This window comes from Tersicoccus mangrovi (assembly GCF_036881825.1).
Classification (GTDB): Bacteria; Actinomycetota; Actinomycetes; order Actinomycetales; family Micrococcaceae; genus Tersicoccus; species Tersicoccus mangrovi.
This window is the reverse complement of record NZ_JBAJMW010000004.1, coordinates 168,293-225,963: the sequence shown is the minus strand read 5'-3', so window position 1 is coordinate 225,963 and position 57,671 is coordinate 168,293. Positions and strand designations below refer to the sequence as shown.

The following is a 57,671-nucleotide window of genomic DNA, read 5'->3' as shown; positions in this document are numbered from 1 at the left end:
TCATCTCCGACGTCACCGTCCGGCCGACCCACCGGCGCCGCGGCCTGCTGCGCCGGATGATGACCGAGAGCCTCACGGCTGCCCGGGACGCGAGCCTGCCGATCGCCGCCCTGACCGCGTCGGAGGCCACGATCTACGGGCGCTTCGGCTTCGGGGTGGCCACCCAGACCAGCACGATCGAGCTGGACACGACCTCCCGCTTCGCGCTGCCGTCGCTGGACCGGGCGACGGTCGGCACCGTCGAGCTCGCCCGCCGGGAGGCGATCGCGGAGGTGGCCGGGGACATCGTCGCCCGCTTCCATGCCGCGACCCGCGGCTCGGTCGGGCGGCAGGCCTCCTACCCGGCCCGCATCGACGGGACGATCAACGGGCACGCCGACGAGCCGGACCTCACCGTGCGCGCCGCGCTGCACTACGACGCCGACGGCACCCCCGACGGGTACGTCACCTACCAGCACGTCGAGTCGCGGGACGCCGTCGCCGAGGTCAAGGTCATCGACCTCGTCGCCACCGGCCCCGACTCCTACCTCGGCCTCTGGAACTTCGTCGGCAACCTCGACCTGATCCAGCGGGTGCGGTTCAGCATGGCTCGCATCGACGACCCGCTGCCGTGGGCCATGGCCGACACCCGCGGCTACCGGGTCACCGGCCGCGACGACCTGCTCTGGCTGCGCATCCTCGACCCCATCGCGTGCCTGCTCGCCCGCCGCTACTCCGGTGACGGCGAGCTGAGCCTCGCCGTCGAGGACGCCCTCGGGTTCGCCGCCGGCACCTTCGACCTCGGCGTCAGCGGCGGCGTGGCCTCCGTTCAGCAGACCGCCACGACGCCACGGCCCGACGCCGACGTCACCCTCGACGTGGCCTCCCTCAGCTCCGCGTTCCTCGGCGGGGCCACCGTCGGCGCCCTGGCCGACGCCGGCCGCATCCGCGGGGACGGGCAGGCGGTCCGGCAGCTCGGCCGGATGTTCGCCGTCGACCGCGCCCCGTACTGCATCACGTACTTCTGAGGACCCGCTCCACCGTTGTTCCCGCCGGCCGCGACGCGTCCGGTCCCATCGACCCGGAGGACGCCGTGCCGCACCCCGACTACGAGATCCGCCGGTTCCGCGCCGCCCTCGACGGCGTCGGGGAGGACGCCCGCGCCGACGCGGTGACCCGTGCCTGGATCGAGGCCGTCGACCGCGGTTTCCACGAGAACCCGCCGGTGCCCGGCCAGGCGGAGCGGGCCACCCGCTTCTACCTCGAGGACGACCGGGAACTGACCGGCGCGTACCTGACCGGGACGGCGGACCGGCCCGACGGCGCCGTCGACCCGGAGGTGCCGGTGGCCACCTTCGGCACCATGCGGCACACCCTCAACACGGGGGCGGAGCTGCTGCCGACCCACCAGATCACCGCCGTCACCGTCCGGGCCACCCACCGCCGCCGCGGCCTGCTGCGCCGGATGATGACCGAGGACCTGCGCCGAGCCGCCGACGCCGGGCTCGCGATGGCGGCCCTGACCGCGTCCGAGGCCACGATCTACGGGCGATTCGGTTTCGGCGTCGCCGTCGAGCGGGAGTCGCTGCGCATCGACACCCGCCGCGGCCTGAGCATGCTCACCGGGGCGGCCGGCACCGCCGGGACCACCGAGTTCATCGAGCGGGAGGCGATCGCCGGCATCTCCCGCCGGGTCTTCGCCGCCTGGCACGCCGTCACGCCGGGCTCGATGGACCGGCAGGCCTCCTACCCGGGCAACATCGACGGCACGCTGCGCGAAGCGGACCTCGAGCCGGACACCGCCGTGCGCGCGGCAGCGCACTGGGACCCCGACGGGGAACCGGACGGCTATGTGACCTGGAAGTTCGCCGGCTGGGACGCCGACCCGACGACGGTGCGCATCCGTGACTTCGTCGCCGTCACCGACGACGCCTACCGCGCGCTGTGGGACCTGATCGGTTCGCTCGACCTCGTCGACGTCGTCACCTGGGACCGCGCCAGCGTCGACGAGCCGCTGCGCTGGACGGTCGCCGACACCCGCACCTGCGCCGTGACCGAACGGGAGGACAGCCTGTGGCTGCGCGTCCTCGACCCCGTGGCGGCGCTGCAGGCCCGGCCCGGCGGCGCGCCGGGGACGGTCCGGATCGGCGTCACCGACGACCTCGACATCGCCGCCGGCACCTTCGACGTCGTCTCCGACGACGGGCGCCTGACCGTGCATCGGGTGGCGGACGACTCGCAGCAGGACGCCGAGGTGACGCTCTCGGTCGCGGCGCTCGGGTCGGCGTACCTGGGCGGGATCAGCGTGACCACGCTCGCCCGGGCCGGCGCCGTGCAGGGCGAGCCCGCGGCGGTCCAGCTCCTCGGCGGCATGCTCGCCACCGGCCGCGTGCCGCAGTGCATCACGGGGTTCTGAGCCGTCGCACTCACCCCGGGCCCAGGACCGGCCGTCCTCCGGGAGCGAGGGTGTCGACCGTCTTTGCGCGGGTTGCCGCCAGCAACTAGACTGAGATGGCGCATTTCTGCGTGCGGGGGAGACGGGTGGAACCCACTCCGTCTTCGGCACGCGGTTCGGCGTTTCGATTCTGCACCCAGCAAGCACCGCGACCGGCCCCGGCCGGGCGCACCGACAACCCACCACAAATCGGAGTCCCTCCTACATGACCATCACCGCCACCGACAAGACCGCTGCCCCCCAGGTCGCGGTCAACGACATCGGATCGGCCGACGACTTCCTCGCGGCCATCGATGCAACCATCAAGTACTTCAACGACGGCGACCTCGTTGAAGGCACCGTGGTCAAGGTCGACCGCGACGAAGTCCTCCTCGACATCGGCTACAAGACCGAGGGCGTCATCCCGTCGCGCGAGCTGTCCATCAAGCACGATGTCGACCCCGGTGAGGTGGTCTCCGTCGGTGACGAGGTCGAAGCCCTCGTCCTGACCAAGGAGGACAAGGAAGGCCGCCTGATCCTCTCCAAGAAGCGGGCTCAGTACGAGCGCGCCTGGGGCGACATCGAGAAGATCAAGGACGAGGACGGCGTCGTCACCGGTACCGTCATCGAGGTCGTCAAGGGTGGCCTCATCCTCGACATCGGTCTCCGCGGCTTCCTCCCCGCCTCGCTGGTGGAGATGCGTCGCGTCCGCGACCTGGCCCCGTACATCGGCCAGGAGCTCGAGGCGAAGATCATCGAGCTGGACAAGAACCGCAACAACGTGGTCCTGTCCCGCCGTGCGTGGCTCGAGCAGACCCAGTCCGAGGTCCGCTCCGACTTCCTCAACAAGCTCCAGAAGGGCCAGGTCCGCCCGGGTACGGTCTCCTCGATCGTCAACTTCGGTGCGTTCGTGGACCTCGGTGGCGTCGACGGCCTGGTGCACGTCTCCGAGCTGTCCTGGAAGCACATCGACCACCCGTCCGAGGTCGTCGAGGTCGGTCAGCCGGTCACGGTCGAGGTGCTCGACGTCGACCTGGACCGCGAGCGTGTCTCCCTGTCGCTGAAGGCGACCCAGGAGGACCCGTGGCAGACCTTCGCCCGGACCCACGCCCTGGGCCAGATCGTCCCCGGCAAGGTCACCAAGCTGGTGCCGTTCGGTGCGTTCGTCCGCGTGGAGGACGGCATCGAGGGTCTGGTGCACATCTCCGAGCTGGCGACCCGCCACGTGGACCTTGCCGAGCAGGTCGTGTCCGTGGGCGAGGAGCTGTTCGTCAAGGTCATCGACATCGACCTGGACCGCCGCCGCATCTCGCTGTCCCTCAAGCAGGCCAACGAGGGCGTCGACGCGGACTCCACCGAGTTCGACCCGGCGCTGTACGGCATGGCCGCCGAGTACGACGACGAGGGCAACTACAAGTACCCGGAGGGCTTCGACCCGGAGTCCAACGAGTGGCTCGAGGGCTACGACGCCCAGCGCGCCACCTGGGAGGCGCAGTACGCGCAGGCCCAGGAGCGCTGGGAGGCGCACAAGCGCCAGGTCGCCTCGCAGGCCGAGGCCGAGGAGACTGCCGGCGGCAGCTTCGACTCGGGTTCGACCAGCTACTCCTCCGACGAGGCGCCGCGCGACTCCGGCACGCTGGCCTCCGACGAGGCGCTGGCTGCCCTGCGCGAGAAGCTCACCGGCAACTGATCGGTTCTCCCGCTCGACGTCACGAGGCCCCGGCAGCGAACGCTGCCGGGGCCTCGTGCCGTCCGGGGGACCGTGGTCGCGGGATCGACGCGGCTCTGACGATGGTGCGTCCGCTCAGCGGCGGGCGACGAGCACGATGATCCACAGGATGAGGGCGATGGCCCCGACGACGGTGCCGATGATCGCGGGCACGTTCCGCATCCCCGCCCGGCGGGACTGCTGCAGGCCGATGACCGACAGGATCAGGCCCGGGATGGACAGGAAGCCGAAGATGAGCAGGCTCAGCGCGGACAGCACGAGTCCGACGATGCCGATCGTCATGCCCGGGTTCCTGCGGGCGACCGGTGGCTGCCCGTAGCCCGCGGACTGGTCGTAGGCCTGCGGCTGGCCGTAGCCCGGTGCCTGACCGGCCGGCCCCCCGGCGCCCTGGGTGGGCCCGTTCCAGGGCCCACCGCCCTGCGGTCCATCGGGGTTCGACGGCGGTGGCGGTGTGGAGTTCGACATGGTTCTCCTTGGTGCGGCGAGTGATGGTCGACGCCGGCGTTCCGGCGCGACGCTGCAAGCACACCACGCCGACAGCCTGCTGACCAGTACCGATGCCCGGCGAGGCGGTGCACGGTCGTCGGCTCCGCCTAGGGTGGGGGCATGCTGAGGATCGGACTGACCGGGGGCATCGCGGCTGGCAAGTCGGTCGTGTCCGCGCGCCTGCACGAGCGAGGGGCCGTGCTCATCGACGCCGACCGGCTCGCGCGCGACGTGGTCGCACCGGGCACGGACGGGCTCGCCGCCGTCGCCGACGCCTTCGGTCCGGACGTCCTCGCACCCGACGGGAGCCTGGACCGGCCCGCGCTCGGCTCGATCGTCTTCGGCGACGACGGTGCCCGCGCGACCCTCAACGGCATCGTCCACCCGCGGGTGCGTGCCGAGGCCGACCGCCGGATCGCGGCCGCGCCGCCCGACGCGGTGGTGGTCCAGGACATCCCGCTGCTCGTGGAGACCGGCCAGGCGGACGCCTTCGCGCTCGTCGTCGTCGTGCAGGCGCCCGAGGACGCGCGGGTACGACGGATGGTCGAACAGCGGGGGATGAGCGCCGACGACGCCCGGGCCCGGATGGCCGCGCAGGCCTCCGACGAGCAGCGGGCGGCCGTCGCCGACGTGGTGCTGATCAACGACGGCACGGTCGAGGCCCTGACCGCCGCCGTGGACCGGCTGTGGGACGAGCGCATCGCCCCGTTCGAGGGCGCCCTGCTGGCGGGCCGGCCGAGCGACCGGGCCCTGGAGCGGGCGGCCGGGCGGGGCACCCCCTGGACACCCGACGACGGCGTCCTCGCCCGCGCGGCCGGGCGGATCCGCCGGTCCGGCGGCGACGCCCTTGCCTCCGTGGATCCGGTCGCCGCGGTGCGGGCCGGCGGTCGCGGGGGACAGAACGAGGATCGCCCGCACGAGATCGACGGGAACGTGGACCTGGTGGCGGTGGCTGCGGAAACCTCCGACCTCGAGGCGCTGGGCCGGGCCGTCACGGCGGTCGGCTTCCCGCCCCTACCGGGCGGCGCGGTCTCCGGCCCGGTCTCAGGCGGGGCGCGGCACGCGTCCGCGGACCCGGACCAACCCGTCGTCGTGCGCGTCGTCAGCCGCGAACGCGCAGAACCCTGAGCGCGGCCCGGCGGGGCCGGCGTCGCGCTGACGGCGAACCCGGGCAGTTCTGTCGGTGCCGTGATCTAGCCTTGAACCATGAGTCTGGCGCAGGACATCAAGCGGGTGGTGGCCCCCTTCGAGGTGGTCAGCGAGTACCAGCCGGCGGGCGACCAGCCCCAGGCGATCAAGGAGCTCGCGGAGCGGATCAACGGCGGCGAGCAGGACGTCGTGCTGCTCGGTGCCACCGGTACCGGCAAGAGCGCCACCACCGCGTGGCTCGTGGAGCAGGTGCAGCGTCCCACCCTCGTGCTCGTGCAGAACAAGACGCTCGCGGCGCAGCTGGCCAACGAGTTCCGCGAACTCCTGCCGAACAACGCCGTCGAGTACTTCGTCTCGTACTACGACTACTACCAGCCCGAGGCCTACGTCCCGCAGACGGACACCTTCATCGAGAAGGACTCGTCGATCAACGAGGAGGTCGAACGGCTGCGCCACTCGGCCACCAACGCGCTGCTGACCCGGCGCGACGTCGTCGTGGTCGCCACCGTCTCCTGCATCTACGGCCTGGGCACCCCGGAGGAGTACGTCTCCGGGATGGCCACCTTCAAGGTGGGGGACCGGCTGGACCGGGACGACCTGCTGCGCAAGTTCGTGTCCATGCAGTACGCCCGCAACGACGTCGACTTCCACCGCGGCACGTTCCGGGTGCGCGGCGACACCGTCGAGATCATCCCCATGTACGAGGAACTCGCCGTGCGGATCGAGTTCTTCGGCGACGAGGTGGAGTCGATCTACACCCTGCACCCGCTCACCGGGGAGATCGTGCGCGAGGAGCAGGAGATGTATGTCTTCCCCGCGAGCCACTACGTGGCCGGCGAGGAGCGCATGGCCCGGGCCGTCCGCACGATCGAGGACGAGCTGCGGGACCGGCTGGCGGACCTCGAGTCGCAGAACAAGCTGGTCGAGGCCCAGCGGCTGCGGATGCGCACCACCTACGACCTCGAGATGATGCAGCAGATGGGTTTCTGCAACGGCATCGAGAACTACTCGCGGCACATCGACGGCCGGGGACCCGGCACCGCCCCGCACTGCCTGCTGGACTACTTCCCGGACGACTTCCTGCTCGTGATCGACGAGTCGCACGTGACCGTGCCGCAGATCGGCGCCATGTACGAGGGCGACATGTCCCGCAAGCGCACCCTCGTCGACTTCGGGTTCCGCCTGCCCTCGGCGATGGACAACCGGCCGCTGAAGTGGGACGAGTTCCTCGAGCGGATCGGCCAGACGGTGTACCTCTCGGCGACGCCGGGGCAGTACGAGCTGGGCAAGAGCGACGGCGTCGTGCAGCAGATCATCCGCCCGACCGGCCTCGTGGACCCCGAGGTGGTGGTCAAGCCGACCAAGGGGCAGATCGACGACCTGCTGGGGGAGATCCGCACCCGGGTCGAGAAGGACGAGCGCGTCCTCGTGACCACACTGACGAAGCGGATGGCGGAGGACCTCACCGAGTACCTCACCGAGCACGGCGTCAAGGTGCAGTACCTGCACTCCGACGTGGACACCCTGCGCCGCGTCGAGCTGCTCCGCGAACTGCGGCTCGGGTCCTACGACGTCCTCGTGGGCATCAACCTGCTCCGTGAGGGCCTGGACCTGCCCGAGGTGTCGCTGGTGAGCATCCTCGACGCGGACAAGGAGGGCTTCCTCCGCTCGTCGACGTCGCTGATCCAGACGATCGGCCGTGCCGCCCGCAACGTGTCCGGCCAGGTGCACATGTACGCGGACCGGATCACCGACTCGATGGCCAACGCGATCGACGAGACCAACCGGCGCCGGCAGATCCAGGAGCGGTACAACGCCGAACGCGGGGTGGACCCCCAGCCGTTGCGCAAGAGGATCGCCGACATCACCGACACCCTGGCGCGGGAGGACGCGGACACCCAGAACCTGCTCAAGCAGTTCGACTACGGCAAGGGCAAGCGCGGGTACTCCGCGGCGAAGGCCGCCGGCCTCGGCCAGGAGACGATCCGCAAGGACGGCCTCGCCGCCGCCCCCGCGGAGGACCTGACCGAACTGATCGCGCAGATGACCGAACAGATGCACGCGGCCGCGGCCGACCTGCAGTTCGAGCTCGCCGCGCGGCTGCGTGACGAGGTGGGGGACCTGAAGAAGGAGCTGCGCCAGATGCGCGCCGCTGGTCACGCCTGACGTGACCGCCGGCGCGCCGCCCGGTGGCACCCCGACCGGGCCCGACGACAGCCCGCTCGTCGAGATCCGGGTCCAGGGCATCGGCAACCTGCCGTGGTCGGACGCGCTCGGCATGCCGCGCAACCGGGTGCTGCAGCGTCGCGTGCGGATCGTCGACCCGCCGCGGCTGCCGCGTCACCGGGTGCGCATCGTCAACTGGGTCCGCGGCACACGCCGCGCGCAGCGGGCCGGGTGGTACCTCGCCTTCCCGTTCACCCTGGTCAACGTGACCGCGTTCCTGCACCCGGCGGGTCACCGCTCCCGCCGGCTCACCGCCGCGACCGCCGTCATCTCGGCGGTCCTGACGCTGTCCACCCTGCTGTGGGGCGTCGCGATGGTCGAGACGGTGCTGACCCGGCTGCCCGTGACCGTCGACCCGGCCGCGGCGGCCTGGTGGGTCAGCCTGCCCGTCGCCGTGCTCATCGCGGGAGCGATCGTCGTGCGCCACCTGCGGGCCCGACGTCGTCGCCAGGTCGACCGGGCGGAACAGCCCGGCCGGCAGGCGGCCGGTGCCCTCGTGACCGCGGTGCACGCGGGGCTCGCGCTGGTCGGCGGCCTCGTCCTCGCCGTCACCCGGCCCGCACGCTGGGCGGTGTCCGGGCCGTGGCCCTCCAACCCGACGCGACTGCCGGACGGCACCGCCGGGAGCGTCGTCGTGCGACTGCTGGACCCGCTGCCGACCGTCGCGGCCCTCTCGGTCGTCCTCGCCGCGGTGTTCGGCGCGGCGCTCCTCGTGCGCGCCGCCCGGCAGCAGGGGGCCGACGCGTCGGCACCGAACGCGCCGGAGGTTCCAGCCGGCCCGGTAGTCAGCGGTGAGGCAGGGTCGGCGCCAGCACCCGCGGCCGGACCGGGACTGCACCCCTCGGGCCCGTCGGGCCTCAACCTGTCCGGCGCGGCGCTCCTGCTCACCACCGGCGTCGTCGTCCTGCACGCCGTCTTCGCCCTGCTGCGCATGGTCGTCGACAGCGGCGCGAGCCTGCGTGGCGCAGGCCTTCGCCCCGGGCACACACGCATCCGGGACCTGGGTGGGCGTCATCCTCGCCGCGGACGACCCGACCACGTACCAGGACAACCGGGTCGACTTCCTGCCGGCGCACGCCCTGCTCCTGCTCCTCGTGCTCGTCGGCTCGGCGCTGGCCGTCGCCGCCTGGCGCGGCCGCCGTCTGGACGTCCCCGTCGGCAGCCCCTACCGGTGGCGGGAGCTCGCTCGCCGGGCGGTGCTCGACGCCGGCGCGGTGGTGTGGCGCAGCCTCGCGGTGTCCGGCATCATGGGCACCGCGGTCAGCTGGGCCGGCGTGGTCTTCCTCGAGTCGCGCCGCGCACAGCCGGTATTCCCCGTCCTGTACCTGCTCATCTCGGTGCTCGCGACCCTCGTCGCCGTCGCCGTGCTGCTCGCCCAGTTCGGCGGGGTGCGCGAGCTCGTCAACCGGGTGGGGGACGTCAGCGGATTCTGGCCCGTGCGGGCGCACCCCCTCGCCGGCAGCTCCTACCGCGCGGACGTGATGGCGGCGCTGCGGACCGAGCTCGCCGCCCACCGCGACCGGCCTGTCGTCCTCGTCGGCCACAGCCAGGGCAGCCTGCTCTGCCTGTGGCTGCTGGCCACGACCCCGCGCGGATCCCTCGCGCCGCCGCCGGACGAGACGCAGCCGCTCCTGCCCCCTGCCGAGCCGCAGCCTGCCGAGCGGCGGCCCGTCGAGCGGCCGAGCGTCGAGCGCTTGCCCGGCCTGGTCACGACCGGCAGCCCCGTGCACACGATCTTCCGCGGCCTCTTTCCGGCCTGGATCGGCACCGGGTTGGAACAGGCCGCGGCCGCCCGCACCGCGGGCTGGGTCAACGGCTACCGGGCGACCGATCCGGTCTCCGGACCGATCCCGGGCGCCGAGAACCTCGAGCTCACCGACCCGATCCCGCCGGACCCCGTTCGCGGTCACGGCGGCTACTGGGACGACCCCGTACTGGCGGCGTGGATCGCCCGATTGCCCGACGGCGGGGGCAGCGGACTACACTGATCGGCAGCGTAGGGGAGTATCCCGTCCGATCCGCACCCGTCAGCACGCTGGACACTGTCGTCCGGCCGGGTGCGTGTGCATGCCCGCGGCTCACGAGCGTCGGTGTGTCGGAGAGACCTATGGGACTCCCTCGCACCCGAAAGGCACTTCATGCCGCAGCTTCCCGTGGCGTTCGAGGTCGGCACCTTCGTCGTCCTGATCGCCGTCCTGCTGTTCGACCTGCTCTACGTCTACCGACGGCCGCACATCCCCTCGATGAAGGAGGCCGGCCTGTGGGTCGCCTTCTACGTGGGACTCGCGCTGGCCTTCGCGGTGGTCATGCTCCTCGTCGTCGACGCCGAGCACGCCGGCCAGTTCGTGGCCGGCTGGGTCACCGAGTACAGCCTGAGCATCGACAATCTCTTCGTCTTCATCATCATCATGGCCCGCTTTCGGGTACCCCGGACATACCAGCAGGAAGTGCTGATGGTGGGCATCATCATCGCGCTCGTGCTGCGGGGCATCTTCATCGGCCTGGGCGCCGCGATCATCGACACCTTCAGCTGGGTGTTCTACCTGTTCGGCGTGTTCCTGCTCTACACGGCCTGGAAGCAGGCCCGTGACACGGGGGAGCAGGAGTCCGAGGGCGGGGACAATCCGCTGATCTCGCGGCTGCGCAGGGTCGTGCCCGTGACCGACGAGTTCGACGGCAACCGGCTGCGCACCGTCCAGGACGGACGGCGCCTCTGGACGCCGATGATCCTCGTGTTCGTCACGCTCGGCGTGACCGACCTGATGTTCGCGGTCGACTCGATCCCGGCGATCTTCGGCCTGACGACGAGCCCGTTCATCGTCTTCACCGCCAACATCCTCGCGCTGATGGGCCTGCGGCAGCTGTACTTCCTGCTCGGCGGCCTGATGGAGCGGTTGATCTACCTCAAACACGCGCTCTCGGTCATCCTCGCGTTCATCGGCATCAAGCTCATGCTGCACGCGATGCACGAGAACGAGGTCGCCTTCATCAACGGCGGCCACCCCATCGAGTGGGCGCCGGAGATCCCGACGATCGTCTCGCTCGTCGTGATCGTCGGGGTGATCGTCGTGGCTACCGTGGCGAGCCTGCTCAGCCCGAAGGCGAAGGCGCTGCAGGCGGTCGCCGAGCTCAAGGCCGCCATCGAGACCTACCGCGGCCTCGGGGAGGACACCGCCGTCGAGCACCGGCAGGACGCCTTCCACCGCGTCGTCACCGCGCGGGACCGGGCCGTCGAGGCGGCGAACAACACCCGCGCCGACTCGTCCGACCTCGACCCCGACGACGAGGTGCGCCAGCAGTACCGTGAGGCGCGGGACCTGCACGAGCGACGCCGGTCCGACGGCGGCCGCTGAGTCCGTCTGCGACCCGCCCGCTCGCTCTGAGATGACCGGCCGGACGGGCCGCTGACGGCCTTCGCCTTCATGCATCGGTGAGCGGGCCGGTGGGCGGCGGGTGCCGGGCTACGCTGCCGTCATGACGTCGACACCGCCCGCCGGAGAACCGCCCGCAGGCCCGCCGCTGGACCTCTCGACCGAGCAGCCGGCCGGTCCAGCGGCGGACCGCTCGGCCGGTCGGCGACCCGCTCGGGACGACACGGGCGTGGACACCGCGGTTGCGGGCGACGGGGCAACGGACCCGTCGGCGGACGGTGACCCGACGCGGTCCCTGCAGCGGCGCACCGTCGGCGTGCTCGCCGTCGCGCAGCTCTTCAGCGGTCTCGGCAACGGCTCGACCCTCGCCCTCGGCTCGATCCTCGCGGTCCGGCTCTCAGGCTCGGAGACGTGGGCCGGCGCGACGACGACGGCCCTCACCCTGGCCGCCGCCGTCGTCGCGGTGCCGCTCTCGGCGCTGGCGGTGCGCCGTGGCCGGCGGATCGCCCTCGTCACCGGCCTCGCCGGGGCGATGGTCGGCTGCGCCGTCATCGTGCTCGCCGTCCTGACCGGGCTCTTCGCCCTGCTGCTGGTCGGCGCCGCGCTGGTTGGCCTCGCGACCGCCGTGAACCTGCAGTCCCGGTTCGCCGCGGTGGACCTGGCGACGGACGCCCGGCGCGGGCGCGACCTGTCGATCGTCGTCTGGTCGATCACCGTGGGCGCCGTCGCCGGCCCGAACCTCGTCCGGCCGGGCGCCGTCCTCGGCCGCGCCCTCGGCCTGCCCGAGATCGCCGGCCCGTTCGTCATCTCCCTCGCGGGCATGGCCGTTGGCGCCCTCATCCTGCTGTTCGCCCTGCGGCCCGATCCGCTGCTGACCGCCCGTGCGTCCGCGGCCGGACGCGCCGCCGGGCCCGCCCCACGCGGACCCGCCGCACTGCGCCAGGGATGGACGGCCATCCGGAGCGAACCGCGGGCGCTGGCCGCGCTGCTCGGCGTGCTCGCCGCGCACGGCGCGATGGTCGCCGTCATGTCCATGACGCCCCTGCACCTGCAGCACCTGAACGCGGCCCAGCCGGCCGACGCGGCAGCCCACCTGCACGAGCCGGACCTGCTCGCCCTGATCGGCCTCACCATCTCGCTGCACATCCTCGGCATGTACGCGTTCTCCCCGGTGATGGGCTGGTGCACGGACCGGTGGGGCCGGACGGCGACGCTGCTGGCCGGGCAGGCGGTGCTCGTGCTCGCCGTCGTGCTCGCCGGGCTCGGGCAGGCGCACGTGCCGGTCGTCACCGTCGGCCTGCTGCTGCTCGGCCTCGGCTGGTCCGCCTCGACCGTGGCCGGCTCGACGCTGCTGGCCGAGAGCGTGGACCCGGCCTCCCGCGTCCTGGCGCAGGGCGTCTCGGACACCCTGATGGGGGCCTTCGGCGCGGTCGGCAGCGCCGTCGCCGGCGCCCTCCTCGCGGGCACCGGTTTCCTCGGCCTCAACCTGGCCGCCGTCGTGCTGCTCGGCATCGCGATCGCGTCGGTCCTGCGGCTCACGCACCGCGCCACCCGTCCGGCGAACGCGCTCTGACGGACCGTCCGGCGTCGTCTGGCGGTACGTGATCGTGACAGAGCCGGCCGTGTGCGCGGACCACGCTCTGCTAGGCTCGATGCAGACGTAGGGGAGTATCCTTCCGCGCTGCGGACGTCAGCACGCCGGGTGACCGGCCGGACGCAGCGACCAGCCCGAGGCGCCGGATCCACGGATCCGGCGCAGCCTCAGGCGGTGGAGAGACTTACGGCGCTCCGTTCCGGTACCACGGTGTGTGGGCCGGGACGGGTTGTCCCCGTTCCCCGTCCCCGAGAGGGAGTCCCATGGACGTCTCGCCCGCCGTCTGGATCGTCACCGTCGTCGTCATCCTGGGCATGCTCGCCTTCGACTACGTGTTCCACGTCCGCAAGGCCCACGAACCCACGTTGCGCGAAGCGGCCGTCTGGTCCTCGATCTACGTCGGCATCGCCCTGGTGTTCGGCCTCGTCGTCCTCGTCCTGTGGGGCGGCCAGTACGCCGGCGAGTACTACGCCGGGTACATCACCGAGAAGGCGCTCTCGGTCGACAACCTCTTCGTCTTCCTCATCATCATGGCCTCGTTCACGGTGCCCCGGGAGGATCAGCAGAAGGTGCTGCTGTTCGGCATCACCTTCGCGCTCATCGCCCGCACCGCGCTGATCTTCGTCGGCGCCGGGCTGATCAACGAGTTCGCCTGGGTGTTCTACCTGTTCGGCCTCATCCTGCTGCTGACCGCCGGCTCGCTGATCAAGGGCGAGGTCTCCGGCGGGGAGAAGGACGAGGCGGACAACGTCGTCACGCGCATCGCGAAGCGGTTCATGCACACCACGGACTACTACGACGGCGACAAGCTGTTCACGTGGAGGAACGGCAAGCGCATGATGACGCCGATGCTGCTGGTGATGGTGGCCATCGGCGGCACGGACATCCTCTTCGCGCTCGACTCCATCCCCGCGATCTTCGGCCTGACCCAGCAGACGTACCTGGTGTTCACCGCGGTGGCCTTCTCGCTGCTCGGCCTGCGCCAGCTGTACTTCCTCATCGACGGACTGCTCGACCGGCTGATCTATCTCTCGTGGGGCCTGGCCGTCATCCTCGGGTTCATCGGCGTCAAGCTCGTGATGCACGCCCTGCACGAGAACAACCTCCCGTTCATCAACGACGGCGAGCACGTCACGGTCGTCGAGGTGAGCACCGGGCTCTCGCTCGGCGTCATCGTCGGGGTGCTCGTCGTGACCGTCCTGGCCTCCCTGTACAGCCCGAAGGGCCGCGCCCTGCGGATCATCGGGGGCGTGCAGACCGTCTCGCAGCAGTACGTCGAGCTGCCGCAGGAGGCGCCCGCCCCCGAGCGGGAGAAGCTGGCCGCGAAGGGCGCCCGGCTGCGGGAGAAGCTGAGCACCGTCTCCCCGCGCTATCGGGACGAACTGATCACGTCCGAGGAACACTTCCACGACCTGCTCGACCGCGCCCGCGGCAAGCACCGGGAGTTCCAGCGCACCGGCGCGGCCCCGGCCCCCGAGGACGTCCCGGCCGCCGAGGCGGACGCGGTGAGCAAGCCCGAGCACGGCTGACCACCCACCCCCGCCAGCTCGTCGATAGATGCACGATCGGGGCGGAATTCGGCCCGCCTGGACCATCGATTGACGAGCTGGCGTGGGGGTTCGTCCGTCCGACCCGTCCCGAACCGGCGGCCCGCACCCTAGAGTGTGCGCATGGACGCCGACCGTGACCGATTCCTGCAGGACTTCGCCGCCCTCGTGCAGGACCTGCTGCGCCGCCCCACCGCCGGACCCCAGGACGGCACCCCGCTGAAGCTCCTGCTCGAGGAGCACCTGGGTCGGCCGCTGCGCGAGGTCGACGTCCTGACCCACCAGCTGCCCGCGCACCGGCTGGTCGACGCGGACATCGCCCTGGACCGGCTGGCCGAGGCCGGCGGCGGCACGGCCCGGACCGTCGGCATCGCCGGCGGCGACGAGCGGTACCACCAGTCGCTGGTCGACCTGCTGTCGAGTTCCTGGGGCGCGTCCGTCGCCGTCGGCGCGGTCGACCACCGGACCGCCGCGACCGGGCCCACCGCCGTCTGCCGCGTCGTCGGGCTGGGCGTGCGGCTGCTCAGCCTGGACGGGACACCGGTCGCGGTCGTCCAGCGCGGCGCGGTCCCGCACTACGGCCGCCCGGCCGCCTCGCTGGAGGTGCTCGCCCCGGACTGGGCCACGGCCCAGCGGCTCGTCGAACGGGTCACGGCGCTGATGCGCGAGCACAGCGTCCTGCGCGGGCAGGTGCTCGGATTCACCGCCTCCGACTACGACCCGAGTTCCGGTGGGCTGACCTTCCTGCCACGGCCGGACGTCGCCCGCGACGACGTCGTGCTGCCGGCCGGGGTGCTCGATGCCGTCGAGCAGCATGTGCTGCACACCGACCGGCAGCGGGCGCTGCTGCGCCGGTACGGGCAGCACGTCAAGCGCGGGCTCCTGCTGCACGGGCCGCCGGGCACCGGCAAGACCCACCTCGTGCGGCACCTGATCGGACGCGCCTCGGGGGCGACGGTCATCCTGCTCTCGGGCAGCGCGTTCGCCATGATCGCCGAGGCCGCGGCGCTGGCCCGGGCGCTGGCGCCGGCCGTCGTCGTGCTCGAGGACGTCGACCTGGTGGCCGCGGACCGCGGGTACACGCCCGGCGGCAACCCCCTGCTGTTCGCGGTGCTCGATGCGCTGGACGGCCTCGACGCCGACGCGGACGTGGCGTTCCTGATGACGACCAACCGGGTGGACCTGCTCGAGGAGGCCCTGGTGCAGCGGCCCGGCCGGGTGGACCTCGCCGTGCACATCGACCGGCCCGGGCGGCCCGAGCGCGAGCGCCTGCTGCGGCGGTACGCGGCCGGGATCCCGGTCGGCGAGGCGACGGTGGCGCGGATCGCCGACCGGAGTGCCGGGACGACCGCGTCGTTCATGAAGGAGCTGGTGCGCCGGGCCGTGCTGCGGGCAGGCCGGGCGGGCGCCGACCTAGAGCACGGCGCCGTCCTCGACCCGCACCTGGAGGCGTCCGCGGACGAGTTGCTGGAGTCGGCCGGGGACCTGACCCGCGCCATCCTCGGGGGTGCGCGCGGTGGCGCACCCGAGGGCGAGGGGACGGGTGGCTACGTCGTCGAGGTCGGCGACCATCCGGCCGGGCAGGGCGAATGGTTCGACGCGACCGACGGAACGCACTGAGCATGTCGAGCTGGCTCGAAGACGGCGTCAGCCGCCGAGGCGGCCCACGTCCGTCACCGTGACGACCGCCGCGCCCGCCTCGTCCGAGGCCGCCAGGTCCACGTCGGCGCTGATGCCCCAGTCGTGGTCGCCGGCCGGGTCGTCGAAGATCTGCCGCACCCGCCAGCGGCCGGGAGTCTGGTCGATGATCAGCAGCGCCGGCCCGCGCGCCTGCGGCCCCGTGCCCAGCTCCTCGTGCTCGTCGAAGTAGTCGTCCATGACGGCGCCCCACCGGTCCGCGTCCCATCCGGCGTCGCCGTCGAGCTCCCCGAGCTCCTCCTCGCGTTCGGCCGCGAAGAGCTCCACGCGCCGGAACAGGGCGTTGCGGACCATGACCCGGAACGCGCGGGCGTTGGCCGTGACGGGGGTGGCGGGTTGCGCGGCCTCGACGCCGGTCCGCTCGTGCTCCCGCACGGCGTCCTCCACGTGCTCGGGGTCGAGCAACTGCTCCCACTCGTCGAGCAGGGAGGAGTCGACCTGCCGCACCAGCTCGCCCAGCCACGCCACCAGGTCCCCCAGGTCCTCCCGCCGGGCGTCGGCGGGGATGGTCTGGCGCAGCGCCCGGAAGGCGTCCGCGAGGTAGCGCAGCAGCACCCCCTCGCTGCGGGCCAGGCCGTAGAAGGCGGTGAACTCGGTGAAGCCCATCGCCCGCTCGTACATGTCGCGCACCACGGACTTGGGCGTGAGCGCGAAGTCGTTGAGCCACGGCGCCCCGCGGCGGTACGTCTCGAACGCGTTCTCCAGCAGCTCCGCCAGCGGCTGCGGGTGTGCGATCGTCTCCAGCCGCGCCATCCGCGCCTCGTACTCCACGCCGTCGGCCTTCATCGCGGCGACCGCCTCGGTGCGGGCCCGGTTGGCCTGGGCGGCGATCACCTGCCGGGGCGGCTCGAGGGTCGCCTCGATCACGGAGACCGCGTCCAGCGCGTACGCCGGCTCGTCCGGATCCAGGATCGACAGGGCTGCCAGCGCGAAGCCGGAGAGCGGCTGGTTCAGGGCGAAGTCCGGCTGCAGGTCCACCTGCAGGGCGAGCACCCGTCCGCCGGGGACGGGGTCCGGGACCCGCTCGACGACGTCGCCGGCGAGCAGTTCCCGCAGGATGCCGAGGGCACGGCGGAGCAGCACGAGCTGCCGCTGCCGCGGCTCGTGGCTCGCCTCGATCAGCCGGCGCATGGCGGCGACCTGGTCCTCGTCCCGCTCGAGCAGGTTGAGCGCCATCGCGTGGGAGACGGTGAAGCTGGAGAGCAGGGGCTCCGGGGGCGCCTCCACCAGCCGGCGGAACGTCGGTTCACCCCACGAGACGAAGCCCGTCGGCGGCTTCTTCTTCGTCACCTGCCGCAGCTTCTTCGCGTCGTCGCCGAACTTGTCCCGCGCCTTCTGCAGGGCCTTCTCGTTCTCGATCACGTGCTCGGGGGCCTGCACGATGACGGTGCCGGCGGTGTCGTACCCGGCCCGGCCGGCTCGCCCGGCGATCTGGTGGAACTCGCGGGCGGTGAGCACCCGGGTGCGGGTGCCGTCGTACTTGCTCAGCGCCGTGATCAGCACCGTGCGGATCGGCACGTTGATGCCGACGCCGAGGGTGTCGGTGCCGCAGATGACCGCCAGCAGCCCGGCCTGCGCGAGCTGCTCGACGAGGCGGCGGTACTTGGGCAGCATGCCCGCGTGGTGCACGCCCACCCCCTGCCGCAGCAGCCGGGACAGGGTGCGGCCGAAGCCGGCGGCGAACCGGAACCCGGCGATCGCCTCGGCGATGGCGTCGCGGGCCTGGCGGCTCGCCGGGTTGAGGCTGATCAGGGCCTGGGCCCGCTCGACGGCGTCCGCCTGGCTGAAGTGGACGATGTAGACGGGCGCCCGGTGGGTGGTGAGCAGCTCCTCGACCGTCTCGTGCACCGGGGTCATCGCGTACTCGAAGGACAGGGGGACCGGCCGCTCGGCATTGGCGATGACCGCCGCCGGCTTCCCGTTCAGCTCGGTCAGCCCGTCGGCGAACCGGGTGACGTCGCCGAGCGTCGCGGACATCAGCAGGAACCGGCTCTGCGGCGCCTCCAGCAGCGGCACCTGCCACGCCCAGCCGCGCTGCGGGTCCGCGTAGAAGTGGAACTCGTCCATGATGACGGTCTCGACGTCGGCGTGCCGGCCCGCGCGCAGCACCAGGTTGGCGAGGATCTCCGCGGTGCAGCACACGATCGGCGCGTCCGGGTTGACGGCGGTGTCGCCGGTGACCATGCCGACGTTCATCGGCCCGAACACCGCGCACAGGTCGAAGAACTTCTCCGAGACGAGCGCCTTGATCGGGGCGGTGTAGTAGCTGCGCCGGCCGCGCATCAGCGCGTCGAAGTGGGCCGCGACGGCGACCAGGGACTTCCCGCTGCCGGTCGGCGTCGCGAGGATCACGTGGGACCCGGAGACGAGCTCGAGCACGGCCTCGTCCTGCGCCGGGTAGAGCTCGATGCCGCGCCCGCTGCACCAGCCGTTGAACGCGTCGTACACCTGTTCCGGCGTCGGGGCGCCCGCGGCGTCGTCCGGTCCGGTGGTCCGCTGATCGATGGGTCGGAGGGGGGCGCCGGTGACCCCGTGGGCGGCGGCGTACTCGGTCAGCAGCATGGTGGGTCCAGCCTATCGGCCGGCACGACGGCGCCCGGCCGTGCGCGACGGCGCTCGACGGCGGCCGGACCGGCGTCGCGCGACGTCGGCGGGACGGGCTCAGTCCGCTGCCGGTGCCGCCGTCGAGGACCGGACGACGAGCCGCGTGCCGAGCTGGACGGGGGCCGACGTCGCGGCCTCTCCGCGCACGCCGGCGAGGGCGGACCGGACGGCGACGTGCCCCATCTCGGCGAGGGGCTGGTTGACGGTGCTCAGCGGGGGAGAGGCGCTGGACGCGGCGTAGGAGTCGTCGAAGCCGATCACCGAGAGGTCCTCCGGCACCAGCCTGCCCAGCCGGCGCGCGGCCTCGAGGACGCCGAGGGCGACGGCGTCGGACGCCCCGAACACCGCGGTGGGCGGTTCGGGGGCGGCGAGCAGGTCCGCGGCGGCCAGCCCGTCCTCGAAGCGGAACGCGCCGGGCACGATGAGCCGATCGTCGACCGGGAGGCCGGCCGCCGCGAGCGCCGCGACGTAGCCGGCCCGTCGTTCCTCGCCCGGCGTCGACGAGTCGGGTGCCCCCACGAACGCGATGCGGCGGTGGCCGAGACCGATCAGGTGCTCCGTGGCCTGCATGCCGCCGCGCCAGTTGGTCGCACCCACCGAGAGCACCCCGGCAGGCATGGGTGTCGAGGGGTCCATGACGACGAGCGGGGTGCCGAGGCGGCGGGCGGTCCGCGCCTGCGCGTCGTCGACGGGTGTCGTGATGAGCAGGAAGGCGTCGGCGCCGTTGGCGTACCCGTACTGCATCCACTCGGCGGTGGCGGGGCGGGGCGCCGGCCCCCGCGCGTCGCCCCAGCGGGCGATCACGGCGACGGCGCCGAGGGCGTGCACCTCAGCGAGCAGACCGTCCAGGACGGTGGCCGCGTAGTGGTTGGCGAGCGTGTCGAACACGACCCACACGGTGGGCGGCCCGCCCGGACGTGTCCGTTCGGTGGACACATAGCCGAGCTCATGGGCGGCCGTGCGCACCCGGGCGGCCGTCTGCGCGGAGATGCCGTGGCGCCCGTTGAACACCTTCGATGCGGTGCCCTTGGACACACCCGCCGCTCTCGCCACCTCGCCGAGGCCCACCCGCTCCATGGGGACACCGTAGGTCAGATCGAAACGTTTCGTCCATCGCCGCGCCCTAGCTTATTTGTTGCGTGGAAGAAAAAAGTCGTCGATCCCTCTTGTCCCGCGCTGATGCGCTGCTCTAGCGTGTCATGTGACGGAAACAACAGCGCAACGTTGCGCAGAAATGAGGATGGCCATGCGAGGACTACGGACGGGCATGGTGGCGGTCGCCGTCGCCTCGGCGCTCGCGCTCACCGGCTGTGGCGGGGGAGCGAAGCCGGGCGGTGCGGGCGGAGCGAACGGTGGGTCGGGATTCTCCGCGTGGGCTCTGACGGGCGGCGCCGAGCAGGCGTTCCACGACTCGTTCGACGAGTGGAACGGCGCCCACGGCGACGCCAAGGTCGACTCGCAGTTCTTCGCCAACGACGCGTACAAGGAGAAGATCCGCACGGCGGTCGGCTCCGGCAACGCCCCGACGCTGATCTACAACTGGACCGGCGGCACGCTCAAGGAGTACGTGCAGAACAAGAAGGTCGTCGACCTGACCGACTCGACGAAGGACCTCCAGTCCCGGATCCTGCCCTCGGTGCTCGAATCCGGCAAGGTCGACGGCAAGGTCTACGCGGTCCCGAACAACAACGCCCAGCCGGTCGTGCTGTTCTCCAACAAGGACCTCATGACGAAGGCCGGCATCAGCGCTGCGCCGACCACCTTCGACGAGTTGCTCTCCGACGTCGCGAAGCTCAAGGCGGCCGGCGTCAAGACGCCGATCGCCCTCGCCGGCCAGAGCGTGTGGCCCGAGCTGATGTGGATCGAGTACCTCGCGGACCGCGTGGGAGGCCCGCAGCTGTTCGCCAAGATCAAGGCCGGCGACGCGTCCGCCTGGAGCGACCCGGCGATGCTCAAGGCCCTCGACATGATCTCCCAGCTGGTCAAGGCCGGGGCGTTCGGTGACCGCTACGGTTCGGTCACCGCGGACTCGGGCGCCGACGTCGCCCTCATCCACCAGAACCAGGCGGGCATGCTCCTGCAGGGCGCCTGGGTCTACGCGAGCTTCCTCACGGACAACCCGGACTTCGTCAAGGCCGGCAAGCTCGGCTACGCCAACTTCCCGTCGGTCGCCGGCGGCAAGGGCGACCCGAAGGACATCGTCGGCAACCCGGCGAACTTCTGGTCGATCTCCGCGTCCGCGACGGATGCGCAGAAGAAGGCGGCGACGCAGTACCTGAACGAGGCGCTGTTCGACGACACCTACGTCAAGTCGCTCATCGACGGCGGCAACGTCCCGGTCACCAAGGACGCCGAGAGCAAGCTCTCCGCCTCGGACCAGAAGGACTTCCTGACCTACGCCTACGGCATGGTCAAGAACGCGCCGAACTTCGAGCTCTCCTGGGACCAGGCGCTCACCTCCGGTCAGTCCCAGACCCTGCTGACGAACCTCGGCAAGCTGTTCCTGGGCCAGGGGACGGCACAGCAGTTCGCGGACGCCATGAAGGCGGCCAAGTGAGTCCAGCACGACGAGCCGGTGCGCGTGAGCGTGCGCGCACCGGCCCCTCGGCCTGGCTCGCGGCGCCGGCGCTCGCGTTCTTCGCGGTCTTCGCGCTGATTCCCCTCGTCGGGGTCGTGGCGCTGTCCTTCACCTCGTGGGACGGCCTCGGCACCCCCTCGTGGATCGGTGCCGACAACTGGGGTCGCATCCTCAGCGACCCCACCACGCAACGCGCCTTCGGCCTCACGCTCATCCTGACCGCCGCCAGCTGGCTCGTCCAGTTCCCCGTGAGCCTGCTGCTCGGCGTGTTCATGGCCGGTCAGGAGCGGTACCGGGCGGTGCTCTCCGTCCTGTACTTCCTGCCGCTGCTGTTCTCGGCGGCCGCGATCGGCATCGCCTACAAGGCCCTGCTGGACCCGAACTTCGGCCTCGGCCGCGCCTTCGGGCTGGACTGGCTGAACCAGGACTGGCTCGGCAACCCGGCCCTCGCGATGCCCACCCTGCTGTTCGTCGTCTCCTGGTCGTTCATCCCGTTCCACTCCCTGCTCTACCAGGGCGCCGTCCGGCAGATCCCCGTGCAGATGTACGAGGCGGCCCGCATCGACGGTGCCGGCCGGGTCACCTCGTTCCTGCACATCACGCTGCCGCAGGTGCGCAACACGATCATCACGTCCTCGACGCTGATGATCGTCGGCTCCCTGACGTACTTCGACCTGATCTTCGTCATGACGGGCGGCGGACCGGGCGACGCGACGCGGATCCTCCCGCTGGACATGTACCTGCGCGGCTTCCGCTCCTACGACATGGGCGGGGCGAGCGTCGTCGGGGTGCTCCTCGTCGTCGTCGGCCTGACCGTCTCGCTCGCACTGAACCGACTCGGCGGCGGCGCCAACGCCGCCAGCCGCCTGGAAGGGGCCTGACATGGCCATCGCCCTGCGCGAACGGAAGCCCTCCGCCATCTCCCTCGGCCTGCGCGGCCGCAAGGCCCCCAACCTCATCGGCGGGATCCTCGGCTGGCTCTGGCTGGCGATCACGATCCTGCCGATCTACTACATCGTCGTCACGAGCCTGCGCCCGCGCGCCGAGTACTTCTCCGCGAACCCGCTCTCCATCCCGACGGCGCCGACGCTGGCCGCCTACGGGCAGGTGCTCAAGGCCGACTTCGCGACCTACTTCCTCAACTCGGTGATCGTCACCGGGGTCAGCGTGGCCGTGGCCGTGTTCGTCTGCCTGCTCGCGGCGTACGTGATCGTGCGCAACCCGTCACGGTTCTCCCGGCGGTTCTTCGACGCGCTGCTGCTCGGCATCGCGATCCCGCTGCAGGGCGTGATCATCCCCGTGTACTACCTGATCGTGCAGCTGGGCCTCTACGACACCCTGTGGGCGCTGATCCTGCCGTCCATCGCCTTCGCCATCCCGATCACCGTGCTCATCCTCGTCAACTTCCTGCGGGACGTGCCGGGGGAGTTGTTCGAGTCGATGACCGTCGACGGCGCGAGCCCCTGGCGGATGCTGTGGTCCCTCGCGGTGCCCCTGGCCCGGCCGGCGATCATCACCGTGGCGATCTACGACGCACTGAACGTGTGGAACGGCTTCCTGTTCCCGCTGATCCTCACCCAGAGCGCCGGCGAGCGCGTGCTGCCCCTGTCGCTGTGGTCCTTCCAGGGCGCCTTCACGGTCAACGTGCCCGCCGTCCTGGCCGCCGTCGTGCTCTCGGTCCTGCCGCTGCTCGTCGCCTACGCCGTCGGACGCCGGCAGCTCGTCTCGGGCCTGACCGCCGGCTTCTCGAAGTAACCCCGTCTCCTTCTCCTTTCTCTGTCCTTGTCTCGCACCGGTCCCGGTGCCCGTCCCCAGGAGCTTCATGCATCTCCGGAACGACCAGCATCTCTGGAACGACCCGCAGCAGTCCACCGAGTCCCGGGTGGCCGCCCTGCTCGCCGAACTCTCCCTCGCGGAGAAGATCGGCCAGCTCGGCAGCTTCTGGCCCACGCCGCGACAGGCCGGACAGATCGCCGGTGATGTCGCCCCGATGGAGAGCGGCCTGAGTGCCGGCGTCACCTGGGACGACGCGACCCGCGACGGGCTCGGTCACCTGACCCGCAACTGGGGCACCGAGCCGGTGTCCGTGGAGGACGGCCTGGCGCATCTGCGCGACTACCAGCGGCAGGTCGTGGACCGGTCCCGGCTCGGCATCCCCGCGATCGCCCACGAGGAGTGCCTGACCGGGTTCACCGCCTACGGGGCGACCGTCTACCCCGCCGCGATCGCCTGGGGCGCGACGTTCGACCCGGACCTCATCGAGCGGATGGCCCACGCCATCGGCGCGGACCTCGCGGCGGTCGGCGTGCACCAGGGCCTCTCCCCGCTGCTCGACGTCGTGCGCGACTACCGATGGGGCCGCGTCGAGGAGACGACGGGAGAGGACCCGTACCTCGTCGGCACCCTCGGCGCCGCGTACGTGCGGGGCCTGCAGTCCGCGGGCGTGCACGCGACGCTCAAGCACTTCGCCGGCTACTCCGCCTCCCGTGCCGGCCGCAACCACGCGCCCGTGCCGATGGGGCCCCGCGAGTTCGAGGACGTCATGCTCTACCCGTTCGAGGTCGCGGTGCGCGAGGGCGGCGCTCGCTCGGTGATGAACTCCTACTCCGACGTCGACGGTGTGCCCGCCGGCGCGAACCGGGACCTGCTGACCGGGGTGTTGCGCGAGCGGTGGGGCTTCGACGGCGTCGTCGTCTCCGACTACTGGGCCGTGACCTTCCTCGAGACCATGCATCGCATCGCCGGCGGGCCGGCCGAGGCCGCCGCGCTCGCGGTCGGCGCCGGCCTGGACGTCGAGCTGCCCAACACCGGCACGTACGCGCGGCTCGCGGAGGCCGTCGAGGCCGGCCTGCTCGACGAGGCCGCGATCGACACCGCCGTCGAGCGGGTGCTGCGCCAGAAGATCGATCTCGGCCTGCTCGACCCCGGGTTCGACCCCGAGACCGTCGGCGCCGACCGGGACCTGGACTCCGCGGCGAACCGGCAGCTGGCTCGCGAGGTGGCCGAGCAGAGCATCGTGCTGCTGGCCAACGACGGCGTCCTCCCGCTCGCGGAGGGCACGTCGGTCGCCCTGATCGGGCCGTGCGCGGACGAGGCCCGCACCTTCATGGGTTGCTACTCGTTCCCCAACCACGTGCTCGGCCGCTACCCCGACCTCGGACTGGGCCTGCGCGTCGACTCGCTGCGGGAGGCGCTGACCGAGCGGCTCGGCGACGCCGTGACCCACACGCTCGGCGCCCCCGTGCTCGAGGCCGACCGGTCCGGTATCGACGCCGCCGTCGACCTCGCGAAAGCCGCCGATGTCGCGGTGCTGGCCGTCGGCGACCTCGCGGGCCTCTTCGGTCAGGGCACCTCGGGGGAGGGCTGCGACGCGGAGGACCTGCGCCTGCCCGGCGTCCAGGGCGACCTGGTCGAGGCGGTGCTCGCGACCGGCACGCCCGTGGTCCTCGTCGTCGTCTCCGGCCGCCCCTACGCGCTCGGCGCGTACGCCGACCGCTGTGCCGCCGTGGTCCAGGCGTTCATGCCCGGCGAGGAGGGCGGCGCGGCGCTGACCGACGTGCTCACCGGCGTCGTCGACCCCTCCGGCCGCCTCCCGGTCGGCATCCCCGCCACCGTCGGCGGCCAGCCCGGCACCTACCTGGCGCCGCCGCTCGGCTGGTTCAGCGAGGGTGTCTCCAACCTGGACCCGCGGCCGCTCTACCCGTTCGGGCACGGCCTCGGCTACACCCGGCTCAGCCTCGGCGAACCGTCCCTGGACCGCACCGAGATCGCCGTCGACGGGGAGCTCGTCGTCAGCGTTCCCGTCAGCAACCCGGGCGAGCGGCGCGGCACCGAGGTGGTCCAGCTCTACCTGCACGACGACGTCGCCGAGGTCACCCGGCCGATCATCGCGCTCATCGGCTACGCCAAGGTGAGCCTCGAGCCCGGTGAGTCGGCGTGCGTCCGGTTCCGGGTGCACGCGGACCGCACCTCCTTCACGGGCACGTCGCTGGAGCGCATCGTCGAGCCCGGGGCGATGAGCCTGCGCGTGGGCACGTCCAGCCGGGACCTGCCGGCGGAGCTGCCCTTCACCCTCATCGGGCAACGGCGCGTGGTGCCCGAGGGGCGTGTGCTCACGACCCCGTGGACACTCGAACGGCAGTGACGCCGCACCGGTGACGGTCGTCCCCGGCTGTCGCCACGAGCGGCGTCCGGTCCCGCGGCCGGGGGACCGCGGGACGGACGGCGACCGGCGGGTGCCGGCGGCGGGTGTCGTGGCGCGTGAGATGGTGGACCGGACCCGACGTGCGAGGACAGGAGCACAACCGTGAACGAGGCCGTGGAGGCGTCCGTGGACACACGGGAGGAGGCGCCTGGCTCGTCGCGCCGGTTCGGCACCGACGCGTCGGGTGATCCGGTCACCGCGCTGGTCATCGGCAGCGAGGCGCTCGCGGTCACCCTCCTGGACCGCGGCGCGACCGTGAACCGGATCCGGCTGCGCGACCGCAGGGCCGATGACGCCTGGACCGACGTCGCGCTGGGCTTCGCCGACATGGCCGGCTACCTCGCCCATCCCGACGCCTTCCTGGGCGGGCTGATCGGCCGGTTCGCCAACCGGATCGCGGGCGCGGCCTTCGACCTCGAGGGGCAGCGGTACACCCTCGACGCGAACAACGGGAACAACACCCTCCACGGCGGTGCCGCCGGGTTCGACCGGCGGCACTGGCAGGTCACCGCGCACACGCCGTTCACCCTCGAGCTCGCGCTGACCAGTCCCGACGGGGACGGCGGCTTTCCCGGGCGCCTCGACGTGACCGCCCGGTACACGGTCGAGGGATCGACGCTGGACCTGGCGATCGAGGCCGTCACCGACGCGCCCACGCCCGTGAGCCTGACCAGCCACCTCTACCTCAACCTCGCCGGCCACGGCAGCGTGGACGAGCACGTGCTGCGGGTCCCCGCGGGGCGGGTGCTGGCCGTGGACGCGACCAGCATCCCGGGAGACGTCGTCGACGTGGCCGACGCGGGCCTGGACCTGCGCGACGGGGTGGATCTCGGCCGCGCCCGCCGGCGACCGGTGCCGCAGGTCGCCGCGGTCGGCGGCATCGACCACCCGTACCTGCCGGACGGGGAGGGGCTGCGGGAGATCGCGGACCTGAGCCTGCCCGGCACCGGCCGCGCGGTGCGCCTGCTCGCCGACCAGCCCTCGGTGCAGGTGTACACGGGCAACGTCCTGGCGACCGGCGTGCCCGGTCACGGCGGCGCCCTCTACCGGCCCGGCGACGGGGTGGCCCTCGAGGCGCAGCAGTGCCCCGACGCCCCCAACCGACCGGACCTGCCGTCCACGGTGCTGCAGCCGGGTCAGACGCGGCGCGTGCACATCCGCTGGGAGTTCCGCACCGCCGACTGACCCGCCGTGCCGCCGACGGGCGTCAGCAGGGGGCAGCCGGGAACCCGGCCCACCCCGGTCGTGCGACCGGGGTGGGCCCGCCCGTCAGCAGGTCCCCCCCGGAAGTCGTCGGCGCGTGGTGGTGGAGACCGCGGTGCTCAGGCGCCTGCCGTCGGTGCGAACGCCTCGGCCTCCCGGGCGGCCTGCCGGTCGTACGCCGCACGGACGTCCGGCTGCGCCTCGCCCGTGTACCGCTCGTCCCCGTTGCGCTCCCATGCCACGAGCGTGCCCGCACCGGCGGCGGCGGTCGCCGCCTGCCGCGCGGCGCCGTCGGCCACGTACTCGCCCGGCGCCGGAACGACGACGGGCACCCCGAGCAGGCCGGGAGCGAGCCGGCGCACGGCCTCCGAGCGGGAGCCGCCGCCGACGAGTGTCACCTCGGCGACGTCGACGCCGAGCGCCCGGATGCCGTCCAGGGCCGCGGCGAGGTGGCACAGCAGCCCCTCGACGACGGCGCGCGCCAGGTTCTCGCGGGTCAGCGACGCGGGTGTCATGCCGTGGAGCGAACCCGTGGCCCGCGGGAGATTCGGGGTGCGTTCACCCTCCAGGTAGGGCACGTGCACGAGGCCGCCGGCGCCGGGCCGTGCGGCCAGGGCCAGCGCGCTGAGGTCGGCGTGGTCGACGCCGAGCAGGCGCCGGCCGCCCTCGAGGACGCGGGTCCCGTTGAGCGTGCACGCGAGCGGCAGGAACGCACCCGTCGCGTCGGCGAAACCGGCGACGATGCCGCTCGGGTCCGCGGCGGCGGACCCGGCGACGGCGGCGACCACGCCCGAGGTGCCGATCGAGACGAACACCTGGCCCGGGGCGAGCCCGAGGCCGAGGGCCGCACCGGCGTTGTCGCCGCAGCCGGGGGCCAGCGTGATGCCTGCGGGAATCGCACCGGCGGCCGCCGTCGTCCCGACCGCCTCGAACGGCTCGGCGACGCGGGGCAGCGCCAGCTCGTCGGGGCCGACGTCGCGGTGCAGCGCCCGGGAGAGCAGCTCCCACCGGTACTGCCCCGAGGCCGGGTGCCAGTAGCCGGTGCCGGACGCGTCGGAGCGATCCGTGGTCAGCGTGCGGACGTCCGTCGAACCGGTGAGCCGCCAGGTCAGCCAGTCGTGGGGGAGGGCGACGGCGGCCACCCGCGCAGCGTTGTCCGGTTCATGGTCGGCGAGCCACCGCAGCTTGGTCACCGTGAAGGAGGCCAGCGGCACCGAGCCGCCCGCCTCCAGCAGCGCGTCGCGGCCGCGGCCGAGGTCGCCGTCGCCCAGTTCCCGGGCGAGGTCCTCGGCCGCGTCCGCCGAACGCGTGTCGTTCCACAGCAGCGCGGGCCGGATGACGGCGCCGTCGGCGTCGAGCGCGACCATGCCGTGCTGCTGGCCGCCGACCGCCATCGCGGTGACGCCCTCCAGGCCGCCCGCATCCTCGACGGCCGCCTGCAGGGCGGACCACCAGGCCTCGGGGTCGACCTCCGTGCCGTCGGGGTGCGGCGCCGAGCCGGAGCGCACGAGCGCCCCGGTCGCGGCGTCGCGGATGACGACCTTGCAGGACTGCGTCGAGCTGTCGACGCCGGCGACGAGGGCCACGGGTCAGCCGATCAGGTGCTCGAGGGCGAGCTGGTGCAGCTGGACGAACCCGTAGTCGCGCTCGGCGGCGGCGTCGAGGTCGAACCCGTCGTCGGCGGCGAGGAAGTCCGCCACGGACTCCCCGGCGGACAGCGTGGGCTCGGCGAGGTCGGCAACGCCGGCGTAGCGCATGGCCTCCTGCACGCGGTCGTCCGCGCGGAACGCCCGGGCCTTCTCCGCCAGCTGCAGGTAGGTGGCCATGTTGGCCTCCGCCGACTTCCACACGCCCTCGAAGTACTCGGTGCGCGAGGGCTTGTAGTCGAAGTGCCGCGGCCCGGTGTAGCGGGGGCCGTCGGGGGAGCCCGGGAAGCCGTTCTCGAGCAGGTCGACCGTGAAGAACGCCGAGAGCAGGTCGCCGTGACCGAACACGAGGTCCTGGTCGTACTTCAGGCCCTTCTGGCCGTTCAGGTCGATGTGGAACAGCTTGCCGCTGAACAGCGCCTGCGCCAGCGCGTGCGTGTAGTTGAGGTTGGCCATCTGCTCGTGGCCGGTCTCGGGGTTCAGGCCGACGATGTCGCCGTGCTCGAGCTCGGCGATCAGCGCCAGGGCGTGCCCGACGGTGGGCAGGAAGATGTCGCCGCGCGGCTCGTTGGGCTTCGGCTCGAGGCCGATGCGCAGGTCGTAGCCCTGGCTCTTGATGTAGCCGGCCACGGTGTCCAGACCCTCCTTGTACCGCTGCATCGCGGCGAAGAGGTTCTTGGAGGAGTCGTACTCGGCGCCCTCGCGGCCGCCCCACATGACGAAGGTGCTGGCGCCCATCTCGGCGGCCAAGTCGACGGCGGAGAGCACCTTGCGCAGCCCGAAGCGGCGCACGCCGCGGTCGTTCGACGTCAGGCCGCCGTCCTTGAAGACGGGGTGGGTGAAGGTGTTGGTGGTGACCATCTCGATCACCAGGCCGGCCTTGTCGGCGGCGTCCTTGAGCTGGCCGGTGATGCGGCGGCGGGTCTGCTCGTCCGCGTCGAACGGGAAGACGTCGTTGTCGTGGAACGTGATGCCCCACGCGCCGAGCTCGGCGAGCTTCTCGGCGTACTGCCAGGGGTCCAGGCTCGGCCGGGTCGCGGATCCGAACGGGTCGATGCCCGTCCACCCGACCGTCCAGAGGCCGAATGAGAACTGGTCGTCCTTCGTGGGCTGGCGCACCATCGTGGCTCCTTCGTGAAACCGTCGTCCATCATTTGTTGCTTCACACAACATAATAGTGACGTCGGCTACAGTCAATGCCGTGAACACCGCCACCGGTGCCCCCGCGCGGCCTCGACCGGCGGCGGCCGCGACCCAGGCCACGCTGCGCGAGCACAATCTCTCGCTCGTCGCCCGCATCGTCCTCGGCGCGCCCACGGCGATGTCCCGCGCCGATGTCGCCGCCGCGACGGCGCTGACCCGTTCGACCGTCTCCCGCCTCGTCGACGACCTGCTCACCGGCGGCCTCGTGCGCGAGGTCGCGAAGGTCGGCGGGGGGCTCGGGCGTCCCGCGACGCCCGTCGTCGCCGACGACCGGCTGTGCGCGCTCGGCCTGCAGGTCAACGCCACGTTCCTGCTGGCACGGCTGGTGGCGCTGGACGGCACCGTGGTGGCCGAGGAGGCCGTCGACGGTGACTTCGTGGGCAGCGACCCCGCCGAGGTGCTGCCACTGATGGGCGCGTGCGGGACGCGGGTGGTCGCCGCCGGCGGGGAGGACCGGACGCTGGTCGGGACGGGGCTCGCGCTGCCCGGCATCGTGCGCCCCGAGACGGGCACGCTTCTGCGGGCGCCCAACCTCGGCTGGCCCACCCTCGACCCCGAGCCCATGCTCGCGGCACCGGAGCTCGGGCCCGTGCTCGTGGGCAACGAGGCCGACTGTGCCGCCGTGACCGTCGCCCAGCCCGTCCCGGGCCGCCCGGACGGACCACAGGACTTCATCTACCTCTCGGGCGAGATCGGCATCGGCGGTGCCGCGGTGCTCGGCGGCCGGGTGATGCGCGGCCAGCACGGCTGGGCGGGGGAGATCGGGCACGTGTGCGTGGACGCCGACGGTCCGGCCTGCCCGTGCGGCTCGCGCGGCTGCCTCGAGCGCTACGCCGGGCTGCGGGCGCTGCAGACCGCCGCCGGGCTGCCCACGACGGCCGGCATCGACCAGTTCGCCGCCGCCTGCCGGGCCGGGGACGAGGCCGCCCTGCAGTCCCTGGCGACCGCCACCGGAGCACTGGAGACCGCCCTCGTCAGCGCCGTCAACCTGCTCGACATCCCCGCCGTCGTCCTCGGCGGTCACCTCGGCCGGCTGGGCGCCCTGATCGCCCCGGACCTCGCCGCGAGGCTCGGGTCCCGCGTGCTGGCGGGCCGGTTCGGCGGCCCCACCGTCACGGTCGACGAGCACGTCGAGGACCGCGCTCCCGCCGCGACCGGCGCCGCGATCACCGTGCTCGAGGGCGTCGTCGACCGGCCGGCGGCCTGGATCGACGGCGCCCGCCGCGCTCGCGGCTGAGGACGCCGCTTCGCGTCATCCGGCCGCGTCGACGCCGGGCAGGTGCGCAGGCTCGCCGAGCGGGTACGCGATGAGCACGCCCGGTGCGGTCGGGTCGACCGACTGCGGCGCCAGCGGGCCCGTCAGCGACCGCGCCCAGATCAGCAGGTTGGCGGCGGTGGCGCTGTCCAGAACGGTCGGTCGACCGGCGTCGGAGCTGATGAGCACCCGGTGCCGGTCCGCGCCGTCCGTCCCCGGATCGGCGGGGAAGGCCGCCACGGTGACCGGGGAGTCGGCGATGCGTCGGGCCAGCAGGAGCAGCACCCGCGTGTCGACCCGCCCGCTGCGGATCAGCTCCCGGTCCCCGGCGGTCAGCGTCAGCCGGGAATCCGCCAGGAGGCCGGCGCCGGCCGAGCTCCGCGCGCGCCGCTGCTCCGCGTCGACGTGCTGCGGGACCAGGAAGGGTCCGGCCGGGGCCGTGGCGGCACGGTGTTCGATCTGCCAGACCACGACACGGTCGGCGTCGGTTCCGAAGGACCCCACGAGGGTGGCCCCCTCGAAGGCGGTCGCGACCGGACCCGGTCGGTCGGCCAGCGCGCGGAATGCGGTGTTCGCGACGACGTAGTCGACGGCGCGCAGGGCGTCCGGTGTCGGCTCGGAAAGGGCGACGCGTTCGTCCTCGGCGCCGTACCGGACGAGGCGGGCCGGGCTGAAGCCGGCGTGCAGCAGGGCCACCCAGGTGGCGTCGTCGGCGACGACGCGCCTGTCCCGGGCGACGTTCTGCAGCACCCACCGCTGGGCCTGGGACGCCGCCGGATCGGCGTCGGCGGACGCCGTCGCAGCCCAGCGACCCGGCCACACGGCCAGCCCGGCGGCGACGGTGCCCACGAGAGCGACCACGGCCACGGCTGCCCGAGGGCCGAGGACGGGACGATGGGCGGCGCGACGACGGGACGTGGAGCGGAGCGCCGACACGGTGACCCGCTCCGCCACCGCGGCGACGCCGATGGCTGCTAGCGCCGCCAGGGGAACGACGGCGGAGGGGGATACGTCGAGACCGGGCAGCAGCAGGGCGGCCGTGATCAGTGCTGCGGTCACCGCGACGGGGCGGACCCGGCGGATCAGCAGCGCGCCGAGCGTGCCCAGCGTCCCGATGGTCACGGAGACGGGATCGAGGGCCCACCAGGCGGCGATCGCGTCTCCCAGCGGACGGGCGGCACCGGAACCCGGCGATCCCGCCGGACCGGCCGCGATGGTGAAGACCGCGACGACGAGCAGGTACCCGCAGGCCAGTGCCAGGAGGACGCCGCCGGTCAGCAGCATCGACCGGTCCTGCGCTGCGGGACGGCCGTCGGGCGACCGATCGTCCCGGCCGACCCGCAGCAGGAGCCACAGCGGGAGGACCCCGGCCAGGAGGAACGACGGCGCGGTCAGTGCGGCGATCCCGAGACACACCGCCGTCGCGGGGGCGGCGAGGCGCCACCGGTGGACCGTTGCCACGAGGACGGCCAGCAGCCACCAGCCGGTGGCCAGGTTCTCAGCCACCACGAGGCGGTGCTCGGCGAGCGCGAGCGGGGTCAGGGCGAACGCCGCGGCGGCCAGCGTCGCCGCGGGACGGGAGAGGGGCAGACGCCGGCACACCCAGAAGACCAGGGCGGTGCTGACCAGGGTGGCGACGAGCACCGTCTCCCGGGTGGCGTCGATCGCCAGCTCGTGCCGGTCGAAGGCGCCGCTGAGGTGGGTGATCAGGCCGAGCTGGATCCATCCGAGCGGGGGCTGCGCCGTCCACGCCGACGGTACGACCGTGTCGAGATGCGTCAGAGAGAAGGCGCGGCCCGTCAGGGCTGCCTCCTCCGTCACGCCGCCGGGCGTGCCGGACAGTGACGGGATCATCGCGACACCGCTGCACACGAGGACGACGACGAGCCACGGCAGGGATCGGATCGCCTCACCGACGGTGGGGCGGCGGCCCGCCCGGCGGTCGACGGCCGGGGGCCACGGGCTGGACGCCGCGTCGACGGCCGCGCTCACAGGTCGCACCGGTGGGGGAGGATGCGGCAGGACGGAGGAGTGCCGCACGACGAAGGAGTGACCATGTAGGTCCTCGTCTCGCTCGGGAGTGCCGCACCCGCACCCGGGCGCGATCAGTCCGCTCGACGGCCCCCCGGCTCCAGCCGACCGTTTCGGCGCGCACGCCGGTTCCCGCTCGACTGCCTCTGCGGAAGGGATTCGGAGTACACCCGGCCCCCGGATTGGTGCCGCCCGTCCGCGTGAGCACGGACGGACGGCACCGGGATCACTCCGTCCCCGTCACCAGCCCCGCTGTTCCCACTCGGGCAGCGACGGGCGCTCCGCGCCGAGCGTCGTGCGCAGGCCGTGCCCGGGGTGGACGACAGTGTCGTCGTCGAGCTCCTCGAACACCCGCTCGACGACGTCCCGGTACAGGGAGCGGAAGTCCTCCGGGCTGGTCGTGCGGCCGACGCCGCCCGGGAAGAGGGAGTCGCCGCTGAACAGGTGGTCCGGTCCCTCCGGGTCCCGCAGCAGCAGCGCGACGGATCCCGGGGTGTGCCCGCGCAGGGCGATCGCCTCGAGCGCGAAACCGTCGAACTGCCCGACGTCGCCGTGGTCGAGCAGCACGGCGGTCGGCACGTCGATCGCCGGGGCGTCGTCACGTCCGGCGGCAGTGCGGGCGCCCGTCTTCTCGGCGACCTCGGCGAGGGCGCCCACGTGGTCGTGGTGCTGGTGCGTCGTGATGATGAGCTCGAGCTTCGAATCGGCGGGGGAGTCCGTCGCGGCGGACGCGATGAGCTCGGCGATCGCCGGCGCGTCGGCGGCGGCGTCGATGAGCACCTGGGCGCCGGAGCGGCGGCCGGTGAGCAGGTAGACGTTGTTGTCCATGGGGCCGACACTGGTGCTGCGCAGCACTACATCGGTCAGGTCGGTGACGGTGATCTTCGGCATGTGAGCAGCATAACGACGAAGTTAGTTGACCTAAGCAAACAATCCTCCTATTGTTGGTTAGGTCAACAAAACGACGGAGGAGATCATGACCGTCACCGAGGGAACCGCCGCGGCGCTGGTGGAGCAGATCATGCGCCTGCAGCGCATCATCAAGCACGTCACGGCGCACCAGAGCCCGTCCGCCGAGGGGGTGGGGATGGCCCACGTGGGCATCCTCTACATGCTCTGCAGCGCCTCCGAGCGGCGGGCGACGGATCTGGCCGACGACCTCGGGATCGGCACGTCCGCCCTGAGCCGCCAGATCTCGGCTCTGGAGGAGCGGGGGCTGTTGAGCCGGCGCCCCGACCCGGCCGACGGTCGCGCGAGCCTGCTCTCGGTCACCGACGCCGGCCGCGGGCTGGTCGGCGCCGTCAACGCCGAGCGCACGCAGCGCCTCAAAGACCTGTTGACGGGGTGGGACGAGGCCGAGGCCGAGACCGCCACCCGAACCCTGGGCCGACTGAGCGAGGTCTTCCAGATCGCCCAGCACGAGAACGTCCGGCCCCGTCACGACGGGGACCCGGGGGAGGCGCCCGCGAGCGCTCCCGAAGCCGCCATCAAGATCGCGTAGAGGAAACCCTTCATGAGCAGCACCACCACAGCGGAACGGCCGGCGGCGACCCCGCCCGTCGACGAACCGCACATGTCCCACCAGGAGATCCTGGCAGCCCTGACCGGCCTGCTCGCGGCGTTCTTCACCGCGATCCTCTCCTCGACCATCGTCGCCAACGCGCTGCCGCGCATCGTCGGCGACCTGCACGGCACCCAGACCGACTTCGCCTGGATCATCACCGCGGCGCTGCTGTCCAACGCCGCCTCCACCCCGATCTGGGGCAAGCTCGCCGACCTGTTCGACAAGAAGCTCCTCGTCCAGGTGTCCATCGTGATGTTCGTGCTGGGCTCCATCGGCGCCGGGTTGGCGCAGACCATCCCGGTCATGATGATCGGCCGCGTCGTCCAGGGCCTCGCGATGGGCGGTCTGACCGCTCTCGCCCAGGCGATCCTCGGCACGATCATCCCGCCGCGTCAGCGCGGCCGGTACTCGGGCTACATGGGCGGCGTGATGGCCGTGGCCATGTCGGGCGGTCCGCTGCTCGGCGGCGTCATCGTCGACAGCTCGCTCGGCTGGCGGGGCACGTTCTTCGTCTGCGTGCCGCTGGCCGTCATCGCGCTCGTCATCATCCAGCTGAAGCTGCACCTGGGCCACCTGAACGTCAAGCGCAAGGTGTCCATCGACTGGTTCGGCGCCGTGCTGCTCGCCTCGGCGGTCAGCCTGCTCCTCATCTGGGTCTCCTTCGCCGGCAAGGCCGACTACTACGACTGGTGGTCGCCCCAGTCCATCTGGATGGTCGGTGGCGGCATCGTGCTGATCGCCCTCTTCATCTTCGTGGAGTCGCGGGTCACCGAGCCGATCGTGCCGCTGAAGATCGTCTCGGAGCGCACGACGGCGCTCGCCATCATCGCCTCGGTGGCCGTGGGCATCGGCCTGTTCGGTGGCAACACCTACCTCGGCCAGTACTTCCAGATCGCCCGCGGGTACACCCCGACCGAGGCCGGCCTCCTGATGCTGCCGATGATCTTCGGCAACCTGATCGCGACCACCGTCGCCGGACAGCTGATCACCCGCTTCGGCAAGTGGAAGCGCTACCTCGTGATCGGCTCCGTGCTGCTGATCGCCGGCCTCGGGCTCGCCTCGACGCTGGACCACACCACGCCCCTGTGGCAGGTGGGTGTCTACATCTTCCTCGTGGGCCTCGGCACCGGTGCGCTGATGCAGAACCTCGTGCTCGCCGTCCAGAACACCGTGCGGGTGCAGGACATCGGCGCGGCCAGCGCCTCGGTGGCCTTCTTCCGCTCCTTCGGCGGCGCCATCGGCGTGGCCGTGCTCGGCGCGGTCCTCGGCAACCGGGTCACCGACCTGACCACCCAGGGCCTGGCGGCCCACGGCATCCGGTCGACCGGCGGCAGCTCCGGCGCCTCGCTCGACCTGAACGCCCTGCCCGGCCCGATCCGCGAGATCATCCAGGGCGCCTACGGCGACGCGACCGGCCTGATCTTCCGGTACGCCGCGATCGTCGCGGTCGTCGTCCTGATCGCGGTCCTGCTGATCCGTGAGAAGACGCTCCGCACGACCATCGACGTCAAGCCGAGCGCCGAGCCGGTCGACGCCGCCAAGGCCACCCCGCCGTCGGGCTCCATCCCGATCGTCGCGGCTGCGGCCTCCGGGGTCACCGCCGCGGGCACCGTCTCCGGCACGACCGCCGACGACGCCCACGGCCGGGACACCGCCCCGGCCCGGGGTCGGCACGCCGCCGCGGCCGCTGCCGACGACGAGCGCGACGCGGACGGCTCACCGGTCCGCCGGGGCCGGCACGCCGCCCCGGCGACGCACGGTGCTGAACACCGGGCGGAGCACCGCGCGGACGACGGTGTGACCGGCGTCGAGGACCTCGACGCCGACCACGACGACGCACTGGAGGCCGCGCGCCGCTGACCCGGCACGCACTCCAGGGGCGGCACCGGCCCACCGGGCGGGTGCCGCCCATCGGCGCCTCCGGGCCCGGCGTCCTCACGGACCCGGCCCCGGAGGCGTCCCTGGACGGACACTGCGGCAGAGCAGACCTGCGGCAGGACGAAGGAAGGAGACCCGATGCTGATCCGGCTGGTGCGCCGCCACCTCGCCCGCCATCGGGCGGCGGTCACCGCGATCGTGGCGCTGCAGCTGCTGCAGACCCTCGCCACGCTCTACCTGCCGACACTGAACGCGGACATCATCGACGACGGCGTGGTCAAGGCCGACCTCGGCGTGATCTGGTCGCTCGGCGGGTTGATGCTCGTCATGACGGTGGGGCAGATCCTCTGCAACATCGCCGCGATCGCGCTCGCGTCCCGTGTGGCGATGAGCGTGGGCCGGCAGGCCCGCGCCGAGGTGTTCGGTTCCGTCCAGCGGTTCTCGTCGCGGGAGGTGACCCGGTTCGGCGCCCCGTCGCTGATCACCCGGAGCACCAACGACGTCCAGCAGGTCCAGATGATCGTGCTGATGTCGTTCACGATGCTCGTCACGGCGCCGATCATGGGCATCGGCGGCGTCGTGCTCGCCCTGGCGCAGGACGTCGCCCTCTCCGGCCTGCTCCTCGTGGTGCTGCCGGTCCTGCTGGTGGTGATCGGGCTGATCGTCCGGCGGCTCGTCCCGCTGTTCCGCCGCGGGCAGACGCAGCTGGACCGGGTCAACGGCGTGCTGCGCGAGCAGATCATGGGGCTGAGCGTGATCCGCGCCTTCGTGCGCGAGCGCCAGGAGGAGAACCGGTTCGACGCCGCCAACCGGGACCTGACCGGGACCCAGCTCGCCTCGGGCTACCTGTTGGCGCTGATGTTCCCGTCGATCATGCTCGTGGTCAACGTCGCGACCGTCGGGGTCCTGTGGTTCGGGGCCATGCGGATCGACGCGGGTCAGATGCAGATCGGCGCGCTCACCGCGTTCCTCGCCTACATCATGCAGATCCTCATGGCGGTCATGTTCGCGATGTTCCTGTTCATGATGCTGCCGCGCGCTTCCGTCTCGGCCGAGCGGATCCAGGAGGTGCTCGACGCCGAGCCGTCGGTCGTCTCCGCGCCGGACGCCGTCGACGCCTCCGTGCTGATGAAGGAGAGCGGCGGGGAGAGCACCGGGGAGAACGACGGGCGACGCGCCGGGGTCACCGGCGCGCTCCGCTTCGATCACGTCGGCTTCCGGTATCCCGGCGCCCAGCGCACCGTGCTCGAGGACATCAGCTTCACCGCCGAGCCCGGCCGCACGACCGCCATCATCGGCTCGACCGGCGCCGGCAAGACCACGCTGCTCAACCTGATCCCGCGGCTGCTCGACGCCACGGACGGCACCATCACCATCGGCGGCCACCCGATCACCGCGCTGACGCTGGAGAGCCTGCGCGCCGGCATCGGGCTCGTGCCGCAGCGGGCGCACCTGTTCTCCGGCACCGTCGCCACCAACCTGCGGATCGCGGACCCGGACGCGACGGACGAGCAGCTGTGGGCGGCCCTGCGCGTCGCCCAGGCCGCCGACTTCGTCACGGCCCTTCCGGACGGGCTCGCGTCCGCGGTCGAGGCCGGCGGCACCAACTTCTCCGGCGGCCAGCGGCAGCGGCTGTGCATCGCCCGCGCCCTCGTGCGCCGGCCGGGTATCTACCTCTTCGACGACAGCTTCTCCGCGCTGGACTACGCGACCGACGCGCGGGTCCGGTCCGCGCTCGTGCCGTGGACGCGCGACGCCGTCGTCCTCGTGGTCGCCCAGCGGGTCAGCACCATCCGGCACGCGGACACCATCCTCGTCCTGGACGAGGGCGCCGTCGTCGGCTCGGGCACGCACGAGGAACTGCTCGCCGACTGCGCGACCTACCGCGAGATCGTCGAGTCCCAGCTGAGCGCCGAGGAGGCGGCATGAGCATGCGCGGACGGGGCGCGCCCCCGAGCAAACCGCTCCACGTCAAGGCCACGATCGCCCGGCTCGCCGGCGTGATGCGCCCCGACGCCGGCCGCCTCGGGCTCGTCGTGCTGATGGCGATCGCCGCCGTGGGCCTGACCGTCGCCGCCCCGAAGATCCTCGGTGCGGCCACGGACGTCATCTTCGCCGGCGTCGTCGGGCGGATGACGCCCGCGGGCGTCTCCCGCGACCAGCTCATCGCCGGGCTGCGCGCCTCGGGCCAGCAGCAGCAGGCCGACCTGCTCTCCGGCATGTCCTTCGTGCCGGGCCAGGGGCTGGACACCGGCCGCCTGTCGGTGATCCTGCTCGGGGTCCTCGCCCTCTACCTGGTCGCCTTCGTGCTCAACTGGCTGCAGGCCCGGCTCATCGCGGCGTCCGTCCAGCGGGCCATGTACGCGCTGCGCCGGTCCGTGCAGGGCAAGCTCGCCCGGCTGCCGATGGCGCACTTCCACGACCACCCGCGCGGCGAGGTGCTCTCCCGCGTCACCAACGACATCGACAACCTCGCGCAGACCCTCAGCCAGACGCTGACGCAGATCATCGTGTCCGTGCTGACCGTGATCGGCGTCCTCGTCATGATGATCTCGATCTCGCCGGCCCTGGCCGTCGTCGCGGTCGTCAGCATCCCGATCTCCGCGGTCATCACCGTCCTGGTGGCCCGGCGGTCGCAGCCGCAGTTCGTGGCCCAGTGGAACCGCACCGGCGCGCTGAACGCCCACATCGAGGAGATGTTCACGGGCCACGAGGTGGTCACCGCATTCGGCGGTCAGGCGGAGGCCAGGGCGCGGTTCGACGCGACCAACACCGAGCTGTACGACGCGAGCCGCCGCGCCCAGTTCATCTCCGGCCTGATCATGCCCCTGATGATGTTCGTCTCGAACCTCGTCTATGTCGCCGTCGCCGTCGTCGGCGCCATCCAGGTCGCCTCGGGGCTGATCACGATCGGCAGCGTGCAGGCGTTCGTCCAGTACGCCCGGCAGTTCTCCCAGCCGCTCGGCCAGCTCGGCGGCATGCTCAACCTGCTCCAGTCCGGCCTCGCCTCCGCGGAGCGGGTGTTCGAGCTGCTCGACGCGCCCGAGCAGAGCCCGGACCCCGAGGAGTCCGCGCGGCTGCCCGTCGCCCGCGGGCTCGTCGCGTTCGACGACGTGTCCTTCCGCTACCGCGAGGACACGCCCCTGATCGACCACCTCGACCTGCGCGCCGAACCGGGCCAGACGGTCGCCATCGTGGGTCCGACCGGCGCCGGCAAGACCACGCTCGTCAACCTGCTGCTGCGGTTCTACGAACTCGACGGCGGCCGGATCACCATCGACGGTGTCGACATCGCCGCGATGACCCGCTCCGATCTGCGCGGCCATTTCGGCATGGTGCTGCAGGACCCCTGGGTGTTCGGCGGCACCATCCGCGAGAACCTCGCCTACGGCCGGCCCGACGCCACCGAGGAGGAGATCGTCGCGGCCGCGCAGGCCACGTCGGTCGACCACGTGGTCCGGTCCCTGCCGGAGGGCTACGACACCGTGCTGTCCGACGACGGGTCGGCCCTGAGCGCCGGGCAGAAGCAGCTGGTCACCATCGCCCGTGCGCAACTGGCCGACCCCGAGATCCTCATCCTCGACGAGGCGACCAGCTCGGTCGACACCCGCACCGAGGTGCTCATCCAGCAGGCGATGAACCGGCTGCGCACCGGCCGCACGAGCTTCGTCATCGCCCACCGCCTGTCCACCATCCGCGAGGCGGACCTCATCGTCGTGCTCGAGGACGGCCGCGTCGTCGAGCAGGGCGACCACGAGAGCCTGCTCGCCGCCCGCGGCCACTACTACGACCTGTACAACGCGCAGTTCGCCGCGCCCGCCATCGAGGAGGTGAGCCGGTGACCGGGTTCTCCCTGATCGACGCGCTCCACATCGACCCCGCCAGTTCGACCGCACCGTTCGAGCAGGTGCGTCGCTTCATCGCCGCGGCGGCCGCCACCGGGCAGCTGCCCGCGGGGGCCCGTCTGCCACCCGTGCGCACGCTCGCGCAGCAGCTGCACCTCGCGGCGAACACCGTGGCGCGCGCCTATCGGGAGCTCGAGGAGGCGGGTATCGTCGTGACCGCCGGCCGGGCCGGGACCACGGTCGCGGCCGCCGACGCGGCCCGCGAGCGGGTCGCCGCGGCCGCGCGGGACCTCGCCCGGACCGCGAGGGCCGCCGGACTCGATCAGACCGAGGCCGGGATCATGCTCAGCGCGGCCTGGGAGGCCGCCGGCGAGTCCGCCGTCGTCCGCGCGGGTTCGCCGCAGTGAGGTCCGCCGACGGCTGAACCGCCGCCCCCTGCCCGCCGTTCGAACGGGTCTTCGATAGGATGGACGCCGTGCCCAACGCTGAGATGACCCGACTGATGACGCACGACTCCTCCCGCATCACCGTGAAGGGTGCTCGCGAGAACAACCTGCGCAACATCGACGTCGACCTTCCGCGCGACGCGATGATCGTCTTCACCGGGCTCTCCGGTTCGGGCAAGTCGTCGTTGGCGTTCGACACGATCTTCGCCGAGGGACAGCGCCGCTACGTCGAGTCCCTGTCCGCGTACGCCCGCATGTTCCTCGGCCAGGTGGACAAGCCCGACGTCGACTTCATCGAGGGCCTCTCACCGGCGGTGTCGATCGACCAGAAGTCCACCTCCCGCAACCCGCGGTCGACGGTCGGCACCATCACCGAGATCTACGACTATCTGCGCCTGCTGTGGGCGCGTGTGGGCCGGCCGTACTGCCCCGTGTGCGGCGAGCCGGTCACCAAGCAGACGCCGCAGCAGATCGTGGACCAGCTGCTCGACCTGGACGAGGGCACCCGGTTCCAGGTGCTCGCCCCCGTCGTGCGCGGCCGCAAGGGCGAGTTCGTCGACCTCTTCGCGGACCTGTCCGCCAAGGGCTTCTCGCGCGCCGTCGTCGACGGCAAGCAGATCCAGCTGACCGAGCCGCCCAGGCTCGGCAAGCAGTACAAGCACACGATCGAGGTGGTCGTCGACCGGCTCGTCGTGCGCGAGGGCATGCGCCAGCGGCTCACCGACTCGGTCGAGACGGCGCTGCTGCTGGCCGAGGGCCGGATGCTCGCCGACTTCGTCGACCTGGACGCCGACGACGAGCACCGCACCCGTGCCTTCAGCGAGAACCTCGCGTGCCCCAACGAGCACCCCCTGGCGATCGACGAGATCGAGCCGCGCTCGTTCTCCTTCAACAACCCGTTCGGCGCCTGCCCGGTCTGCACCGGCATCGGCACCCGGCTCGAGGTCGACGAGGACCTCGTCGTGCCGGACCCGAGCAAGACCCTCGCCGAGGGCGCCATCGCCCCCTGGACGCTCGGCACCTCCACGACCCAGTACTGGAACCGGCTGCTCGAGGGCCTGGGCCACGAGCTGGGCTTCGACCTGGACACCCCGTTCGCGCAGCTGCCGGCCGCGGCGAAGAAGGCCATCCTGCTGGGCAAGGACCACAAGGTCACCGTCCAGTACCGCAACCGGTTCGGCCGGGAGCGCACGTACAGCACCGGCTTCGAGGGCGTGATCGCCTACATCAAGCGCAAGCACGCCGAGACGGAGTCGGACAGCACGCGCGAGCGGTACGAGGAGTACATGCGGGAGGTCGCGTGCCCCGAGTGCAACGGCGCGCGTCTGAACCCGGCGTCGCTGTCGGTGCTGATCGACGGCCGGTCCATCGCCGAGGTGACCGCACTGCCGCTGCGCGAGTGCGCGGCGTTCCTGCACGACCTCGAGCTGACCGACCGCGAACGGCAGATCGCCGCCCAGGTGCTCAAGGAGATCGAGGCGCGCCTGACGTTCCTGCTCGACGTCGGGCTCGAGTACCTCGACCTCTCGCGGCCCGCCGGCACCCTGTCGGGCGGCGAGGCGCAGCGCATCCGCCTGGCCACCCAGATCGGCTCCGGCCTCGTCGGCGTGCTCTACGTCCTGGACGAGCCGTCGATCGGGCTGCACCAGCGGGACAACCGGCGGCTCATCCAGACGCTGACCCGGCTCCGGGACCTCGGCAACACCCTGATCGTCGTCGAGCACGACGAGGACACCATCCAGGAGGCCGACTGGATCGTCGACGTCGGGCCGGGCGCGGGGGAGCACGGCGGCGCGATCGTCCACTCGGGCAGCTACGCGGACCTGCTGCAGAACACCATGTCCCTGACCGGCGACTACCTGGCCGGCCGCCGCTCGATCGACCCGCCGTCCTCCCGCCGTCCGGTGGACCGGAAGCGGATGGTCAAGGTCGTCGGCGCGCGGGAGAACAACCTCCAGCACGTGGACGTCTCGTTCCCGCTCGGCGTGTTCACCGCCGTGACGGGCGTCTCCGGCTCGGGCAAGTCCACCCTGGTCAACGACATCCTCTACAAGACGATGGCGAACCGGCTCAACGGCGCCAAGCAGGTGCCGGGCCGGCACACCCGCGTCGAGGGCCTCGAGCAGCTGGACAAGGTCATCCACGTCGACCAGAGCCCCATCGGCCGCACCCCGCGCTCCAACCCCGCCACCTACACGGGCGTCTTCGACCACATCCGCAAGTTGTTCGCCGAGACCAACGAGGCCAAGCTGCGCGGTTACCTGCCCGGCCGGTTCTCCTTCAACGTCAAGGGCGGCCGGTGCGAGGCGTGCTCCGGCGACGGCACGCTGAAGATCGAGATGAACTTCCTCCCGGACGTGTACGTGCCGTGCGAGGTGTGCCACGGGGCCCGGTACAACCGGGAGACCCTCGAGGTGCACTACAAGGGCAGGACCATCGCCGAGGTGCTGCAGATGCCGATCGAGGAGGCCGCCGAGTTCTTCGCGGCGTTCAGCCCCATCGCGCGGCACCTGAACACCCTGGTCGACGTCGGGCTCGGGTACGTGCGGCTGGGCCAGCCGGCGACGACGCTGTCCGGCGGCGAGGCGCAGCGCGTCAAGCTCGCGAGCGAACTGCAGAAGCGGTCCAACGGCCGCAGCGTGTACGTGCTCGACGAGCCGACCACGGGCCTGCACTTCGAGGACATCCGCAAGCTGCTCGCCGTGCTCCAGTCCCTCGTGGACAAGGGCAACACCGTCATCACCATCGAGCACAACCTCGACATGATCAAGAGCGCCGACTGGGTGATCGACCTCGGTCCCGAGGGCGGCTCCGGCGGCGGCACGGTCATCGCGACCGGCACGCCCGAGCAGGTCGCGGCGGTCGAGGCGTCCTACACGGGGCAGTTCCTCACCGAGCTGCTCGTCCCGGCGGCGTCCTGACCGCCCATGCCCGCACCGTTGTATGCCGGGGCCGGCATGCGTTGTTGGGACGGTCACACCCGATGTGGGAAACTTCCCCGGTGACCGTCGACGCCTTCCGCCCCGCCGCCCCGGCCGTGCTGTTCGACCTCGACGGCACGCTCGTGGACCCGGCCGGTGCGATCACCGGGGGCATCACGCAGGCCCTCGCCCAGCACGCGCTGCCGATCCCGCCCGATGCCGCCCTGCGGTCCATGGTCGGCCCGCCGCTCGCCCAGTCGCTGGGCACGATCGCGAGTGTCCCGGCCGACCGGCTCGCCGCGGTGATCGCGACGTACCGCGACCGCTACCGGGCCGAGGGCATGGGGGCCAGCCGGGTGTATCCCGGCGTCGCCGACCTGCTGGTGCGGCTGCGTGAGCACGGGTACCGGCTCGCGGTCGCGACCCAGAAGCCCGTCGGCCTCGCCACGGAACTGCTCGCGGCGACCGGCCTGCTCGACGCGTTCGACGTCGTGCACGGCTCCTCCGACGACGAGGAGGACCCGGTGCCGCTGACCAAGACGCAGATCGTCGCCGCCGCCCTCGCGGATCTCGGGCTCACGACCGTGACGGACGAGACCGGTTCCGCTCCGGAGCACCGGACCGCCGTCATGGTCGGTGACCGGCAGCACGACATGCGCGGTGCCGCGGACAACGGCCTCGCCGGCATCGGCGTGGCCTGGGGCTTCGCGGGAGACCGCGAACTGGTGGACGCGGGGGCGACCCTCGTGGTCGGCAGCGCGTCGGAGCTCGAGGCCGCGATCGCCGACCTGCTGCCGCGGCCCGCGGGCCGGAAGAGCACCGGCTCGGACTTGCCCGGCTCCGACCTGCCCGACCCCGACGTCGTCGGGAGGGCCACCGCGTGAGCGTCTACGAGTCCACCCGCGCCGCGTCCCGGGCCGCCTTCCGACTCAGCTGCCGCCCGCGCCTGTCCGGCCTGGCCAACTTCCCGGCGTCGGGACCGGTGATCGTCGCCCCGAACCACCTCTCCTTCCTCGACAGCATCATCGTGTCCTCGTTCATGCCCCGCCGGGTCAGCTTCTTCGCCAAGGCGGAGTACTTCACCTCTCCCGGATTCAAGGGTGCCGCGATGCGCACGTTCTTCGAGGGCATCGGGTCCATCCCGGTCGAGCGGGGCGAGCAGGCCGCCAGCGTCGCCGCCCTGCAGACCGCCCTCGAGGTCCTCGACCGGGGCGACGTCTTCGGCATCTACCCCGAGGGCACCCGCTCCCGTGACGGCAAGCTGTACCGCGGCAAGACCGGCGTCGGCTGGCTCGCCCTGACCACGGGTGCGCCCGTCGTGCCCGTCGGGCTGATCGGCACCGAGAAGCTGCAGCCGGCCGACAGCATGATGGTCACGCCCCGCCGGTTCACCATGAAGGTCGGCGAGCCCCTGTACTTCGACCGGGTGGGGCCCGGCCACTCCCTGCCGCAGCGCCGGGAGGTGACGGACCGGATCATGGAAGCCATTGCCGACCTGACCGGCCAGGAACGCGTCGGGCGCTACAACCAGCGGCCCGGCGCCGAGTAGGAGGGCGGCGTGGCGGACCCCCGCACCTACCGCCCCAGGACCGGCGAGATCCCCACCACCCCCGGTGTCTACCGGTTCCGCGACCAGCACGGGCGGGTGATCTACGTCGGCAAGGCGAAGAACCTCCGGTCGCGGCTGAACTCGTACTTCGCGGCGCCGCACACCCTGCTGCCCAAGACCCGCACCATGGTCTTCTCCGCGTCCAGCGTCGAGTGGACCGTCGTCAGCAGCGAGTTCGAGGCGCTGCAGCTGGAGTACACGTGGATCAAGGAGTACGACCCGCGGTTCAACATCGCCTTCCGCGACGACAAGTCCTACCCCTATCTGGCGATCACCATGGGGGAGGAGTTCCCTCGCGTGCAGGTGATGCGCGGTGACAAGCAGAAGGGCACCCGCTACTTCGGGCCCTACTCGCAGGCGTGGGCGATCCGGGACACCGTCGACACCCTGCTGCGGGTGTTCCCCATGCGCTCGTGCTCGACCGGCGTCTTCCGCCGCGCCAAGCAGTCCGGCCGGCCCTGCCTGCTCGGCTACATCGGCAAGTGCTCGGCGCCGTGCGTCGGCCGGGTGACCCCGGAGGAGCACCGCGAGATCGCCCAGGAGTTCTGCGACTTCATGGCCGGCAAGCAGCAGCCGTTCATCACCGAGCTCGAGAAGAAGATGCGCGCGGCCGTCGCGGAGCTGGACTACGAGCGGGCGGCCACGCTGCGCGACGACATCGGCGCCCTGACCAAGGCGTTCACCAAGAACGCCGTCGTGCTCAAGGAAACGGTCGACGCAGACGTGTTCGGCATCGAGCAGGACGAGCTCGAGGCAGCCGTCCAGGTGTTCCACGTCCGGGGTGGCCGGATCCGCGGCCAGCGCGGCTGGGTCGTGGAGAAGGTCGACGACAGCGACGACGCCGAGCTGATCGAGCAGCTGCTCCAGCAGGTCTACGGCGACGCCACCCGGGAGAACGAGCGGATCCCCCGCCAGGTGCTCGTCCCGGTGCTGCCCGCGGACCTCGAGGACGTCACCAGCTGGCTCAGCGGCCTGCGCGGCTCCCACGTCAAGGTCGCCATCCCGCAGCGCGGGGACAAGGCCGCCCTGGCCGACACCGTGCGGGAGAACGCCGTCCAGGCCCTCCGGCTGCACAAGTCGCGGCGCGCGGGGGACCTCACGACCCGGTCGGCGGCACTGCAGGAGCTGCAGGACGCGCTCGAACTGACCGAGTCCCCGCTGCGGATCGAGTGCTACGACATCTCCCACGTCCAGGGCACCAACGTCGTCGCGTCGATGGTCGTGTTCGAGGACGGGCTGGCGAAGAAGTCCGACTACCGCAAGTTCTCCATCACGGGCGACGCCGCGCGTGACGACACCGCCGCGATGTACGACGTCATCCACCGCCGGTTCCGCAACTACCTCGCCGAGCAGGCCGAGCGCGTCGCGAGCGGGCCCGTGCCTCGGGGCGGCGGATCCATCGACGACGCCGTGGCCGGCGCCCCGCGCCCGAAGTTCGCCTACCCGCCGAACCTCGTCGTCGTCGACGGCGGGCCGCCGCAGGTCGCGGCCGCGGGACGCGCCCTGGAGGACCTCGGCATCGCGGACATCAACGTCGTCGGCCTGGCCAAGCGCCTCGAGGAGGTGTGGGTGCCGGACAGCGAGTTCCCCGTCATCCTGCCCCGCGCGTCCCACGGGCTGTTCCTGCTCCAGCGGGTCCGCGACGAGGCGCACCGGTTCGCCATCACCTTCCACCGGCAGCGCCGCTCCGCCGCGATGACCGCCTCCGAACTGGACGAGGTGCCCGGTCTCGGTCCGGTCAAGCGCAGGGCGCTCCTGAAGGCCTTCGGGTCGGTCAAGAAGATCCGCGCCGCGGACCTGGCCGAACTGACCGCCGTGCCCGGCGTCGGGCAGTCGCTCGCGATCGCGGTGATGCGGACGCTGGGCTCGCCGGCGTTGAGCGAGGGAGCCGACGCGGGCGACGCCGGCGGCGAGACGGAGCGCGCCGCCGTCAACGTGAGCACGGGCGAGCTGCTGGACTGACGCCACTAGGGTGGACGTGAGGACCCGCCGGGGGACAGCAGCCGGCCACGTGAGGAAGGGACCATGAGCGCACCCGAGGAACTGACACCGGTCAAGCCGCCCGAGCCGGAGATGCTCATCGTGACCGGCATGTCCGGGGCCGGCCGCAGCACCGCGGCCAACGCCCTCGAGGACCACGGCTGGTACGTCGTCGAGAACCTCCCGCCCGAGATGCTCGTTCCGCTCTCCCACATCGTCGCCCGCACGCCGCAGCCGATGGACAAGCTCGCCGTCGTCATGGACGTGCGCAGCAAGGAGCTCTTCGCCTCGATGCGGGAGGCGCTCGGCGCGCTCACCGCGGCCGGCGTCAACTACCGGGTGCTGTTCCTGGACGCCGACGACGACGTGCTCGTGCGCCGCTTCGAGCAGGGCCGGCGCCCGCACCCGCTGCAGGGCGACGGCCGGATCCTCGACGGCATCGCCGCCGAGCGGGCCCTCGTGGCCGACCTGCGCGCGATGGCGACCCTCGTCGTGGACAGCTCGACCAAGAACGTGCACGACCTGGCGACCACCATCACCGACCTGTTCTCCGAGTCCGGCCCCGTCACGCTGCGACTGACGGTGATGAGCTTCGGCTTCAAGTACGGTCTGCCGGTGGACGCCAACTTCGTCGCCGACGTGCGCTTCATTCCCAACCCCCACTGGGTGCCCCAGCTGCGTCCCCACACGGGGCTCGACGCCGACGTCGCCCGGTACGTGCTCGAGGACAACGGCGCGGAGGAGTTCGTCCGCCGCTACGTCCACGCCCTCGAGCCGGTGCTCGAGGGCTACCGCCGGGAGAACAAGCACTACGCGACGATCGCGGTCGGCTGCACGGGCGGCAAGCATCGGTCTGTCGCGGTGACCGAGGAACTCGCGCGGCGGCTCGCGCAGCTGCCCAAGACGAAGGTGTCCACCCACCACCGCGACCTGGGGCGCGAGTAGTGCCTGGCTTTCCGACGGGCGCCATGCCCGTGGTCTCCGGGAGCGGCCGGAGCGTCCCGGGCCGGAAGGAGCAGGCCGTCGTCGCGCTCGGAGGCGGCCACGGCCTGTACGCCTCCCTCTCGGCCCTGCGGCTGCTCACCTCGGACCTGACCGCGGTCGTCACGGTCGCCGACGACGGCGGGTCCTCCGGCAAGGTCCGGCAGGAGCTGGACGTGCTCCCGCCCGGGGACCTGCGGATGGCGCTGGCGGCCCTGTGCGACGACACCGACTGGGGCCGCACCTGGCGCGACGTCATGCAGCACCGGTTCCGGTCCCGGCCCGGCAGCGACGCCACCCTCGACAACCACGCGCTCGGCAACCTGCTGATCGTCGCCCTGTGGGAACTGCTGGAGAACCCGGTCGACGGCCTGCGCTGGGCCGGTGCCCTGCTCGGTGCCCGCGGCCAGGTGCTGCCCATGGCGAGCGTGCCGCTGACCATCGAGGGCGACGTGCGCCGCGCGGACGGCGGCGTCGACGTCGTGCGCGGCCAGTCCCGGCTCGCGGTCGCCGGCACCGTCGACGCGGTCCGGCTCGATCCGCCGGACGCGCCCGCCTGCCGGGAGGCGCTGGAGGCCATCGATCTCGCGGACTGGGTGATCCTCGGTCCGGGGTCCTGGTACACCTCGGTCCTGCCGCACCTGCTGCTGCCGCAGTTGCGGGACGCCCTCTGCGCGACCACGGCGAAACGCCTCGTCACCATGAACCTGGGCACCTCCACGAGGGAGACCCGGGGCATGACGGCGGCCGATCACCTGGCCGTACTGCGGCACTGCGCGCCCGACTTCCGGGTGGACGCGGTGCTCGTCGACCCGAGCAGCGTGGACGACGCCGATGCCCTCCGGGCGGAGGCCGCCGGACTGGGCGCCGAGGTGTTCTTCGGTAGAGTGGGAGCTTCTGGTGGCGCCCCGGTGCACGATCACGTGCGCCTCGCGACGGCCTACCACGACATCTTCGGAGGCCACTGACCTGAGGTCGGTGAGCTGGAACGAGGGCGCCGGCAGCAGCGCCCTGATGGGGACGGCCCCGGTAGGGGCAGTGAGGACGAGAACATGGCGTTGACCACCCAGGTCAAGGAGGAGCTGTCGCAGCTGCAGACAGCGAAGTCCGCGGTCCGGAAGGCGGAGGTGTCCGCCCTGCTGCGTTTCGCCGGAGGCCTGCACATCATCTCCGGGCGGATCGTGATCGAGGCCGAGGTCGACCTCGCGGTCACGGCCCGCCGGCTCCGGTCCGCGATCGCCGAGGTCTACGGGCACACCAGCGACGTGGTCGTCGTCTCCGGCGGCGGCCTGCGCAAGGGCAACCGGTACGTGGTCCGCGTCGTGCGCGACGGTGAGTCCCTCGCCCGGCAGACCGGCCTGCTCGACAGCCGCGGGCGACCCGTCCGCGGCCTGCCCCCGGCCATCGTCAACGGCTCCAACGACGAGGCGGCCGCCGTGTGGCGCGGTGCGTTCCTCGCCCACGGCTCGCTCACCGAGCCGGGCCGCTCCTCGGCCCTCGAGGTCACCTGCCCCGGCCCCGAGGCCGCCCTCGCCCTCGTCGGCTCCGCCCGCCGGCTCCACATCCTCGCCAAGGCCCGTGAGGCACGTGGCGTGGACCGCGTCGTCATCCGCGACGGGGAGGCCATCGGCTCCCTGCTCACCCGGATGGGCGCCGCCCGTGCCTGCGGGGTGTGGGAGGAGCGTCGCGAGCACAAGCAGAACCGCGCCTCCGCCAACCGCCTGGCCAACTTCGACGACGCGAACCTGCGCCGCTCCGCCCAGGCCGCCGTCGCCGCCGGCGCCCGCGTCGAGCGCGCCCTGCACATCCTCGGCGACGCCGTCCCCGACCACCTCAAGTACGCCGGCGAGCTGCGGGTGGCCCACAAGCAGGCCAGCCTCGACGAACTCGGCCGTCTCGCGGACCCGCCGATGACCAAGGACGCGATCGCCGGACGCATCCGGCGGCTGCTCGCGATGGCCGACAAGCGGGCCGCCGATCAGGGCATCCCGGGCACCGACGCCAATGTGACCGCCGAGATGCTCGATCAGTAGGGGAGTGCATAGGATGGGAAGGCAGTCGCGCCGACCCGTCCCGCCCCTTCGGCGGCACCGTCGGCCCAGCTCGGAACCGTGTTCCGTCGCTGTGCCCGACCGCGGCCGTCGGCACGGGCTGCACCGTGGAAACGCCACCAGGACCGATGGAGGAATTCGTGAGCGAGAAGTACACCCTGCCCGACCTTCCCTATGACTACGCCGCGCTCGAGCCGCACATCTCGGCGCGCATCATGGAGCTGCACCACGACAAGCACCACAAGACGTACGTGGACGGCGCCAACACCGCGCTGGAGAAGCTCGAGGAGGCGCGCGCCAACGGCGACTTCGCCACCGTGCCGAAGCTGAGCAAGGACCTCGCGTTCCACCTCGGCGGTCACCTCAACCACACGATCTTCTGGAACAACCTGTCCCCGGACGGAGGCGACAAGCCCGAGGGCGAGCTGGCCTCGGCGATCGACGACGCGTTCGGCTCCTTCGACGCGTTCGTCGGCCACTTCACCAACGCCGCCACCAGCCTGCAGGGCTCCGGCTGGGCCATCCTCGCGTTCGAGCCGCTCGGCCAGAACCTCGTGATCGAGCAGCTGTACGACCAGCAGGGCAACATTCCCGTGGGCACCATCCCGCTGCTGCAGCTGGACATGTGGGAGCACGCCTTCTACCTCGATTACGTCAACGTCAAGGCCGATTACGTCAAGGCGTTCTGGAACATCGTCAACTGGAACGACGTCTCCGCCCGCCTCGCCGCGGCCCGGACCGGCGCGCACCAGCTGATCGTCCCGGCCTGATCCACGTCGGACCCCGGGCCCTGACGGCCCGGGGTCTGCCCGCTCCACCCACCCCGTCCCCCCAGCGAAAGGGAATGCAGTGACTACGAAGATTGGCATCAACGGATTCGGCCGCATCGGCCGCAACTACTTCCGTGCGGCCCTGTCCCAGGGCGCCGATCTGGACGTCGTGGCCGTCAACGACCTGACCAGCCCCGAGACCCTCGCCCACCTGCTCAAGCACGACAGCGTGCTGGGCAAGCTCGCCGAGACGGTCGAGACGGACGGCCAGAACATCGTCGTCAACGGCAAGACCATCAAGGTCCTGTCGGAGCGCGACCCCGCCAACCTTCCCTGGGGTGACCTCGGCGTGGACATCGTCGTCGAGTCCACCGGCTTCTTCACCAAGGCCGCCGACGCGCGCAAGCACATCGACGCCGGAGCCAAGAAGGTCCTGATCTCCGCGCCCGCCTCCGACGAGGACATCACCATCGTCCTGGGCGTGAACGACGGCGACTACGACGCGTCGCAGCACCACATCATCTCCAACGCGTCCTGCACCACCAACTGCCTCGGTCCCCTCGCCAAGGTGCTCAACGATTCGTTCGGCATCCAGCAGGGCCTGATGACGACGATCCACGCCTACACCGCGGACCAGAACCTGCAGGACGGCCCCCACAAGGACCTCCGCCGCGCCCGTGCCGCCGCGATCAACCTCGTGCCGACCTCCACCGGTGCCGCCAAGGCCATCGGCCTCGTGCTGCCGGAGCTGAAGGGCAAGCTCGACGGCTACGCCGTGCGCGTGCCGGTCCCCACCGGCTCCGCGACGGACCTGACCGCCACGGTCAGCCGCGAGGTCACCGCCGAGGAGGTCAACGAGGCCTACCGCAAGGCCGCCGAGTCCGGCCCCCTGAAGGGCTACCTGACCTACACGGACGAGCCCATCGTCTCCTCGGACATCGTCACCGACCCGGCGTCCTCGATCTTCGACTCGGGCCTGACCAAGGTCATCGGCAACCAGGTCAAGGTCGTCTCCTGGTACGACAACGAGTGGGGCTACTCCAACCGGCTCGTGGACCTCACCGAGCTCGTCGCCAGCAAGCTCTGAGGCGGCACCGTCGTGAGCGCGAAGACCCTGCAGGACCTGCTCGCCGACGGTGTCGCCGGGCGGCACGTTCTGGTCCGCTCGGACCTGAACGTGCCGCTCGACGGGGACCGGGTCACCGACGACGGGCGCGTGCGCGCGTCCCTGCCGGTGATCTCGGCTCTCGCCGGGGCCGGTGCGCGCGTGATCGTGATGGCCCACCTGGGCCGCCCGAAGGGCGCTCCGGACCCGGCGTACTCCATCGCCCCCGCGGCGGCGCGGCTGGCCGAACTGGCGGACGTGCCCGTGACCGCGGCCACCGACGTCGTCGGTGAGGACGCCCACGCCAAGGCGGACGCGCTGGCCGACGGCGAGGTGCTCGTGCTCGAGAACGTGCGGTTCGACCCGCGGGAGACCAGCAAGGACGACGACGAGCGCGCCGCGTTCGCCGCCGAGCTGGCGTCCCTGACCGGCGGGCCCGGCGGGCAGAACACCGGCGCCTACGTGGACGACGCCTTCGGCGCCGTGCACCGCAAGCACGCGAGCGTCTACGACATCGCCGCCGTCCTCCCCGCCTACCAGGGCGACCTGGTCAAGGCCGAGATCGACGTGCTGCGCCGGCTGACGGAGGACCCCGAGAGGCCCTACGTCGTCGTGCTCGGTGGGTCCAAGGTCTCGGACAAGCTCGCCGTCATCGACTCCCTGCTCGGCAAGGCCGACGTGCTGCTCATCGGCGGCGGGATGGTGTTCACCTTCCTCGCCGCGCGCGGGGCCAAGGTCGGGGCCAGCCTGCTCGAGGAAGACCAGCTGGACACGGTGCGCGGCTACCTCGACCGGGCCGAGAAGACCGGCGTGCGGATCGTGCTGCCGACCGACATCGTCGTGGCGGAGAAATTCGACCGCGACGCCGAGCACGAGATCGTCCCGGCCGACGGGATCGAGTCCTCCCGGTTCGGTGCCTCCGGCATCGGCCTGGACATCGGACCCGAGTCGGGCCGAACGTTCGCCGACGAGATCGCGAAGGCGCGCACGGTGTTCTGGAACGGGCCCGCGGGCGTGTTCGAGTTCGAGGCGTTCGCCGGCGGCACCAGGGCGATCGCCGCGGCGCTGGCCGCGGTCACGGCCGACGGCGCACTCACGGTGGTCGGCGGCGGCGACTCCGCGGCCGCGGTGCGCACCCTCGGGTTCCCCGACGACGCGTTCAGCCACATCTCCACCGGCGGCGGCGCGAGCCTGGAGTACCTCGAGGGCAAGGAACTGCCGGGCATCACCGCGCTCGAGCGCTGATCTGCCCACCTCGAGCCACGCAGTGCCCCTCCCGGTGGCCCGGGGACCGCACGGTCCCCGGGCCACCGTGCTGATCACAGGATCGGCCACCGGATCCAGCTTCCCGGTCGGCCCCTCACGACGAAGGACGGACGGCAATGAGCACCACTCCCGCTTCCCCCTCGGCCTCCGGCACCCGCGTGCCGCTGATCGCGGGCAACTGGAAGATGAACATGGACCACGTCCAGGGCATCACGCTGCTGCAGAAGCTCGCGTGGACCCTCGACGACGCCAAGCACGACTACCGCCGGGTCGAGGTGGCGGTGTTCCCGCCGTTCACCGACCTGCGCGGTGTGCAGACCCTCGTCCACGGGGACGACCTGAGCATCGCCTACGGTGGCCAGGACCTCTCCGACCAGGACTCCGGCGCCTACACCGGGGACATCTCCGGCCAGTTCCTCGCCAAGCTCGGCTGCACCTACGTGCTCGTCGGGCACAGCGAGCGGCGCACGATCCACGGCGAGACCGACGAGCAGCTGAGCGCCAAGCTCAAGGCCGCGTTCCGGCACGACCTCGTCCCCGTCCTGTGCGTCGGCGAGGGCCTCGAGGTGCGCCGGGCCGGCACCCACGTCGAGCACACCCTCGGCCAGCTGCGCGCCGACCTCGAGGGGTTGCCCGAGGACCAGGTGCGGCAGCTCGTCGTCGCCTACGAACCGGTCTGGGCGATCGGCACCGGCGAGGTCGCCGGCCCGGACGACGCGCAGGAGATGAGCGCGGCGATCCGCGCCGAGCTGGCCGGCCGCTACGGCGACGACGTCGCCGGTGCGGTGCGCGTGCTCTACGGCGGATCGGTCAAGGCGGCCAACGCCGCGGCGATCATCGGCCAGCCCGACGTTGACGGCGTGCTGGTCGGCGGTGCCAGCCTGGACGCGGGCGAATTTGCTAACATTGTCAGGTTCGAGAGCCACCTGACCACCTGACGGTCGGTCATGACACAGTCACTCCTGCCCGGGCACCGGGTCGAGGTCAGGCGGACGCGACACATCGAAAGGCCACCGTGGACATCCTCAAGATCGTGCTGCAGGTGCTGCTGGGGATCACCAGCCTCCTGCTCACCCTCCTCATCCTGCTGCACAAGGGCAAGGGCGGTGGGCTGTCGGACATGTTCGGCGGCGGCATGACGTCGAGCCTGAACTCGTCCGGCGTCGCGCAGAAGAACCTCAACCGTTTCACGGTCGTGCTCGGCATCTGCTGGGCTGCGGTGATCGTGGCCCTGGGCCTGATCCTGCGGTTCTCCGGAGAGCACTGAGCCCCCGGGGCCGACCGACCGGCACTGCGCCGGCAGCACCGACGACCGAGGGCGCCATCCATGCGGATGGCGCCCTCGGTCGTTCGTGTGCGAGCCCGGTGTCGGCGCTCGTGTCTCCGCGCTGGGACGTCGGCGCCGGCACTCAGCTCTCGTCGGTGGCCTGCGCGGGCAACCGGGACGCGGCCGCCGTGTCGAGGAACCAGACGGTGCGCTCGGTCCCCTGCACGCCCGCCGCGGGCACCTGCTGGGCTGCTGCGCCGTTGGCGGCCAGGGCCACGGCACCGGCCTTGTCCGCACCGGCGACGACGAGCCACACCTGCCGCGCGGCGTTGATCGCGGGCAGGGTGAGGGTCACCCGGTCCGGCGGCGGCTTCGGCGCGTCGTGCACGGCGAGGGCGGTGGCCTGCTGTTCCGTGACCGCGTCCAGCTCGGGGAAGAGGGACGCGACGTGCGCGTCCGGGCCCACACCGAGCATGAGGACGTCGAACGCCGGCACCGCCGTGCCGTTCGTGGGGCGCGAGCCCGCGGCCTCGCTGACGGTGGCCAGCTCCTCGGCGTACCGGGCGGCGGCCTCCTCGGCGGAGGCGACGGTGTCCGCGGCGGGCACGACGTGCACGCGCTCCGGATCGAGCGGGAGCCGGTCGAGCAGCGCCGCCCGGGCCTGCCGGTCGTTGCGCTCCTCGTCGCCGCTGCGCACGAACCGCTCGTCGCCCCACCACAGGTCCACCCGGGACCAGTCGATCGCGGAGGTGTCGAGCTCTCCGACGGCGGCGAGGGTGCGGCCGCCCATGCCGCCACCGGTCAGCACCACGGAGGCGCTGCCCCGGGCGGCCTGGGCGGCGGTGATCTCGGCGATCAGGCGTTCGGCCACATGGCTGGCCAGGGGCTCGGGGGAGTCCAGGATGACGACGTCGGCCACGGTCATGCGGCCTGCTCCCGGCGGCACAGTGGTAGTCCCTCGGTGACGACCTCGCCGAACACCTCGTCCGGGTCCAGCCGCCGGAGCTCCTCGGCGAGGCACTCCTGCAGGGTCCGCTTGGGCAGCGCGATGTGCTGGTCGGCCTGGCCGGGCATCGACAGCGTCGCGATCGCGGTGTCGGGGCGCGACAGCATGACCGAGCCGCTCGCCGTGCGGATCTCCACGAGGCCGATGCCGAGTCCCGGGGGCTGGTCGCTCACCGCGGCCTCGACGCCGAACCGCAGGGACAGCCAGCCGGCCAGGAGCATCGTGCTGGGGGAGTCCTCGGCCCCCTCGACGCGGATGGCGTCCACGGTGCTCACGTCGCCGCCGTCGGCCAGGAACTCGTCGACCGCGGCGGCCAGCTGCAGCCGCCAGTTGGTCAGGCGCGTCCACGCGAGGTCGGTGTCACCGGCGGTGTAGGTCTGGCCGATGCGGCCGAGCGCGGCGAGCGGATCCGCCGCGTTGCCGGTGTCGGTGATCCGCCGGTGCGCGATGGCGCCGATGGAGCTGGCCGCGGCGTTGACGGGCGCGCGGCGCGGCCACCAGGCCACGATCGGGGCGTCCGGCAGCAGCAGGGCCGCGAGCAGAGGCTCGTCGGGGTCGGCGAGCACGCCCGAGCAGCGCAGGACGACCACCTCGGCCGCGCCGGCGTCGCCGCCCACGCGGATCTGCGCGTCCATGCGGTCGGCGTCGTCGACGGCCTCGGCGGCGTCCACGGGCACGTGCACGATGATGCGGCACGGGTGCTCGCGGCTCGCCGCGTTGGCGGCCTCGATGGCCTCCTCCTCGCTGCCCTCGCTGGCGAGGACGACGAGGGTGAGCACGCGGCCGAGGGCGACGACGCCGCCCTCGTCCCGCAGGCTCATCAACTTCTTGTTCACGTCCGCGGTGGTCGTGTCGGGCAGATCGACGATCATGGCCGCCTCCAGGTGCGCCCGTCACGGGCGAGCAGGTCGTCGGCGCTGGCCGGGCCCCAGCCGCCGGGTTCGTAGGGTTCGGGCTTGATGTGGTGGTCCGCCCAGTACTGCTCGAAGGGGTCGAGCACCTTCCACGACAGCTCGACCTCCTCGTGCCGCGGGAACAGCGGCGGCTCGCCGAGCAGGACGTCGAGGATGAGGCGCTCGTACGCCTCCGGGCTGGACTCGGTGAACGCGTGCCCGTAGCCGAAGTCCATGGTCACGTCGCGCACCTCCATCTGGGTGCCGGGCACCTTGGACCCGAAGCGGATGGTCACGCCCTCGTCCGGCTGGATGCGGATGACGACGGCGTTCTGGCCGATCTCGTCGGCGCTGTCCGTGAACAGCACGTTCGGGGTGCGCTTGAAGACGACGGCGACCTCGGTGACGCGGCGGCCCAGGCGCTTGCCGGTGCGCAGGTAGAAGGGCACGCCCTCCCAGCGGCGGGTGTGGATGTCCAGGCGCAGTGCGGCGAACGACTCCGTGACGGTGTCCGGGTCGATGCCGTCCTCCTCGAGGAAGCCGCGCACCTGCTCACCACCCTGCCAGCCGCCGGTGTACTGACCGAGCGCCGAGTGGGCGCCCAGGTCCTCCGGCAGCCGGATCGCGTCGAGGATCTTCTCCTTCTCCGCCCGCAGGTGGTCCGCGTCGAAGGAGATGGGCTCCTCCATCGCGGTGAGGGCGAGCAGCTGGAGCAGGTGGTTCTGGATCACGTCGCGGGCGGCGCCGACACCGTCGTAGTAGCCGGCGCGACCGCCGATGCCGATGTCCTCCGCCATGGTGATCTGCACGTGGTCCACGTACCGGGCGTTCCACAGCGGCTCGAACAGCTGGTTGGCGAAGCGCAGCGCCAGGATGTTCTGGACCGTCTCCTTGCCCAGGTAGTGGTCGATGCGGAACACCGCGTCGGGCGGGAAGACCCGCTCGAGCACGTCGTTCAGCTCCCGCGCGGAGGTCAGGTCGTGGCCGAACGGCTTCTCGATGACGACGCGGCGCCAGCCCGTCGTCTCGTCGGTGTGCTGGCCGTCGCTCGACCCGTCCCCGGCGGCGTCCGCATCCACGTTCCGGCCGGCGAGGCTGTCCTTGCCCGCGAGGCTGTCCTTGCCCGCGAGGCCGCGTGCGGAGAGCTGCTGG

At 72.1% G+C, this 57,671-nt stretch carries 44 protein-coding genes (2 of these 44 running past the window's edge); 33 read left to right on the top strand and 11 right to left on the bottom strand.

Annotated elements, in window-relative coordinates; genetic code table 11:
- The 3 genes from V6N00_RS09500 to rpsA all read left to right on the top strand — a co-directional run.
- Positions 1-1,007, top strand: the 3' portion of a protein-coding gene (locus tag V6N00_RS09500; RefSeq protein WP_334231866.1) for a GNAT family N-acetyltransferase. Its footprint begins 301 nt before the window's first position; the window shows 1,007 of its 1,308 coding nt (coding positions 302-1,308); its start codon lies beyond the left edge, outside the window; its stop codon occupies positions 1,005-1,007.
- Positions 1,008-1,072: 65 nt separating this feature from the next.
- On the top strand, positions 1,073-2,395 hold the full coding sequence (locus V6N00_RS09495; protein WP_334231864.1) for a GNAT family N-acetyltransferase: 1,323 nt from the start codon (positions 1,073-1,075) through the stop codon (positions 2,393-2,395).
- Positions 2,396-2,639: 244 nt separating this feature from the next.
- On the top strand, positions 2,640-4,103 hold the full coding sequence (rpsA, locus tag V6N00_RS09490) for a 30S ribosomal protein S1 (protein ID WP_334231863.1): 1,464 nt from the start codon (positions 2,640-2,642) through the stop codon (positions 4,101-4,103).
- A gap of 114 nt (positions 4,104-4,217) precedes the next feature.
- Here rpsA and V6N00_RS09485 read toward each other — a convergent pair whose 3' ends face one another.
- Entirely contained in the window at positions 4,218-4,607 is a 390-nt protein-coding gene (locus V6N00_RS09485; protein WP_334231861.1) for a DUF4190 domain-containing protein, read from the bottom strand.
- 141 nt (positions 4,608-4,748) lie between these two features.
- On the opposite strand from V6N00_RS09485, the gene coaE reads away from it, so the two are divergent.
- Together coaE and uvrB are read left to right on the top strand one after the other, a co-directional pair.
- Positions 4,749-5,756 carry a dephospho-CoA kinase gene (gene coaE, locus V6N00_RS09480; RefSeq protein ID WP_334231860.1) on the top strand — a complete coding sequence of 336 codons (1,008 nt, stop codon included), beginning with the start codon at positions 4,749-4,751 and terminating at the stop codon, positions 5,754-5,756.
- Positions 5,757-5,834: 78 nt separating this feature from the next.
- Entirely contained in the window at positions 5,835-7,943 is a 2,109-nt protein-coding gene (uvrB, locus tag V6N00_RS09475) for an excinuclease ABC subunit UvrB (RefSeq protein ID WP_334231859.1), read from the top strand.
- Between the two features lie 291 nt (positions 7,944-8,234).
- On the opposite strand, the gene V6N00_RS09470 is transcribed toward uvrB, so the two are convergent.
- The gene (locus tag V6N00_RS09470; protein WP_334231857.1) at positions 8,235-8,405 is read right to left on the bottom strand and encodes a hypothetical protein; all 171 of its coding nucleotides are present in this window, start codon (positions 8,403-8,405) and stop codon (positions 8,235-8,237) included.
- A 557-nt stretch (positions 8,406-8,962) separates the two neighbouring features.
- On the opposite strand from V6N00_RS09470, the gene V6N00_RS09465 reads away from it, so the two are divergent.
- The 5 genes from V6N00_RS09465 (at position 8,963) to V6N00_RS09445 (ending at position 16,135) form a co-directional block, all read left to right on the top strand.
- Positions 8,963-9,991 carry an alpha/beta hydrolase family protein gene (locus V6N00_RS09465; protein ID WP_334231855.1) on the top strand — a complete coding sequence of 343 codons (1,029 nt, stop codon included), beginning with the start codon at positions 8,963-8,965 and terminating at the stop codon, positions 9,989-9,991.
- A gap of 150 nt (positions 9,992-10,141) precedes the next feature.
- Positions 10,142-11,356: a TerC family protein gene (locus V6N00_RS09460; RefSeq protein WP_334231854.1), complete on the top strand. Its 1,215-nt coding sequence runs from the start codon at positions 10,142-10,144 to the stop codon at positions 11,354-11,356.
- Between the two features lie 121 nt (positions 11,357-11,477).
- Positions 11,478-12,947: an MFS transporter gene (locus V6N00_RS09455; RefSeq protein ID WP_334231853.1), complete on the top strand. Its 1,470-nt coding sequence runs from the start codon at positions 11,478-11,480 to the stop codon at positions 12,945-12,947.
- A gap of 284 nt (positions 12,948-13,231) precedes the next feature.
- Positions 13,232-14,497, top strand: coding sequence for a TerC family protein (locus V6N00_RS09450; protein ID WP_334231852.1), 1,266 nt, complete (start codon positions 13,232-13,234; stop codon positions 14,495-14,497).
- Between the two features lie 141 nt (positions 14,498-14,638).
- Entirely contained in the window at positions 14,639-16,135 is a 1,497-nt protein-coding gene (locus V6N00_RS09445) for an AAA family ATPase (RefSeq protein WP_334231850.1), read from the top strand.
- 27 nt (positions 16,136-16,162) lie between these two features.
- On the opposite strand, the gene V6N00_RS09440 is transcribed toward V6N00_RS09445, so the two are convergent.
- Both V6N00_RS09440 and V6N00_RS09435 read right to left on the bottom strand, forming a co-directional pair.
- Positions 16,163-18,775, bottom strand: a complete 2,613-nt coding sequence (locus V6N00_RS09440) for a DEAD/DEAH box helicase (protein ID WP_334231848.1) — start codon at positions 18,773-18,775, stop codon at positions 16,163-16,165.
- A 99-nt stretch (positions 18,776-18,874) separates the two neighbouring features.
- Complete coding sequence (locus V6N00_RS09435; RefSeq protein WP_334231846.1) at positions 18,875-19,894, bottom strand: LacI family DNA-binding transcriptional regulator; 1,020 nt, start codon at positions 19,892-19,894, stop codon at positions 18,875-18,877.
- A gap of 169 nt (positions 19,895-20,063) precedes the next feature.
- Here V6N00_RS09435 and V6N00_RS09430 point away from each other — a divergent pair, with 169 nt between their 5' ends.
- The 5 genes from V6N00_RS09430 to V6N00_RS09410 all read left to right on the top strand — a co-directional run bounded on the left by V6N00_RS09430 (position 20,064) and on the right by V6N00_RS09410 (position 26,784).
- Positions 20,064-21,374, top strand: a complete 1,311-nt coding sequence (locus V6N00_RS09430; protein ID WP_334231844.1) for an extracellular solute-binding protein — start codon at positions 20,064-20,066, stop codon at positions 21,372-21,374.
- The gene (locus V6N00_RS09425; RefSeq protein WP_334231842.1) at positions 21,371-22,276 is read left to right on the top strand and encodes a carbohydrate ABC transporter permease; all 906 of its coding nucleotides are present in this window, start codon (positions 21,371-21,373) and stop codon (positions 22,274-22,276) included. The genes V6N00_RS09430 and V6N00_RS09425 overlap by 4 nt, the downstream gene beginning before the upstream one ends.
- A gap of 1 nt (position 22,277) precedes the next feature.
- On the top strand, positions 22,278-23,150 hold the full coding sequence (locus V6N00_RS09420; RefSeq protein ID WP_334231840.1) for a carbohydrate ABC transporter permease: 873 nt from the start codon (positions 22,278-22,280) through the stop codon (positions 23,148-23,150).
- A gap of 67 nt (positions 23,151-23,217) precedes the next feature.
- Positions 23,218-25,539 (top strand): glycoside hydrolase family 3 N-terminal domain-containing protein, encoded by a 2,322-nt coding sequence (locus V6N00_RS09415; protein ID WP_334231839.1) that lies wholly within the window; start codon positions 23,218-23,220, stop codon positions 25,537-25,539.
- Between the two features lie 162 nt (positions 25,540-25,701).
- Entirely contained in the window at positions 25,702-26,784 is a 1,083-nt protein-coding gene (locus V6N00_RS09410) for an aldose epimerase family protein (RefSeq protein WP_334231837.1), read from the top strand.
- Between the two features lie 137 nt (positions 26,785-26,921).
- Here V6N00_RS09410 and xylB read toward each other — a convergent pair whose 3' ends face one another.
- Together xylB and xylA are read right to left on the bottom strand one after the other, a co-directional pair.
- Positions 26,922-28,388, bottom strand: a complete 1,467-nt coding sequence (gene xylB, locus V6N00_RS09405) for a xylulokinase (RefSeq protein ID WP_334231835.1) — start codon at positions 28,386-28,388, stop codon at positions 26,922-26,924.
- Between the two features lie 3 nt (positions 28,389-28,391).
- A complete protein-coding gene (gene xylA, locus V6N00_RS09400; protein ID WP_334231833.1) occupies positions 28,392-29,570 on the bottom strand; it encodes a xylose isomerase in 1,179 nt (392 codons plus the stop codon).
- A gap of 79 nt (positions 29,571-29,649) precedes the next feature.
- Between xylA and V6N00_RS09395 the strand changes: the two genes are divergently transcribed.
- Entirely contained in the window at positions 29,650-30,888 is a 1,239-nt protein-coding gene (locus V6N00_RS09395; protein ID WP_334231832.1) for an ROK family transcriptional regulator, read from the top strand.
- 15 nt (positions 30,889-30,903) lie between these two features.
- On the opposite strand, the gene V6N00_RS09390 is transcribed toward V6N00_RS09395, so the two are convergent.
- Both V6N00_RS09390 and V6N00_RS09385 read right to left on the bottom strand, forming a co-directional pair.
- Complete coding sequence (locus V6N00_RS09390) at positions 30,904-32,898, bottom strand: hypothetical protein (RefSeq protein ID WP_334231830.1); 1,995 nt, start codon at positions 32,896-32,898, stop codon at positions 30,904-30,906.
- A gap of 279 nt (positions 32,899-33,177) precedes the next feature.
- A complete protein-coding gene (locus tag V6N00_RS09385) occupies positions 33,178-33,828 on the bottom strand; it encodes an MBL fold metallo-hydrolase (protein WP_334231829.1) in 651 nt (216 codons plus the stop codon).
- Positions 33,829-33,913: 85 nt separating this feature from the next.
- Here V6N00_RS09385 and V6N00_RS09380 point away from each other — a divergent pair, with 85 nt between their 5' ends.
- The 17 genes from V6N00_RS09380 (at position 33,914) to secG (ending at position 54,620) form a co-directional block, all read left to right on the top strand.
- Positions 33,914-34,438: a MarR family winged helix-turn-helix transcriptional regulator gene (locus V6N00_RS09380; protein WP_334231828.1), complete on the top strand. Its 525-nt coding sequence runs from the start codon at positions 33,914-33,916 to the stop codon at positions 34,436-34,438.
- 12 nt (positions 34,439-34,450) lie between these two features.
- Complete coding sequence (locus V6N00_RS09375; RefSeq protein WP_334231827.1) at positions 34,451-36,361, top strand: MDR family MFS transporter; 1,911 nt, start codon at positions 34,451-34,453, stop codon at positions 36,359-36,361.
- Positions 36,362-36,517: 156 nt separating this feature from the next.
- Positions 36,518-38,308: an ABC transporter ATP-binding protein gene (locus tag V6N00_RS09370; protein WP_334231826.1), complete on the top strand. Its 1,791-nt coding sequence runs from the start codon at positions 36,518-36,520 to the stop codon at positions 38,306-38,308.
- The gene (locus V6N00_RS09365) at positions 38,305-40,221 is read left to right on the top strand and encodes an ABC transporter ATP-binding protein (RefSeq protein WP_416385062.1); all 1,917 of its coding nucleotides are present in this window, start codon (positions 38,305-38,307) and stop codon (positions 40,219-40,221) included. Before V6N00_RS09370 ends, V6N00_RS09365 begins: the two co-directional genes overlap by 4 nt.
- Entirely contained in the window at positions 40,218-40,631 is a 414-nt protein-coding gene (locus tag V6N00_RS09360; RefSeq protein WP_334231824.1) for a GntR family transcriptional regulator, read from the top strand. The genes V6N00_RS09365 and V6N00_RS09360 overlap by 4 nt, the downstream gene beginning before the upstream one ends.
- 59 nt (positions 40,632-40,690) lie before the next feature.
- The gene (gene uvrA, locus V6N00_RS09355; protein ID WP_416385061.1) at positions 40,691-43,591 is read left to right on the top strand and encodes an excinuclease ABC subunit UvrA; all 2,901 of its coding nucleotides are present in this window, start codon (positions 40,691-40,693) and stop codon (positions 43,589-43,591) included.
- Between the two features lie 80 nt (positions 43,592-43,671).
- Complete coding sequence (locus V6N00_RS09350) at positions 43,672-44,475, top strand: HAD hydrolase-like protein (protein WP_334231822.1); 804 nt, start codon at positions 43,672-43,674, stop codon at positions 44,473-44,475.
- Entirely contained in the window at positions 44,472-45,140 is a 669-nt protein-coding gene (locus V6N00_RS09345) for a lysophospholipid acyltransferase family protein (protein WP_334231820.1), read from the top strand. Before V6N00_RS09350 ends, V6N00_RS09345 begins: the two co-directional genes overlap by 4 nt.
- A gap of 9 nt (positions 45,141-45,149) precedes the next feature.
- Entirely contained in the window at positions 45,150-47,162 is a 2,013-nt protein-coding gene (gene uvrC / locus V6N00_RS09340) for an excinuclease ABC subunit UvrC (RefSeq protein ID WP_334231818.1), read from the top strand.
- Between the two features lie 63 nt (positions 47,163-47,225).
- Positions 47,226-48,125, top strand: a complete 900-nt coding sequence (rapZ, locus tag V6N00_RS09335; RefSeq protein WP_334231817.1) for an RNase adapter RapZ — start codon at positions 47,226-47,228, stop codon at positions 48,123-48,125.
- 23 nt (positions 48,126-48,148) lie between these two features.
- Complete coding sequence (locus tag V6N00_RS09330) at positions 48,149-49,129, top strand: gluconeogenesis factor YvcK family protein (RefSeq protein WP_334231816.1); 981 nt, start codon at positions 48,149-48,151, stop codon at positions 49,127-49,129.
- 84 nt (positions 49,130-49,213) lie between these two features.
- Positions 49,214-50,194: a DNA-binding protein WhiA gene (gene whiA, locus V6N00_RS09325; RefSeq protein ID WP_334231814.1), complete on the top strand. Its 981-nt coding sequence runs from the start codon at positions 49,214-49,216 to the stop codon at positions 50,192-50,194.
- A gap of 158 nt (positions 50,195-50,352) precedes the next feature.
- A complete protein-coding gene (locus V6N00_RS09320) occupies positions 50,353-50,982 on the top strand; it encodes a superoxide dismutase (protein ID WP_334231812.1) in 630 nt (209 codons plus the stop codon).
- 79 nt (positions 50,983-51,061) lie between these two features.
- Positions 51,062-52,069 (top strand): type I glyceraldehyde-3-phosphate dehydrogenase, encoded by a 1,008-nt coding sequence (gap, locus tag V6N00_RS09315; protein WP_334231811.1) that lies wholly within the window; start codon positions 51,062-51,064, stop codon positions 52,067-52,069.
- A 12-nt stretch (positions 52,070-52,081) separates the two neighbouring features.
- The gene (locus tag V6N00_RS09310) at positions 52,082-53,332 is read left to right on the top strand and encodes a phosphoglycerate kinase (RefSeq protein ID WP_334231810.1); all 1,251 of its coding nucleotides are present in this window, start codon (positions 52,082-52,084) and stop codon (positions 53,330-53,332) included.
- Positions 53,333-53,469: 137 nt separating this feature from the next.
- Entirely contained in the window at positions 53,470-54,291 is an 822-nt protein-coding gene (gene tpiA, locus V6N00_RS09305) for a triose-phosphate isomerase (protein WP_334231809.1), read from the top strand.
- Positions 54,292-54,368: 77 nt separating this feature from the next.
- On the top strand, positions 54,369-54,620 hold the full coding sequence (secG, locus tag V6N00_RS09300) for a preprotein translocase subunit SecG (protein WP_334231808.1): 252 nt from the start codon (positions 54,369-54,371) through the stop codon (positions 54,618-54,620).
- Positions 54,621-54,762: 142 nt separating this feature from the next.
- Here the strand turns inward: secG and pgl are convergent, their stop codons facing one another.
- The 3 genes in view from pgl to zwf are tightly spaced (each overlapping or abutting the next) and all read right to left on the bottom strand, a layout consistent with a single transcriptional unit that may run on beyond the window.
- Positions 54,763-55,545, bottom strand: a complete 783-nt coding sequence (gene pgl / locus V6N00_RS09295; RefSeq protein WP_334231807.1) for a 6-phosphogluconolactonase — start codon at positions 55,543-55,545, stop codon at positions 54,763-54,765.
- Complete coding sequence (locus V6N00_RS09290; protein ID WP_334231806.1) at positions 55,542-56,498, bottom strand: glucose-6-phosphate dehydrogenase assembly protein OpcA; 957 nt, start codon at positions 56,496-56,498, stop codon at positions 55,542-55,544. Before V6N00_RS09290 ends, pgl begins: the two co-directional genes overlap by 4 nt.
- A protein-coding gene (zwf, locus tag V6N00_RS09285) for a glucose-6-phosphate dehydrogenase (protein ID WP_416385060.1) crosses the window boundary here: on the bottom strand, positions 56,495-57,671 show its 3' portion. The gene runs 494 nt beyond the window's last position; the window shows 1,177 of its 1,671 coding nt (coding positions 495-1,671); its start codon lies off the right edge, out of view — the gene reads right to left on this strand; it ends in the stop codon at positions 56,495-56,497. Before zwf ends, V6N00_RS09290 begins: the two co-directional genes overlap by 4 nt.

Excerpts from the sequence above, each read along its gene's own strand:
- rpsA (WP_334231863.1), top strand. The coding sequence starts at position 2,640 with ATGACCATCACCGCCACCGACAAGACCGCTGCCCCCCAGGTCGCGGTC.
- V6N00_RS09485 (WP_334231861.1), bottom strand. The coding sequence starts at position 4,607 with ATGTCGAACTCCACACCGCCACCGCCGTCGAACCCCGATGGACCGCAG.
- coaE (WP_334231860.1), top strand. The coding sequence starts at position 4,749 with ATGCTGAGGATCGGACTGACCGGGGGCATCGCGGCTGGCAAGTCGGTC.
- uvrB (WP_334231859.1), top strand. The coding sequence starts at position 5,835 with ATGAGTCTGGCGCAGGACATCAAGCGGGTGGTGGCCCCCTTCGAGGTG.
- V6N00_RS09470 (WP_334231857.1), bottom strand. The coding sequence starts at position 8,405 with ATGAGCACGGCGACGGGCAGGCTGACCCACCAGGCCGCCGCGGCCGGG.
- V6N00_RS09460 (WP_334231854.1), top strand. The coding sequence starts at position 10,142 with ATGCCGCAGCTTCCCGTGGCGTTCGAGGTCGGCACCTTCGTCGTCCTG.
- V6N00_RS09455 (WP_334231853.1), top strand. The coding sequence starts at position 11,478 with ATGACGTCGACACCGCCCGCCGGAGAACCGCCCGCAGGCCCGCCGCTG.
- V6N00_RS09450 (WP_334231852.1), top strand. The coding sequence starts at position 13,232 with ATGGACGTCTCGCCCGCCGTCTGGATCGTCACCGTCGTCGTCATCCTG.
- V6N00_RS09445 (WP_334231850.1), top strand. The coding sequence starts at position 14,639 with ATGGACGCCGACCGTGACCGATTCCTGCAGGACTTCGCCGCCCTCGTG.
- V6N00_RS09440 (WP_334231848.1), bottom strand. The coding sequence starts at position 18,775 with ATGCTGCTGACCGAGTACGCCGCCGCCCACGGGGTCACCGGCGCCCCC.
- V6N00_RS09435 (WP_334231846.1), bottom strand. The coding sequence starts at position 19,894 with ATGGAGCGGGTGGGCCTCGGCGAGGTGGCGAGAGCGGCGGGTGTGTCC.
- V6N00_RS09430 (WP_334231844.1), top strand. The coding sequence starts at position 20,064 with ATGCGAGGACTACGGACGGGCATGGTGGCGGTCGCCGTCGCCTCGGCG.
- V6N00_RS09420 (WP_334231840.1), top strand. The coding sequence starts at position 22,278 with ATGGCCATCGCCCTGCGCGAACGGAAGCCCTCCGCCATCTCCCTCGGC.
- V6N00_RS09415 (WP_334231839.1), top strand. The coding sequence starts at position 23,218 with ATGCATCTCCGGAACGACCAGCATCTCTGGAACGACCCGCAGCAGTCC.
- xylA (WP_334231833.1), bottom strand. The coding sequence starts at position 29,570 with ATGGTGCGCCAGCCCACGAAGGACGACCAGTTCTCATTCGGCCTCTGG.
- V6N00_RS09385 (WP_334231829.1), bottom strand. The coding sequence starts at position 33,828 with ATGCCGAAGATCACCGTCACCGACCTGACCGATGTAGTGCTGCGCAGC.
- V6N00_RS09380 (WP_334231828.1), top strand. The coding sequence starts at position 33,914 with ATGACCGTCACCGAGGGAACCGCCGCGGCGCTGGTGGAGCAGATCATG.
- V6N00_RS09375 (WP_334231827.1), top strand. The coding sequence starts at position 34,451 with ATGAGCAGCACCACCACAGCGGAACGGCCGGCGGCGACCCCGCCCGTC.
- V6N00_RS09370 (WP_334231826.1), top strand. The coding sequence starts at position 36,518 with ATGCTGATCCGGCTGGTGCGCCGCCACCTCGCCCGCCATCGGGCGGCG.
- V6N00_RS09365 (WP_416385062.1), top strand. The coding sequence starts at position 38,305 with ATGAGCATGCGCGGACGGGGCGCGCCCCCGAGCAAACCGCTCCACGTC.
- uvrA (WP_416385061.1), top strand. The coding sequence starts at position 40,691 with ATGGACGCCGTGCCCAACGCTGAGATGACCCGACTGATGACGCACGAC.
- rapZ (WP_334231817.1), top strand. The coding sequence starts at position 47,226 with ATGAGCGCACCCGAGGAACTGACACCGGTCAAGCCGCCCGAGCCGGAG.
- V6N00_RS09330 (WP_334231816.1), top strand. The coding sequence starts at position 48,149 with ATGCCCGTGGTCTCCGGGAGCGGCCGGAGCGTCCCGGGCCGGAAGGAG.
- whiA (WP_334231814.1), top strand. The coding sequence starts at position 49,214 with ATGGCGTTGACCACCCAGGTCAAGGAGGAGCTGTCGCAGCTGCAGACA.
- tpiA (WP_334231809.1), top strand. The coding sequence starts at position 53,470 with ATGAGCACCACTCCCGCTTCCCCCTCGGCCTCCGGCACCCGCGTGCCG.
- pgl (WP_334231807.1), bottom strand. The coding sequence starts at position 55,545 with ATGACCGTGGCCGACGTCGTCATCCTGGACTCCCCCGAGCCCCTGGCC.
- V6N00_RS09290 (WP_334231806.1), bottom strand. The coding sequence starts at position 56,498 with ATGATCGTCGATCTGCCCGACACGACCACCGCGGACGTGAACAAGAAG.